General features: G+C 66.5%; 58 protein-coding genes (1 of these 58 running past the window's edge). 22 read left to right on the top strand and 36 right to left on the bottom strand.

Features of this window, described 5'->3' with window-relative positions; genetic code table 11:
* Positions 1–223, top strand: the 3' portion of a protein-coding gene (locus tag AZ34_RS06565; protein ID WP_035606165.1) for a porin family protein. It extends 362 nt beyond the left edge of the window; the window shows 223 of its 585 coding nt (coding positions 363–585); its start codon lies off the left edge, out of view; the stop codon is at positions 221–223.
* A 30-nt stretch (positions 224–253) separates the two neighbouring features.
* Here the strand turns inward: AZ34_RS06565 and AZ34_RS06560 are convergent, their stop codons facing one another.
* From AZ34_RS06560 to AZ34_RS06550, 3 genes are read right to left on the bottom strand one after another with little or no spacing between them, the layout of a single operon-like run.
* Positions 254–1384: a S49 family peptidase gene (locus AZ34_RS06560; protein WP_035606162.1), complete on the bottom strand. Its 1131-nt coding sequence runs from the start codon at positions 1382–1384 to the stop codon at positions 254–256.
* A 42-nt stretch (positions 1385–1426) separates the two neighbouring features.
* Positions 1427–2092 carry an HAD family hydrolase gene (locus AZ34_RS06555; RefSeq protein WP_035606159.1) on the bottom strand — a complete coding sequence of 222 codons (666 nt, stop codon included), beginning with the start codon at positions 2090–2092 and terminating at the stop codon, positions 1427–1429.
* Positions 2085–3116 carry an RluA family pseudouridine synthase gene (locus AZ34_RS06550; protein ID WP_035606156.1) on the bottom strand — a complete coding sequence of 344 codons (1032 nt, stop codon included), beginning with the start codon at positions 3114–3116 and terminating at the stop codon, positions 2085–2087. The genes AZ34_RS06555 and AZ34_RS06550 overlap by 8 nt, the downstream gene beginning before the upstream one ends.
* 250 nt (positions 3117–3366) lie before the next feature.
* On the opposite strand from AZ34_RS06550, the gene AZ34_RS06545 reads away from it, so the two are divergent.
* The gene (locus tag AZ34_RS06545) at positions 3367–3576 is read left to right on the top strand and encodes a hypothetical protein (protein ID WP_035606152.1); all 210 of its coding nucleotides are present in this window, start codon (positions 3367–3369) and stop codon (positions 3574–3576) included.
* A 139-nt stretch (positions 3577–3715) separates the two neighbouring features.
* A complete protein-coding gene (locus AZ34_RS06540) occupies positions 3716–6571 on the top strand; it encodes an Rne/Rng family ribonuclease (RefSeq protein ID WP_035606149.1) in 2856 nt (951 codons plus the stop codon).
* A 114-nt stretch (positions 6572–6685) separates the two neighbouring features.
* Here the strand turns inward: AZ34_RS06540 and AZ34_RS06535 are convergent, their stop codons facing one another.
* The 5 genes from AZ34_RS06535 to hemC form a co-directional block, all read right to left on the bottom strand.
* A complete protein-coding gene (locus tag AZ34_RS06535; RefSeq protein WP_231495473.1) occupies positions 6686–7780 on the bottom strand; it encodes a GGDEF domain-containing protein in 1095 nt (364 codons plus the stop codon).
* A gap of 129 nt (positions 7781–7909) precedes the next feature.
* Complete coding sequence (locus AZ34_RS06530) at positions 7910–9301, bottom strand: heme biosynthesis HemY N-terminal domain-containing protein (RefSeq protein WP_035606143.1); 1392 nt, start codon at positions 9299–9301, stop codon at positions 7910–7912.
* A gap of 49 nt (positions 9302–9350) precedes the next feature.
* The gene (locus tag AZ34_RS06525; protein ID WP_035606141.1) at positions 9351–10469 is read right to left on the bottom strand and encodes a uroporphyrinogen-III C-methyltransferase; all 1119 of its coding nucleotides are present in this window, start codon (positions 10467–10469) and stop codon (positions 9351–9353) included.
* Positions 10470–10479: 10 nt separating this feature from the next.
* On the bottom strand, positions 10480–11352 hold the full coding sequence (locus AZ34_RS06520; RefSeq protein WP_035606138.1) for a uroporphyrinogen-III synthase: 873 nt from the start codon (positions 11350–11352) through the stop codon (positions 10480–10482).
* A 31-nt stretch (positions 11353–11383) separates the two neighbouring features.
* On the bottom strand, positions 11384–12403 hold the full coding sequence (hemC, locus tag AZ34_RS06515) for a hydroxymethylbilane synthase (RefSeq protein WP_035611082.1): 1020 nt from the start codon (positions 12401–12403) through the stop codon (positions 11384–11386).
* A gap of 165 nt (positions 12404–12568) precedes the next feature.
* Here hemC and ppc point away from each other — a divergent pair, with 165 nt between their 5' ends.
* Together ppc and AZ34_RS06505 are read left to right on the top strand one after the other, a co-directional pair.
* Entirely contained in the window at positions 12569–15382 is a 2814-nt protein-coding gene (ppc, locus tag AZ34_RS06510; protein WP_035606133.1) for a phosphoenolpyruvate carboxylase, read from the top strand.
* Between the two features lie 183 nt (positions 15383–15565).
* Complete coding sequence (locus AZ34_RS06505; protein WP_035606131.1) at positions 15566–16339, top strand: Crp/Fnr family transcriptional regulator; 774 nt, start codon at positions 15566–15568, stop codon at positions 16337–16339.
* Positions 16340–16369: 30 nt separating this feature from the next.
* Here the strand turns inward: AZ34_RS06505 and AZ34_RS06500 are convergent, their stop codons facing one another.
* From AZ34_RS06500 to AZ34_RS06480, 5 genes are read right to left on the bottom strand one after another with little or no spacing between them, the layout of a single operon-like run.
* Positions 16370–16822, bottom strand: coding sequence for an SRPBCC family protein (locus AZ34_RS06500; protein WP_035611080.1), 453 nt, complete (start codon positions 16820–16822; stop codon positions 16370–16372).
* A 49-nt stretch (positions 16823–16871) separates the two neighbouring features.
* Complete coding sequence (locus tag AZ34_RS06495; RefSeq protein ID WP_035606128.1) at positions 16872–17285, bottom strand: DUF2784 domain-containing protein; 414 nt, start codon at positions 17283–17285, stop codon at positions 16872–16874.
* 2 nt (positions 17286–17287) lie between these two features.
* Positions 17288–17824 carry a GrpB family protein gene (locus AZ34_RS06490; RefSeq protein WP_035606125.1) on the bottom strand — a complete coding sequence of 179 codons (537 nt, stop codon included), beginning with the start codon at positions 17822–17824 and terminating at the stop codon, positions 17288–17290.
* Entirely contained in the window at positions 17821–18330 is a 510-nt protein-coding gene (locus AZ34_RS06485) for a DinB family protein (RefSeq protein WP_035606122.1), read from the bottom strand. Before AZ34_RS06485 ends, AZ34_RS06490 begins: the two co-directional genes overlap by 4 nt.
* Positions 18331–18350: 20 nt before the next feature.
* Positions 18351–18575 carry a hypothetical protein gene (locus AZ34_RS06480; RefSeq protein WP_035606119.1) on the bottom strand — a complete coding sequence of 75 codons (225 nt, stop codon included), beginning with the start codon at positions 18573–18575 and terminating at the stop codon, positions 18351–18353.
* Positions 18576–18656: 81 nt separating this feature from the next.
* Between AZ34_RS06480 and AZ34_RS06475 the strand changes: the two genes are divergently transcribed.
* The 5 genes from AZ34_RS06475 to AZ34_RS06455 all read left to right on the top strand — a co-directional run bounded on the left by AZ34_RS06475 (position 18657) and on the right by AZ34_RS06455 (position 23714).
* A complete protein-coding gene (locus AZ34_RS06475) occupies positions 18657–19967 on the top strand; it encodes a replication-associated recombination protein A (protein WP_035606116.1) in 1311 nt (436 codons plus the stop codon).
* A 115-nt stretch (positions 19968–20082) separates the two neighbouring features.
* On the top strand, positions 20083–21003 hold the full coding sequence (locus AZ34_RS06470) for a branched-chain amino acid ABC transporter permease (protein WP_035606113.1): 921 nt from the start codon (positions 20083–20085) through the stop codon (positions 21001–21003).
* A 34-nt stretch (positions 21004–21037) separates the two neighbouring features.
* Positions 21038–22174 (top strand): branched-chain amino acid ABC transporter permease, encoded by a 1137-nt coding sequence (locus AZ34_RS06465; protein WP_419670202.1) that lies wholly within the window; start codon positions 21038–21040, stop codon positions 22172–22174.
* On the top strand, positions 22171–22977 hold the full coding sequence (locus AZ34_RS06460) for an ABC transporter ATP-binding protein (protein WP_035606110.1): 807 nt from the start codon (positions 22171–22173) through the stop codon (positions 22975–22977). Before AZ34_RS06465 ends, AZ34_RS06460 begins: the two co-directional genes overlap by 4 nt.
* 5 nt (positions 22978–22982) lie before the next feature.
* Positions 22983–23714, top strand: a complete 732-nt coding sequence (locus AZ34_RS06455; RefSeq protein WP_035606106.1) for an ABC transporter ATP-binding protein — start codon at positions 22983–22985, stop codon at positions 23712–23714.
* 49 nt (positions 23715–23763) lie between these two features.
* Here AZ34_RS06455 and AZ34_RS06450 read toward each other — a convergent pair whose 3' ends face one another.
* Positions 23764–25221 carry a PLP-dependent aminotransferase family protein gene (locus AZ34_RS06450; protein ID WP_035606102.1) on the bottom strand — a complete coding sequence of 486 codons (1458 nt, stop codon included), beginning with the start codon at positions 25219–25221 and terminating at the stop codon, positions 23764–23766.
* Positions 25222–25248: 27 nt separating this feature from the next.
* Positions 25249–25713 carry a RidA family protein gene (locus tag AZ34_RS06445; protein WP_035606098.1) on the bottom strand — a complete coding sequence of 155 codons (465 nt, stop codon included), beginning with the start codon at positions 25711–25713 and terminating at the stop codon, positions 25249–25251.
* A 202-nt stretch (positions 25714–25915) separates the two neighbouring features.
* Between AZ34_RS06445 and AZ34_RS06435 the strand changes: the two genes are divergently transcribed.
* Positions 25916–26248, top strand: coding sequence for a hypothetical protein (locus AZ34_RS06435; protein WP_035606093.1), 333 nt, complete (start codon positions 25916–25918; stop codon positions 26246–26248).
* 381 nt (positions 26249–26629) lie between these two features.
* Here the strand turns inward: AZ34_RS06435 and AZ34_RS19020 are convergent, their stop codons facing one another.
* The 5 genes from AZ34_RS19020 to AZ34_RS06415 all read right to left on the bottom strand — a co-directional run bounded on the left by AZ34_RS19020 (position 26630) and on the right by AZ34_RS06415 (position 30294).
* The gene (locus AZ34_RS19020) at positions 26630–27085 is read right to left on the bottom strand and encodes an NUDIX domain-containing protein (RefSeq protein WP_081767109.1); all 456 of its coding nucleotides are present in this window, start codon (positions 27083–27085) and stop codon (positions 26630–26632) included.
* Positions 27086–27115: 30 nt separating this feature from the next.
* Positions 27116–27415: a BrnA antitoxin family protein gene (locus AZ34_RS06430; RefSeq protein ID WP_035606090.1), complete on the bottom strand. Its 300-nt coding sequence runs from the start codon at positions 27413–27415 to the stop codon at positions 27116–27118.
* Entirely contained in the window at positions 27399–27668 is a 270-nt protein-coding gene (locus AZ34_RS06425; RefSeq protein ID WP_035606087.1) for a BrnT family toxin, read from the bottom strand. The genes AZ34_RS06430 and AZ34_RS06425 overlap by 17 nt, the downstream gene beginning before the upstream one ends.
* Positions 27669–28151: 483 nt before the next feature.
* On the bottom strand, positions 28152–29123 hold the full coding sequence (locus AZ34_RS06420) for a tripartite tricarboxylate transporter substrate binding protein (protein WP_035606084.1): 972 nt from the start codon (positions 29121–29123) through the stop codon (positions 28152–28154).
* Positions 29124–29235: 112 nt separating this feature from the next.
* Positions 29236–30294: a CDP-6-deoxy-delta-3,4-glucoseen reductase gene (locus AZ34_RS06415; RefSeq protein ID WP_035606082.1), complete on the bottom strand. Its 1059-nt coding sequence runs from the start codon at positions 30292–30294 to the stop codon at positions 29236–29238.
* Between the two features lie 47 nt (positions 30295–30341).
* Between AZ34_RS06415 and AZ34_RS06410 the strand changes: the two genes are divergently transcribed.
* Positions 30342–31331: an NAD-dependent epimerase/dehydratase family protein gene (locus AZ34_RS06410; RefSeq protein ID WP_035606079.1), complete on the top strand. Its 990-nt coding sequence runs from the start codon at positions 30342–30344 to the stop codon at positions 31329–31331.
* A gap of 79 nt (positions 31332–31410) precedes the next feature.
* Here the strand turns inward: AZ34_RS06410 and AZ34_RS06405 are convergent, their stop codons facing one another.
* Positions 31411–32748: an MFS transporter gene (locus AZ34_RS06405; protein ID WP_051509583.1), complete on the bottom strand. Its 1338-nt coding sequence runs from the start codon at positions 32746–32748 to the stop codon at positions 31411–31413.
* 261 nt (positions 32749–33009) lie between these two features.
* Here AZ34_RS06405 and AZ34_RS06400 point away from each other — a divergent pair, with 261 nt between their 5' ends.
* Positions 33010–33375, top strand: a complete 366-nt coding sequence (locus AZ34_RS06400) for an ArsR/SmtB family transcription factor (RefSeq protein WP_035606074.1) — start codon at positions 33010–33012, stop codon at positions 33373–33375.
* Positions 33353–33865, top strand: a complete 513-nt coding sequence (locus AZ34_RS06395; RefSeq protein ID WP_051509582.1) for an SRPBCC family protein — start codon at positions 33353–33355, stop codon at positions 33863–33865. Before AZ34_RS06400 ends, AZ34_RS06395 begins: the two co-directional genes overlap by 23 nt.
* A 63-nt stretch (positions 33866–33928) precedes the next feature.
* On the opposite strand, the gene AZ34_RS06390 is transcribed toward AZ34_RS06395, so the two are convergent.
* The 8 genes from AZ34_RS06390 to AZ34_RS06355 form a co-directional block, all read right to left on the bottom strand.
* Complete coding sequence (locus AZ34_RS06390) at positions 33929–34531, bottom strand: fumarate hydratase C-terminal domain-containing protein (RefSeq protein WP_035606068.1); 603 nt, start codon at positions 34529–34531, stop codon at positions 33929–33931.
* Positions 34528–35406 (bottom strand): fumarate hydratase, encoded by an 879-nt coding sequence (locus AZ34_RS06385; protein ID WP_051509581.1) that lies wholly within the window; start codon positions 35404–35406, stop codon positions 34528–34530. The genes AZ34_RS06390 and AZ34_RS06385 overlap by 4 nt, the downstream gene beginning before the upstream one ends.
* A gap of 44 nt (positions 35407–35450) precedes the next feature.
* Positions 35451–36302, bottom strand: coding sequence for a hypothetical protein (locus AZ34_RS06380; RefSeq protein ID WP_051509580.1), 852 nt, complete (start codon positions 36300–36302; stop codon positions 35451–35453).
* Entirely contained in the window at positions 36299–37054 is a 756-nt protein-coding gene (locus tag AZ34_RS06375; protein WP_035606065.1) for an HpcH/HpaI aldolase family protein, read from the bottom strand. Before AZ34_RS06375 ends, AZ34_RS06380 begins: the two co-directional genes overlap by 4 nt.
* Complete coding sequence (locus AZ34_RS06370; protein WP_051509579.1) at positions 37051–37716, bottom strand: flavin reductase family protein; 666 nt, start codon at positions 37714–37716, stop codon at positions 37051–37053. The genes AZ34_RS06375 and AZ34_RS06370 overlap by 4 nt, the downstream gene beginning before the upstream one ends.
* On the bottom strand, positions 37713–38690 hold the full coding sequence (locus tag AZ34_RS06365) for an amidohydrolase family protein (RefSeq protein ID WP_051509578.1): 978 nt from the start codon (positions 38688–38690) through the stop codon (positions 37713–37715). The genes AZ34_RS06370 and AZ34_RS06365 overlap by 4 nt, the downstream gene beginning before the upstream one ends.
* 236 nt (positions 38691–38926) lie before the next feature.
* Positions 38927–39694, bottom strand: coding sequence for a DNA-binding transcriptional regulator (locus AZ34_RS06360; RefSeq protein ID WP_035611068.1), 768 nt, complete (start codon positions 39692–39694; stop codon positions 38927–38929).
* 86 nt (positions 39695–39780) lie between these two features.
* A complete protein-coding gene (locus tag AZ34_RS06355; protein WP_051509577.1) occupies positions 39781–40800 on the bottom strand; it encodes a D-2-hydroxyacid dehydrogenase in 1020 nt (339 codons plus the stop codon).
* A 148-nt stretch (positions 40801–40948) separates the two neighbouring features.
* On the opposite strand from AZ34_RS06355, the gene AZ34_RS06350 reads away from it, so the two are divergent.
* Complete coding sequence (locus tag AZ34_RS06350) at positions 40949–41758, top strand: fumarylacetoacetate hydrolase family protein (RefSeq protein ID WP_035606063.1); 810 nt, start codon at positions 40949–40951, stop codon at positions 41756–41758.
* Positions 41759–41771: 13 nt separating this feature from the next.
* Here AZ34_RS06350 and AZ34_RS06345 read toward each other — a convergent pair whose 3' ends face one another.
* Positions 41772–42326, bottom strand: coding sequence for a TetR/AcrR family transcriptional regulator (locus tag AZ34_RS06345; RefSeq protein WP_051509576.1), 555 nt, complete (start codon positions 42324–42326; stop codon positions 41772–41774).
* A 75-nt stretch (positions 42327–42401) separates the two neighbouring features.
* On the opposite strand from AZ34_RS06345, the gene AZ34_RS06340 reads away from it, so the two are divergent.
* Complete coding sequence (locus AZ34_RS06340) at positions 42402–43379, top strand: NAD-dependent epimerase/dehydratase family protein (RefSeq protein WP_035606060.1); 978 nt, start codon at positions 42402–42404, stop codon at positions 43377–43379.
* 30 nt (positions 43380–43409) lie between these two features.
* Here the strand turns inward: AZ34_RS06340 and AZ34_RS06335 are convergent, their stop codons facing one another.
* Positions 43410–44057: a YdeI/OmpD-associated family protein gene (locus AZ34_RS06335; RefSeq protein WP_051509575.1), complete on the bottom strand. Its 648-nt coding sequence runs from the start codon at positions 44055–44057 to the stop codon at positions 43410–43412.
* Positions 44058–44305: 248 nt separating this feature from the next.
* Between AZ34_RS06335 and AZ34_RS06330 the strand changes: the two genes are divergently transcribed.
* From AZ34_RS06330 to AZ34_RS06325, 4 genes are all read left to right on the top strand, one after another.
* Positions 44306–45577 (top strand): acyl-CoA thioesterase/bile acid-CoA:amino acid N-acyltransferase family protein, encoded by a 1272-nt coding sequence (locus tag AZ34_RS06330; RefSeq protein WP_035606058.1) that lies wholly within the window; start codon positions 44306–44308, stop codon positions 45575–45577.
* Positions 45578–45626: 49 nt separating this feature from the next.
* Positions 45627–46193 carry a GNAT family N-acetyltransferase gene (locus tag AZ34_RS17930; RefSeq protein ID WP_197026509.1) on the top strand — a complete coding sequence of 189 codons (567 nt, stop codon included), beginning with the start codon at positions 45627–45629 and terminating at the stop codon, positions 46191–46193.
* A 340-nt stretch (positions 46194–46533) separates the two neighbouring features.
* Complete coding sequence (locus AZ34_RS18240) at positions 46534–46689, top strand: hypothetical protein (protein WP_155831734.1); 156 nt, start codon at positions 46534–46536, stop codon at positions 46687–46689.
* A gap of 100 nt (positions 46690–46789) precedes the next feature.
* Positions 46790–47347: a dihydrofolate reductase family protein gene (locus AZ34_RS06325; protein ID WP_035606056.1), complete on the top strand. Its 558-nt coding sequence runs from the start codon at positions 46790–46792 to the stop codon at positions 47345–47347.
* Positions 47348–47349: 2 nt separating this feature from the next.
* On the opposite strand, the gene AZ34_RS06320 is transcribed toward AZ34_RS06325, so the two are convergent.
* The 5 genes from AZ34_RS06320 to AZ34_RS06300 form a co-directional block, all read right to left on the bottom strand.
* Entirely contained in the window at positions 47350–48153 is an 804-nt protein-coding gene (locus AZ34_RS06320) for an SDR family NAD(P)-dependent oxidoreductase (protein ID WP_051509574.1), read from the bottom strand.
* The gene (locus AZ34_RS06315) at positions 48150–49823 is read right to left on the bottom strand and encodes a class I adenylate-forming enzyme family protein (RefSeq protein WP_081767308.1); all 1674 of its coding nucleotides are present in this window, start codon (positions 49821–49823) and stop codon (positions 48150–48152) included. Before AZ34_RS06315 ends, AZ34_RS06320 begins: the two co-directional genes overlap by 4 nt.
* Positions 49824–49839: 16 nt before the next feature.
* Entirely contained in the window at positions 49840–50364 is a 525-nt protein-coding gene (locus tag AZ34_RS06310) for a MaoC family dehydratase (protein ID WP_081767106.1), read from the bottom strand.
* The gene (locus AZ34_RS06305; RefSeq protein ID WP_035606052.1) at positions 50361–50837 is read right to left on the bottom strand and encodes a MaoC family dehydratase; all 477 of its coding nucleotides are present in this window, start codon (positions 50835–50837) and stop codon (positions 50361–50363) included. The genes AZ34_RS06310 and AZ34_RS06305 overlap by 4 nt, the downstream gene beginning before the upstream one ends.
* Before the next feature lie 148 nt (positions 50838–50985).
* Positions 50986–52068, bottom strand: coding sequence for an alpha/beta hydrolase (locus AZ34_RS06300; protein ID WP_035606050.1), 1083 nt, complete (start codon positions 52066–52068; stop codon positions 50986–50988).
* A 234-nt stretch (positions 52069–52302) separates the two neighbouring features.
* Between AZ34_RS06300 and AZ34_RS06295 the strand changes: the two genes are divergently transcribed.
* A complete protein-coding gene (locus AZ34_RS06295) occupies positions 52303–53289 on the top strand; it encodes a Bug family tripartite tricarboxylate transporter substrate binding protein (protein ID WP_035606048.1) in 987 nt (328 codons plus the stop codon).
* 41 nt (positions 53290–53330) lie between these two features.
* Positions 53331–54755: an aldehyde dehydrogenase family protein gene (locus AZ34_RS06290; RefSeq protein WP_035606045.1), complete on the top strand. Its 1425-nt coding sequence runs from the start codon at positions 53331–53333 to the stop codon at positions 54753–54755.
* Positions 54756–54848: the final 93 nt, after the last annotated feature.

Below are 54848 nucleotides of genomic sequence, written 5' to 3'. Positions count from 1 at the left end.
CATTTATGGCAAGCTCGGCCTGAGCCAGACCAGCGCCCTCTACGAGGGCAACGACGGTGCAGCCACGGTGGATGACTTTGGCTTGAACTACGGCCTGGGCGTGCAGTACGCCACCAGCCGCAACTTCGCCTTGCGTCTGGGTCGGGACAGCCGCCCTTATGCACTGGGCCGGCAGAGCAACGACGTGTCCCTGACGACCCTCAGCGGGATCTTGCGCTTCTGAGCTCCAGGTCGCGCTTGGCGCGACACCGCGTCAACGCAGCACGGGCTGAAGTTGCAAGGCCCGCACCGCACCCGCGCCCACCGCCGCGCCAAACCGTTTGGCAAGACGTTCTGCCACATTGGGTGTGCGGGTGTAGTCCACCAGAGCCTCGGCCTGCACCACCTCGCGCGCCACGTAGCCCAGGCTGCCGAGCTGATCCGCCAAGCCCATCTGCACGGCCTGCTCGCCGGTCCAGAACAACCCACTGAAAGTCTCGGGGGCTTCCTTCAGCCGTTGCCCCCGACCGGCCTTGACCACGGCAATGAACTGCTGATGAATCTGATCGAGCATGGCCTGGGCATGGGCACGCTGCGGCGCGGTCTGCGGACTGAAGGGGTCGAGAAAGCCCTTGTTCTCACCTGCGGTCATCAGGCGGCGCTCAACGCCGAGCTTGTCCATCAGGCCCGTGAAACCGAAGCCATCCATGAGCACCCCGATGCTGCCGACGATGCTGGCCTTGTCCACGAAGATGCGATCGGCCGACACGGCAATGTAATAGGCGGCGGAAGCGCAGGACTCCTCCACCACCGCGTAGACCGGCTTCTTGTACACGGCCTTCAGGCGCGTGATCTCATCGTTGATGATGCCGGCCTGCACGGGGCTGCCGCCGGGTGAATCGATCAGCAGCACCACGGCCTGAGCATCGCTGTTCTCGAAGGCCTCGCGCGCGGCCGCCAGCACCAGATCGGCGCCGGCCTCGCTGTCCGATGAAATCTCGCCCCGGATGCTGACCACGGCCGTGTGCCGCTGGGGCGTGGCCGTGCCAGGATGACTGGGACGCAACAGCAGCCAGAGCACGAACAGGAAGAGCAGCAGAAAGATCATGCGATTGGCGATCTTCCAGCGGCGCGCGGCGCGCTGCTCGTTCAAGGACGCGAAGGCCAGTTTTTCCAACACGGCGCGTTCCCAGCCGGGTTCGGCAGGGGCCGACGACGTCGTGGCTTTTACAGACTTTGCGGTGGTGGCGCCCGCCGACGCCTTGGGATCGGTCCATCCAGACGCCCCGGTGTCGGCGGCGCCCGAGCCACTGGCAGAGACTGCGGACGCGTCGGAAGTGTCGGCCGCGGGTGCGCTGGGGCGGGGTTCGTCGAAGCGGGGTTCGTCGCGGGAAGATTCGTTCATGGTGTTCAAGACTGGTGGGTGAGACGGATGGATCGATGGTGTTCAGGCATTGTCGTCCAGCCAGGCATGCAGTTCACGCGTGCTGTGCGCGATCGTCCTCGGCTTCAGCACATGGAAGGTTCCCGGCTCGTGCGCGCCGTAACTCACGCCCACGCTGTCGCAGCCAGCATTGAGCGCCATCTGCAGGTCGTGCGTGGTGTCGCCGATCATCAACGTGCGTTCTGACGGTGCGCCGAATTCGAGCATGAGCTCCAGCAGCATGCGGGGATGCGGTTTGCCTGCGGTCTCGTCCGCCGTGCGCGAACCGTCGAACAGGCCCTGCAACCGCGCGACTTGCAGCACGCGGTCCAGGCCGACCCGGTTCTTGCCCGTGGCCACGGCCAGCCGGTAACCGCGCCCCTTGAGGGCGTCCAGCATCTCCAGCACGCCGTCGAACAGGCTGACGTCGTTCTCGTGCGCCAGGTAGTGGTGGCGGTAACGCGCGGCAAGTTCGGGATATTTTTCGGGCGGCACGTCGGGCGCGGCATGGGCCAGCGCTTGGCTGAGCGCCATGCCAATCACATAGGAGGCCTGTTCGTCGCTGGGCACCGTGCCCCCCACGTCACGCACGGCCTCCTGGATGCTGCGCATGATGATCGCAGTCGAGTCGAACAGCGTGCCGTCCCAATCGAAGGCGATCAGGTCGTAGCGGCGGAGGCGGTCAGTCATGGGTGGGTGGCAGAACGTGGTTCAGAAAGGGCGTGAGGTCGGGTGGCAGTTCGGACATCAATTCGATGCGCTCGCCGCTGACCGGATGGCTGAACTGTAGCCGCCAGGCATGGAGGAACATGCGCTTGAGCGGCGATGCCCCTTTCTGCAAGGCCCGGTTCAGCTCGAAGTCGCCGTACTTGTCGTCGCCCGCGATCGCATGCCCCTCGGAAGCCAGATGCACCCGGATTTGGTGTGTGCGGCCGGTCTTGATGGTGACCTCGAGCAGGCTGTAAGTGTCCGAGCGCAGTCTTACCTTCACCAGGGTCACGGCGCGCATGCCATCCGGATCATCCTTGGCCACGACCCGGACACGGCGCTCGCCATCCTCCAGCAGGTATTTGTGCAGTGGCTTGTCCAGCACCTTCTTGTTCAAGGGCCAACTGCCCGTCACCAGGGCCAGGTAGGTCTTGCCGGTCTCCCGCTCGCGGAACTGGTCTTGCAAGGCCTTGAGCGCACTGCGCTTCTTGGCCAGCAGCAAGATGCCGCTGGTTTCGCGGTCCAGCCGGTGCACCAGCTCCAGGAACTTGGCGCCGCCGACCTGCCCGTATTGCCGCGCCATCCGCAGTTGCTCGATCACGCCAAAGCTGACGCCGGAGCCCCCGTGCACGGCCACGCCCGCGGGCTTGTCCACGGCCAGCACCGCCTCGTCCTCGAACAGCACGGGGAATTCCCGGGCGGGCACCCCGGAGCCCTGCGCCATGGCCTCGGCCTTGTCCGCCGCACGCTCGGACAGCCGCAGCGGCGGCAAGCGCACGGCGTCACCGGATTGCACCCGTGTTTCCGCGCTCGCACGCCCCTTGTTCACACGCACCTCGCCGCTGCGGATGATGCGGTAGACATGGGTCTTGGGCACGCCCTTGAGATGGCGCAGGAGGAAATTGTCCAGGCGCTGACCGGCCGATTCCTCGTCCACGGTCACCATCCTCGCCGCCTGCGCGGAAAGGCTGACGCCTGCCGTTTTGCCCTCTATAATGTGTTTCACTGGCGCCGCGCCGTAAGTGGTTGATTTGCCTGAATTTTATTTCACGCTTTCATCAACCGGCAGTTCGGGCCGCGCCAGCCGGTCGATGCCGCCTCCGCCATGAGGGCAAATGCGCGAACCCGAGTTCGCCGTGGCCCCCACCCGCAGAGGCCAAGACCTGCGTTAGGAAACCCTGAACGGAATACCCCAGCCCGTCCGCCCTGATCGTGAAACAGCCATTCATCAGGGCAGGCGGGCGGATCAAAGCGAAATGTTTGTGTTGTTGAGTCTGCTCCTGCCGCCCCTGCAGCGCGTCGTGTACGCGCTGCTCGCGCTGGCGCAGCCACCGCGCGTGTCCACGCCCGAGCGTGGTGCCTGCGTCGTGCCCAAGCCGGTCGGACCGGTGGTGGCCACACGGACCGCCGTACCCACGGCATCCCTCGCCTTCGTCCACACGCCCGCGCCGCGACTCTTACCCTGAGTCGACGTCGCCCCGGCAGTTCCCCGTTTCCTCGCGTCAGTCCCGGCATCACCACCCGTTGCGCAGGCCGCCTAAGGCGCGCATGCGCGGTTCCCGCTTCGCGCGGGTGTGCTGATATGTGATGCAAAGGAACCATCCCATGAAACGGATGCTGATCAACGCCACGCAGGCCGAAGAGCGCCGCCTGGCCATCGTCGACGGACAGAAACTCCTCGACTACGAAATCGAAATCGAAGGGCGCGAGCAGCGCAAGGGCAACATCTACAAAGCCGTCGTCACCCGCGTCGAGCCCTCACTCGAAGCCTGCTTCGTCGATTACGGCGAGGACCGCCACGGCTTCCTCCCCTTCAAGGAAATCTCCCGCCAGTATTTCGCCCAAGGCGTCTCGCCCAGCCAGGCCAAGATCCAGGACGTGATCAAGGAAGGCCAAGAGCTGCTGGTCCAGGTTGAAAAGGAAGAACGCGGCAACAAGGGCGCGGCCCTGACCTCCTTTGTCTCCCTGGCCGGCCGATACGTGGTGCTGATGCCCAACAACCCGCGCGGCGGCGGTGTGAGCCGGCGCATCGAAGGCGATGATCGCGCCGAGCTGAAGGAAGCGCTGGACCAGCTCGAATACCCCAACGGCATGTCCATCATCGCCCGCACGGCCGGCATCGGCCGCAGCGCGCCGGAACTGCAGTGGGACCTGAACTACCTGCTCAAGCTCTGGGAAGCCATCGACGCGGCCTCCAAGGCCAGCAAGGGCGCCTTCCTGATCTACCAGGAAAGCTCGCTGGTCATTCGCGCGATCCGCGACTATTTCAACAGCGACATCGGCGACATCCTGATCGACACGGACGACGTGTACGAGCAGGCCCAGCAGTTCATGGCCCACGTGATGCCCGAGCACGCGGCACGCGTGAAGCGCTACCGTGACAACGCGCCGCTGTTCAGCCGCTTCCAGATCGAGCACCAGATCGAATCGGCCTACGCCCGTACCGTGACCCTGCCCTCGGGCGGCGCCATCGTGATCGACCACACCGAGGCCCTGGTCTCGGTGGACGTGAACTCCGCGCGCGCCATCAAGGGCGGCGACATCGAGGAAACCGCCACCCGCACCAACCTGGAAGCGGCCGACGAAGTGGCGCGCCAGATGCGCCTGCGCGACTTGGGCGGCCTGATCGTCATCGACTTCATCGACATGGAGGAGTCGCGCAACCGCCGCGAGGTCGAAAATCGCCTGCGCGATGCCCTGCGCCAAGACCGCGCGCGCGTGCAGTTCGGCACCATCTCCAAGTTTGGCCTGATGGAAATGAGCCGCCAGCGCTTGCGCCCGGCCTTGTCCGAAGGCGCGTCCATCCCCTGCCCGCGCTGCGGTGGCTCCGGCCACATCCGGGACACCGAGTCGAGCGCGCTGCAGATCCTGCGCATCATTCAGGAAGAGTCTCAGAAGGACAACACGGCCGCCGTGCATGTGCAGGTGCCCGTGGATGTCGCGTCCTTCCTGCTCAACGAGAAGCGCAACGAGATCACCAAGATCGAGCTCAAGCAGCGCCTCAACGTGCTGATGGTGCCCAACAAGTCGCTGGAAACGCCCAACTACAAGCTGGAGCGCCTGAAGCACGACGACCCCCGCCTGGACCGCGTCGAGGCCAGCTACGCCATGGCTGAGGAGATCGAAGATCCCACCGCCATCACGCGCCGCTCGCAGGAGCCGACCAACAAGCAGACGCCCGTGCTCAAGGGCTTCCTGCCGGATGCACCGCCTCCGCCCCTGCCCCAGAGCCCCGCGCCCAAGTCAGCAGCTCCCGGTGCCAAACAGACTGCGCCAAAAACAGCCAAGTCCGCTGGTGGCGATGCCGAAAGCGGCTTCTTTGGTTGGATCAAGCGCCTGTTCGGCGGTGCGGAAACGAAACCCGCGACGGGTCGTGCGCACGGTGACAAGAAAGACACGCGCCGCGATGGTGGGCGTGATGGCGGCCGAGGTGGGCGCCGCGAGGACGGTCAAGGCCGACGCGAGGAGGCTCGAGGCGAAGGTCGACAGCGCGGCAACGCCAATGGCGGCACGAATGGCAGCAATGGCGGCCGGGGTCGCCAGGAGCAGCAGACGCGTGGCGAACGCGGCGAGCAACGCAATGAGCGTTCCGAGCGCGGTGAAGGCCAGGCTCGCAACGACAGCCGCCGTGGTGCAGGCGGCGAGCAACGCCAGGACCGTGCGGTCCGTGAGAACGGCGAAGTACGCGGTCGCCAGGACAACCGAGGTGAACCGACCCGCAACGGCCGCAGCGATCGCGCTGAGCGTCCCGAGCGTACGGAACGCCCCGAGCGCTCGGAACGCGGCGAGCGCCAGGAACGCACGGAGCGCGTCGAAGGCGCTGAGCCACCGCGTCGTGAACGACAGGAACGCCCCCGTCGTGGCGAACAAGAGCCACGCGCCTCGCAAGAGATGCTGGAAGCGGGTCAGGCCGCAGCCATGACAGCGCAGGCCGTGGAAGGTGCTGGTGCGGACGTGGACGACGCCGGCCAAGCCGGCGCGGCCCAGGCCCCGCGCGAGCGTCGTTCACGCGACCGTTACGGTCGTGACCGGCGTGAGCGCGGTGAGCGCAACGGTGGACAGAACCGGAGTGGCGAATCACAGGGCGAGCCGGCAACGACCGAGGGCAACGACCGGGCGCAAGCCTCGGCACCCGCCCCGGAGATGGCCGCGTCCCTGGGGACACCCGAAATCCAGGCCGCATCCGCGAACAGCACCAGTGGCACTCGACTTCCGCGCGTGCAAGCCTACAAGCTGCCCGTCAGCGCCTTGAACGAGGTGGCCTCGACGGCCGGTCTGCAATGGGTGAATTCCGACGCCGACAAGGTGGCCGCAGTGCAAGCCGCCATCGCCGCTGAACCCAAGCCCGTGCATGTGCCGCGTGAGCGGCCCGCGCCGGTGGTGCTCGACGAAGGCCCGCTGATCCTGGTGGAAACACGCAAGGATCTGAGTGATCTGAAGCTGCCCTTCGAGCAGCAATGACTCTACCCCCACGCTGACCGGTGCCTCAAAGCGCCAGGTCGGCCATGAAAAAACCGCCAGAGACCCTGGCGGTTTTTTTGTCTACGCCCAGCCGGAGCGCGGCCCGGCCCCCCGTCAATCGAATACGTCCACCGTGCCCGCGCGCTGCACCATGCCAAAGAAACCCCGGCGCAGCAGACCCGCATGGCTGCAAACTTGGTTGCGGCCGTTCTTCTGCGCGTAGTCGATGGCCTGCTCCGTGCGCTCCAGGGCCGCGTCCGGCGTGTCATCCGCCTGAATGCGGGTGAATCCGATGCTGACGGTGGCGCGACTGATCTGCGGAAAACTGAAACGCTCAATGCTGTTGCGCAGACGTTCCAGCAGATTCTGCGCCAGGGACTCCTCGGGACAATGGAACATGACCGCGAACCGGTCCCCCCCAAGCCGATAGAGCCGGTCATGGGTGCGGAAGGTGTTGTTCATGATGCGCGTGATCAGCAGCGTGTTTTCCTCCATCAGCAGATGTCCGTGCTTGTCGTTGAGGAGCTGAAAATGGTCCACGGAAATGGTGGCGAGCCAGTAATTCGGCGGCACGCGATGGCGACGCTCGGACGCCGCAACTTGCGCATCCCCCGCCACGGCGGCCGGGTCGGAACTCGCCATCGCTGAAGAGTTGCCGCTCAGTTCCTCCAGCATGGCGCTGTAGAAAGTGTCATCCAGCGATTTGCGATTGAGCAGGCCCGTCAAGGGATCATGGTCGCTGTAAGCCAACAGCACATGCATGTTGCGATACACATGATGCACCTGGGCGATGATCTGCCGCGCGCCATCGTCGAGCGTGCCGGAGGCGTGAATTTCGAGCACCCCTCGCTCGTCATCACGGACCTCGTCCAGCAAGGGGTGGTAATAGATGCGCGGGCCGTCCTCGCCCGCCCAGGCCACCTCGATCTCCGCGTTGTCGCGCAGGCAACGCACCCGGTCGGGTTCGTCGTCCAGACGAGGCAGTCGCTTCAGATTGACGCGCAGGGGGTCCACCACCTTCCCTCCGCCGCCGGCGTCCAGGGTGACTTTGTCCAGCCAGCGTTTCTGCTCCTCGTCCACCATCAGGCGCGCGATCACCACGCGTTGGATGGTGGTCAGGTCAAGCAGGGCCTTGGCCAGAGACAGGTCCAGCGGCTCGCGGTCGCGGTGATCCGTCAGACGGATGAGGTGATCGATCAAGGTCGGCATGGTGCCAACCATGGTAGCCGGGCGCGGCCCAGCTGTCACGGGTATGCAACCCAGGGATCAAGGCAATGCTTCCGCCGGGGTGCGCCGGGGGCACGCCGGGCGGCGGCAGTGCCGCCGGCCCCCGGTCACTCAACCCAGCGCAGCCTGCTTCCAGGCCTCCAAGGCGGCCTGGGGATCCTCGCGCTGCTCGGCCAGCCGCGCCAGCGCGACCCAGGCACGCCGACGCAGACCTTCGTCCTTCAGCTGGGTCAGCGACTGTTTTAACAACTGCTGCGCCTTGCCCCACAGGCTCAGGCGCATGCAGGTCACGCCAGCCAGATATTGCAACAAGGGATCACCCGGATTGGTCATCTGGGCGGTTTCAATGCGCCCCAGCCATGCCGCGTCGGGAGGCATGCGATCGAACCCCCGCTCCAGCAGGAGCACCAGGCGCAGGCGCAGGGCCGACGCCGTCGCCGCGCCTTGCACGACCGAGGCTGCCGACATCGACGCGATGGCCGAGGCTGGCAGGGCGGGCCGCACCAGTTGTTCCCACACCGGCTCCAGCCAGCGCAGCACCCGCGTGAATGCACTCCCACCCTTGTCCGTGCCCTCGCCCAGCGCCAGCATGCGTTCGCCCGCCTGCAGGGCCGCTTCGGGCAGCTCGCGTTCGGCGGGCTCCAGCGCCTCCCAGGCCTGCAGCAGCTGCGTCTGGTCATGGGCGTCTCGCAGCACCTCGGAGACCAGGCCTCGCACGATGACCTGGGTCGCCGTGTCCGAGAAGGCACGGTGCTTGCTCAGCAGTCGCACGGTCTCCAGCGCCGCCAGCGGTTTGCCTGCCAAGCGCGTGACGCGCAGGCGCAGGCGCAGGGCCGCCAGGCGACGGGCCACGCCCTGCGGCAATTCATCCATGCGGCGCAGGGCGGTCTGGGCGTCACGATCCTCGTAGGCCCAGCGCGCCATGCGCAGCTGCACACCCTCGCGCACTTCCTGCGCGTCGCGCATGCGCACCGCGCCGCGGTTGACACTGTCGCCGGAGCCCGCCAATTCTCCGGCCACGGCTTCCATTGCCGCCTGGGCATGTTCGTCCCGCCGGGCACGGTCCTGCAGCGCGTGGGCACATTCGGCGGCCAGCAGATGCGCCAGCGCCATGATGCGGATGCTCAGCGGCAGGGCCTGCTCGTCGCGCATCAGGGACCGGGTCTGCTCGATCACGATTTCGGCCGCCTTGCGACCGCGCAAATAGCGCCCGGCCGTCCAGTGCGCCATGGCGTCCAGCAATCCCTGCTGTTGCGCGCGCTCCTGGTGCTTGCGTCGCCAGCGCCGGGCCTGGGCGGGCATGTCCAGCAACATGGCCAGACCCCGCAGCACGGCATGCAGCAGCACAAACGCCAGCAGCAAGGCCAGCGCGGCGAAATTGGCCGACATGTCAAAGCGGTAAGGCGGCCAGAAGACCGTCACCATGCCTGCGTTATCGGCCAGGAACAGCGCGGCACCCACGGCCAACGCGAACAAGAACAAAAGCCAAACCAGACTGCGCATCACTCGCCCTTACTCCTTGCTGGTGGGACGGGTCCGGTTCGAGCCCACGTCATGGCATGACGGCGGTCAAGGCCGCCAGCGTTGCGTCCGCGCGCGGCAGGTTCAGGTTCTGCACCTGAAGCTGGACACCACGCAGCAGCTCCAATGCCTGGCGCGTGGCCTCGGCATCCGGATTGAAGTACTTCCTCAGCAAGGACTCCGCCCGCAGCAGATCCGTGCGCGCTGCCTCGGGTTGACGGGCCAGCAAGGCCTGGCGCGCGTTGAGCAGCAGCAACTGGAGGTTCTCGCGCAGGAAAAAGGCCTGGTCGGGCGACAGCAGGGCCGCCTCCGGTCCGTCGATGCGGCTCACGCGCACCAGACCACTGAGGGTTTGCCAGGCATGGTCCCACTGCCGCTGCCACCAGGTTTGCAGCTTCTCGCCCCAGCTCGCTGCGACGGCCGGCGGCGTCGACGGCGGAACCGGTTTCGGCGGTTGGGACGCGGCAACCTTGCCGCCGCCCTGCGCGTAGGCGTTGGCCAAGGACAGTTCAGGTGCCAGGCGCAGCAACTCGTTCAGCCTGGCCAGCAAGGCCGGTGTATCCAAGTAAGAAGAGGATTCGATGCGCGCCAGGTCCTGCGCGACCGCGCGCTGCACCGGTGCGAAGCGGGGCGAGGCCGACTGCAGCCGGCGTTGCAGCGAACGCAGGGCCGCGAGCATGGGCTGGGCACTGCCGCTCAACTGCGTGTGCTCTTGGGCCAGGCGCAGCGTGGATTCGATGTCCGCCATCAGGTATTCGTCGCGCGAGCGTGAGAGGTTCTGCATCAGCGCATCCAATTGGCTACGCTGCAGCGCCGTGTCGCTCAAGCGCGCGTCCAGCACAGCCTGGCGCGCGGTCAGATCCTGTTCGCGGGCATGGCCTTGCTGGGCCAGCGCGCGGGCTTCGGTGGCCGCTGTCAGGGCATCGGACGCCTGACGCGCCAGTTGGTCTCCGGTGACGTGCTGGCGCACGCCCAGCAGCAGCACCAGCACCAGGGCCAAGAGCGCCAAGCTCCCCAGCAACCACAACGGCCAACGCGCCGGACGCTGGGCGCTGCGGGGCGCGACCGGAGGAGTGCCCTCCGCAAGGTGGGACTGCGAGGCCTCGCTGGGCGAGGACTCGGGACCGATGGGATTGGGCGGCGTGCTCATCGCGACGATTCTATCGAGGCGCCCGGCCCGTCCAGGCCATCAAGGCATTTTGCACATCGACCAAGGCCGGCCTGGAAACGGCGATCTCGGCGAAGCCGGCGTCGCGCGCCGCCCGCGCGATGCGCTCGTGCGTCACCAGCGCGCGCGCCGCACCCCAATCCTGGTCGGGCAGAAGGCTGCGCAAATGACGCACGGCCTCGCTGCTGCTGAACAGCCAGACTGCGTCGCCCTGGGCCGCCGCGCGCGCGCGCTGCCATTGCGGCGCCTCGGAAGTCCAGCAGGGCGAACGGCGCTGATAACTCACGACGAAATCCACCTCCACCCCGGCTGCACGGAGCTGGCGCGCGAACCAGTCCCGGCCGGCACCATCGCTGGCCTGCACCTGGTCGGGCTGGCCCGACGCGCAAACATGCGCTGGTGCCGCCGTATCGCTCCGGTCCGGCACATCCGCGCCACGCACGATGCGCACGCGCGCACCCGGCGTCACCAGGGCGGCCACCCTCGCCCACAATGCCTCGGAATCGAACTGTGGCGCATCCTGGGCCGGCATGACTACACGCTCGGCGGGCCAGCCGACCGACGCCAGAGCACGGGCCGTGCCCGGCCCGGTGGCCCACGCCTGGAGGGGCATGGATGACAAGGGCGGCGCCGTGGTCGGTCGCTCGGCAAAAAAACCCTCCACCGCATTCGCGCTGACAAACATCAAAGCCAAGCAGCGCTGCGGATCGGCGTCGAGTTGTGACCACGCGCGCCGCACGACCTCCGGATCGGGCGCGGGTCCAATCTCGATCAAGGGCAAGGCCTCGGCGAGCCAACCGGACTGCCGCAAGGCGGTCACCCAATCCTGGGCCTCGCGCGCGGGACGGGTGACGATGACGCGCATGGAGTGGGCTGGCGGCGAGCGGTGCACGCGCTCAGACCTGCAAGACCCCGCCGGCCTGGCGCACGGCATCTTGCAGTCGACGCGCCACGGACAACCCAAGCGCATCGGCCTCGTCCAGATTGCGCACGGGGGCCTCGTCCTCCACCCGAACCAAGGGCAGACGGCCACCGACGTCACCCCAGGCAGCGCGCAGGCGCAGGCGTCCACCGTGCGGCGCCAAGGCTTCCACGGCAGCAAGCGGCGCAGCTGCTTCACCCAAGGCAACGTCCGCGGTCGAATTCAGGAAGGCCGCATGCGCGGCCAGGGGCATGGAACAACTGCCGCCCATGGCACGGCTGACGGCGCGCTCGGCGGCCACTCGCAGCCAAGTCGCTTGGTGGGCGAGCGCAGCCAAGACCTGCGCCAACGCCGAAGCCTGCACCGTCACGCCCTGCTTGATCTCGATGCCCAGCGCACCTTGCCCCGCGGCGGGCAGCATTTCGTCGGGTTCGAAGACCTTGCGGATGCGGGCCGCCAAGCCCAGGCGCTTGAGCCCCGCAGCTGCCAGCACGATGGCCTGGTACTGACCTTCGTCCAGCTTGCGCAGGCGGGTGTCCAAGTTGCCGCGCAGGGGCTCGATGCGCACATCGTCCCGGCCCAGGGCCCGCAAGGCCTCGCGCAGGAGCACCACGCGGCGCAGGCTGGAGGTGCCCACGATGGCGCCACGCGGCAGGTCTGCCAAGTCGGCGCAGTGCGGTGAGACCCAGGCATCGCGCTCGTCCTCGCGCTCCAGCACCGAGGCCAGCACGAAGCCAGCCGGTAGTTCCATGGGCACGTCCTTCAGGGAATGCACGGCCAGGTCGGCACGGCCCTCGTCCAGCGCGACTTCGAGTTCCTTCACGAAGAGGCCCTTGCCGCCCACCTTGCTGAGGGCGCGGTCCAGGATCTGATCGCCCTGGGTGGTCATGCCCAGCAGGGTCACCGCGTGCCCCCGGGCACGCAGCAGAGCCTGCACATGCTCAGCCTGCCAGAGGGCAAGGCGGCTTTCACGGGTGGCGATGGTGAGGTTCATGGCAATCGAGAGGCGTCCAGGCCAGGCACTAGGGAAACGGCGCATCGGCGGGCGGATTCATTCGCCGCGAACATGAGCGTTATTCGTACCGCCGGGGCCACTCGGGGCGCGACGGAACAGCCGTCGATGCTAGCATGCACGCGACACCCGACGAGACCGCAGAACATGCATAAACCGCGAGACGAAGAACAGCCCCTGATCGAAGACACGCGCCTCTTGGGCCGGATTTTGGGGGACGTGATCCGGGAGCAGGAAGGCCAAAGCGCCTACGAGCTGATCGAGCAGATCCGCAAGCTGTCCGTGGCGTTTCGCCTGGACGCCGATGCCGAGGCCGGCCAGCAGTTGAACAAGCTGCTCAAGCGCCTGAGCGACGAACAGACCGTGAGCGTGATCCGGGCCTTCACCTACTTCAGCCACCTGGTCAACCTGGCCGAGGACCGGCACCAGATACGCCTGCACGCTGGGCGTGAACGCGCGGGCGAAACCGAGGAGGACAGCATCGCCGCAGCGTTGACGCGGCTGCACGGCGCGGGCATTGGGAAGGCGGAGATCGCCGACACCTTGACGCAGAGTTTTCTCTCGCCGGTGCTCACGGCCCACCCGACCGAGGTGCAGCGCAAGAGCATCCTGGATGCAGAGCGGACCATCGCCCACCTGCTGGCGCAGCGCGACGAAATCAAGGCCCGCGCGGCCGGAGTGGACCCGCGCCGTGACAAGCTGACCCCGCGCGAACTCGCGGCCAATGAAGCCTTGCTGCGCGCGCGCGTGCTGCAGCTGTGGCAGACGCGCCTGGTGCGCGGCAGCAAGCTGGCCGTGGCCGACGAGATCGACAACGCGCTCAGCTATTACGAGCCCACCTTCCTGCGCGAAATCCCCGCCATCTACGCCCAATTGGAAGAGGCACTGGACGCGCCGGTGCACGACTTCCTGCGCATGGGCCACTGGATTGGCGGCGACCGCGACGGCAACCCCTACGTGACGGCCCAGACCATGCGCCAGGCCCTGGCCCGCCAGTCCGAGGTGGCCCTGCGCCACTACCTGCACGAGGTGCATCTGCTCGGCGTCGAGCTCTCGGTCTCCGAGCGACTGGCCGGCTGCAGCCCCGCGCTGCGCGCCCTGGCCGAGGCCTCGCCTGATCAGAGCGATCACCGCCAGGACGAGCCCTACCGCCGCGCGCTGATCCATATCTACGCCCGCCTGGCCGCGACGCTGCGCGCCTACGCTGACGCCGACGCCGACGCGCCACGCCTCGCGATGGCGGAACGCCCTGCCTACACCAGCGCGGCCGAGCTGCTGGCAGACCTGCGCACCGTCGACGATTCGCTGGCCGAGCGCCATGGCGTGCCGCTGGCCCAGACACGCCTGCGCCCGCTGATCCGCGCCGCGCAAGTGTTTGGCTTCCACCTCGCCACCTTGGACCTGCGCCAGAGCTCGGACAAGCACGAGGAGGTCATCGCCGAACTGCTGCGCGTGGCCCGCCTCGAGGCCGACTACGCAGCGCTGACCGAGGGCGCCAAGCGTACCCTGCTGCTGCGCCTGCTGAACGATGCGCGAGCGCTGCGCGTGGTGGGTGCGCGCTACAGCGATTGGACGCAAAGCGAACTGGCGGTTTTCGAGACCGCACGCGCCATGCGCGAGCGCTATGGTGCCGAGGCCATCCGGCACTACATCATCAGCCACACCGAGACCGTGAGCGACCTGCTCGAAGTGCTGCTGCTGCAGAAAGAAGTGGGCCTGCTACGGGGCACGCGCAGCGGCACCCTGGACGACGCGGACTGCGTGGCCGGGCTCATCACCGTGCCCCTATTCGAAACCATCGAAGACCTGCGCAACGCCGCACCCATCATGCGCGACTACTACGCCCTGCCCGGCATCACCGCCCTGGTGGAACGCGGTGGCGAGCAGGACATCATGCTGGGCTATTCCGACAGCAACAAGGACGGCGGCATCTTTACCAGCAACTGGGAGCTGTACCGCGCAGAGACCGAGCTGGCTGCGTTGTTTGACGGCATGCCCAAGGTCAAGATGCGCCTCTTCCACGGCCGCGGCGGCACCGTGGGTCGCGGCGGCGGCCCCAGCTACCAGGCCATCCTGGCCCAGCCACCGGGCACGGTGCGCGGCCAGATCCGTCTGACCGAACAGGGCGAGGTCATCGCATCCAAATACGCCAACCCCGAGATCGGGCGGCGCAACCTGGAGACCCTGGTGGCCGCCACGCTGGAAGCCACGCTGCTGCAGCCCACCGAAGCCGCCGCGCCGGCCTGGCTGCGGGCGGCGGAAGAACTCTCGCACGCCAGCATGGCGGCCTACCGCAAGCTGGTCTACGACACCCCTGGCTTCGCCGACTATTTCTTTAGCGCCACGCCCCTGCGCGAAATCGCCGAGCTCAACATCGGCTCGCGCCCGACCTCGCGCAAACCCACGCAGAAGATCGAGGACCTGCGCGCCATCCCCTGGGGCTTCAGCTGGGGCCAGAGCCGCATCAACCTGCCGGGCTGGTACGGTTTCGGCTCGGCCGTCGCCAGCTTCCTCGACGCCGAAGGCACGAGCACGCGCAAGACCCGTCTGGCGCTGCTGCGCAGGATGGCGCGTGAATGGCCCTTTCTGCGGGCCCTGCTTTCCAACATGGACATGGCCCTGGCCAAGAGCGACCTGGCCCTGGGCTCACGCTACGCCGGGCTGGTCGACGCGCCGCTGCGCCGCAAGATCTACGCGCAGATCGAAGCCGAATGGCAGCGCACTGCCGAGGCCCTCAGCCTTCTGACCGGCAACAAGGAACGTCTGGCCGACAACCCCGCGCTGCAGCGCTCCATCCAGCACCGCCTTCCCTACATCGACCCGCTGCACCATTTGCAGATCGAGCTGATGCGCCGCCACCGGGCGGGCCTAGCCGACAATCCCCAGGACCTGGACCGCGTGCGGCGGGGCATCCACATTTCCATCAACGGAATTGCGGCGGGTTTGAGAAACACCGGCTGAGGCCGCACCGCCCTCCACGCTTGGGGCTGCGGCTGGCATGGCCACTCTGGCAATCAGAGGGGCCCTCGCATGGGCTCCTCGTGACCCAATGTGCGCTGGCGAACATACAGCGTGCGGGACAAAAAATACACTCCAACGGAGTTGGGCGGGGCATTTCCCGAGAGCCCCTCCAGGAGCACCAACATGTCCGCCAAACCCCAGCCTCCACCCGAACCCCAGCAGAACCATCTGCTGGCCGCCTTGTCACCGGAGGTTCAAAGCCGTCTGTTCCCCTACCTGGAATTGGTGCCGCTGCCTTTGCGGGCGCTGCTGTATGAATCCAAGCGCCCCATGCGTCACGTCTACTTTCCGACCGACTCCATCGTCTCGCTGCAGTATGTGATGGAAAACGGGGCCTCCACCGCGATCTCCGTGGTGGGCAACGAGGGCTTGCTGGGTATCACCCTGTTCCTGGGTGGCGAAAGCACGCCCAGCCGCTCGGTGGTCCAGAGCGCCGGTTACGCCTATCGACTCCCCCGCCTGCGCGTGAAGGAAGAGTTCAACCGCCATGGCCAGTTGCTGATGCTGATGCTGCGCTACACACAGGCGCTGATCACCCAGGTTTCCCAGACCGCCGTTTGCAATCGTCACCATTCGATCGACCAGCAGCTCTGTCGCTGGCTGCTGCTCTCCATGGACCGTCTGTCTCACAACCACCTGACCATGACGCAAGAATTCATCAGCCACATGCTCGGCGTACGCCGCGAGGGCGTCACCCAGGCCGCTTCAAAATTGCAGCAACAAGGGGTGATTTCGTACCAACGCGGATTGATCAAGGTGCTGGACCGGGCCAAGCTTGAGACCCTGAGCTGCGAGTGCTACGCCGTGGTCAAGAAGGAAACCGATCTGCTGCTGGACTACATCCCGCAGCGCCAGGTGATCAAGGACCCCGAAGTCATTCCCGTCGCGGCGCTTTGAGAGCCTGTTCGCACTTCGCCCCACCGGGCCTCACCGAGGCGGCGCGCCCATCTGGCCCAAGGCCTTACGCTCGCCGCTTTCCGCCATCGCCTTCAAGCGGGCCAGCGTGACCGGAAGCCCGGCGTTCAGCCGTTTGCACAGCATGGGGCCCAGCACGACGGACAGCAGACCGGAGAAGGTGACCCGGTGCGTGACTTCCGTGTTGCCGGCCACGGGACTGAGTTCATGCTCGAAGCACATGCGAAACAGCGGAATCCTTGACTCCACCGTGAAGCACCGATCGGCCACAAGTTCGGTCAGCAGCATGGGCACGGTATTGCCTTGGGTGGGTGTCAGGCGGCCACGCGTCCCGATCTCGAAGGGCCCGTCCAGCGAGGCTTTTCGCGTGTCCGGGTCCCAGGTGTGCCAGTTCGACACGTCGGCGTAGATCTGGAAAATGACCCGAGGCGAGGCCGCGATGGTGATCTGATGTTCAACGTGCATGGCGCATGTGGCGAGCTTGTGTCGCGCAATGAATTTCTGAAACAGGAGGTCAGGCATGGGGCTCATGAGGCGCGCGCCGGGGCGGATAACGCCACCAGCAGGCGAGCACCGCCAAGGCGAACAGCGTGTACGCAAGAACGAACACCCAGAACGGTGCTTCGTAGTACAGGACCGCCTGAACCCAGTGTTCAACAAAGCTCTGGCTGTACCCGCAAGCGCCGGCCTGCACGCGCAGCCAGGACTCCAAGGCCGTGAGCGGGCAGACCTCGCCCAGCCAGGACAGCGCGACCACGATCAGGATGGCGGCCAGATGCGCGAGGCGAAAGCCCCAGGCATTGACCCAGCGCCAGCGCCACGCATTGCCCACGAGGATGCACATCAGCCCACCCACGACGAACAGGACGACGCCGAAGTGCAGGATCAGAACGGCATCGGCCAGCAACTGGTACGGCAGCGTGGCCATGATCACGCCGGCCCCGAGACACTGTGGATGAATTCCGTCTTGGCATTGGTATACGCCTCTCTGTCAGTCGGGTGCATTCCAGCTGCGTCGGCTTTGAGTGCGGCGTAACGGCTTGCAAGCGCGGCGCTCGAACGCAGCGCATCGCGAAAGCGCAGTCGTTCACGCCAGACCTGACCATCGTGGACGACCAGATGAAGATGGTGCGTGCGGCGACCATCGGCCCAACGCATCAGCCATTTGCGATCGCTCAGCGTATTGTTGAACTCGGCCGACGTGGTGTAACCCGAGGCGCACAGCGGGGCGATGACGGAATCTGCCACCGCCATGGACGCCACGCCGGCCAGGATGTCGATGATGGGCTTGGCCGCCAGGCCGGCCACCGCGGTGCTTCCGATGTGCTCCACGTCAATGAACACGCCGGGAAGCACGGACAACAGGCGCTCCCGCTCAATGGCGTAGGCCAGAGGCCAGTAAGGATCGTGGGGATACAGCTTCACCTCTTCGTGGATGGCCGCCCACAGTGATTGCTGCTCGTTCATGGCGCCGTGCCGCCATCGCGCAGGAAAACGGGCAGGTCCATCACCGGCGGACGCGACCCGATCTGGTAAAGAAGATCCGCGACATAGCCTCGGTGATAGGTTTTGTGGTTGACCACATGCAACAGCATTTCGCCACGGGTCATGACCCCGGCACCACCGTCCACGAACGTGAACGGAACGGACTCGTCGTGCGCCTGCTCCGTGAGCATCAAAGCATAGTGGATGTACCACTGGTCGACTTCGGTCTGCGCGTTGCGCAAGTCCGGCAGCGTGGGTTCGACCTCCGTGATCCGGCTTGTGAATCCGTGAGGTCTGTTCTCCAGATGCGCCTTCCAGATGAGGTCAACGACGTAGGCGTGATTCAGGGTGTTCACCATGCTGCCAAAGCCAGTCACCCGCTTGGCGCTCGCCTCCCCGGCCGGCAGCGACGCCAGCTGGTCAAAGAGCCGACGGTTCGCCCACGCGTTGTAGCGCGTGAGCAGTTGGATGTTGCTGACGGCGGACATGCACTCGCTCCGGAGCGGACTCAGCGCGCACGGGGCTTGGTTCGCGGGTGCGAATCGCGGAGCCGCGCCTCGTCTTGTCCCTGCTTTTTCCTTTCGACCCCTTTGGACACGACGAAAAAGACAGCGGAGACTGTCGCCATCACCAGGCCGCCAATAAGCAAATGGAAGGACTGAAAAACAAGCGCCCCCACCAGGAAGAGGATGGACGGCAAGACAAAAAAGACAGTGAACAGGATCATGAACATGGAAGTCCCCGTGTCGGATGTTCGCAAGCAGCGTGCATCATGCCAAAAGCGCCAACGGCCGCCACCTAAAATCCCCGCACCATGTCCAAAGCGCCTCCGAGCCCGCTGCACCAACCCCTGGCCGAGCGCCTGCGCCCGCACACACTGGGCGAGGTGATCGGCCAGCAGCACCTGCTGGGTGAGGGCATGCCGCTGCGCATTGCCTTCGAGTCGGGCCAGCCACACAGTTGCATCCTCTGGGGGCCGCCGGGCACGGGCAAGACGACGATCGCGCGGCTGATGGCCCATGCTTTCGGCGCCCAGTTCATCAGCATCAGCGCGGTGCTGGGCGGTGTCAAGGACATCCGCGAGGCGGTGGAGCTGGCCGAGGCCGCGCGCGACGGTCTTCAACAACAGCGCACCATCGTCTTCGTCGACGAGGTGCACCGCTTCAACAAGAGCCAGCAGGACGCCTTCCTGCCGCACGTGGAAAGCGGCCTCTTCACCTTCATCGGCGCCACGACGGAAAACCCGTCCTTCGAGGTCAACTCCGCCCTGCTTTCGCGTGCTGCCGTGTACGTGCTGCAGGCTCTGACCGAGGACGACCTGAAACTGATCGTGCAGCGCGCGCGCGGCATCGACGCCGTGCCGCCGCTAGAAGACGCTGCACTGGAACGCCTGATCGCCTACGCCGATGGCGACGCGCGCCGCCTGCTGAACACGCTGGAAACCCTGAGCGTGGCGGCACGGCAGCAAAAGCAGGACCCAATCACGGATGAATGGCTGCTCAAGGTGCTGGGCGAACGCATGCGCCGCTATGACAAGGGCGGCGAGCAGTTCTACGACACCATCAGCGCCCTGCACAAAAGCGTGCGCGGTAGCGACCCGGACGCGGCGCTGTACTGGTTCGTGCGCATGCTGGATGGCGGCGCGGACCCGCGCTACATGGCGCGGCGTTTCGTGCGCATGGCGGCGGAGGACATCGGCCTGGCCGACCCGCGCGCGCTGCGCCTGGCCCTGGACGCGGCGGAAGTCTACGAGCGACTGGGCTCACCCGAGGGCGAACTGGCCTTGGCCGAGGCCGTGATCTACCTCGCGATGGCGCCCAAGAGCAACGCGGTCTACAAGGCCTACAAGGCCGCGCAAGCCTTCGTCAAGAAGGACGGCACGCGGTCCGTGCCCATGCACTTGCGCAATGCGCCGACGAAATTGATGAAGGAACTGGACTACGGCAAGGGTTACCGCTATGCCCATGACGAGGACGATGCCTTCGCGGCGGGAGAGCAGTATTTGCCCGAAGGGATGACGCAGCCGGGTTTCTATCAGCCGGTGGAGCGCGGTTTGGAGATTAAAATCGCGGAAAAGCTGCGCCAGTTACGCGCGCTGAACGAGCAGAGCGCTCAGCGCCGCTGACGGCCACCCGCAGGGTGACGACACGCGCGCGCGGGCACTCTACACACCCCCCGCCACCATAAGTGGCATAAAGCTTGCAACCACCTTGGTGCAAAACCCCGAGGCCTGCTTTTCTATGGATATTTTCTTTCAACAGATCATCAACGGACTGGTGCTGGGCAGCATGTATGCCTTGGTCGCCCTGGGCTACACCATGGTGTACGGCATCATCGGCCTCATCAACTTCGCCCATGGCGAAGTGCTGATGGTCGGCGCGCTCGTGAGCTGGACAGTCATCGGCTTCATCCAGCCCTTGCTCCCACCCTGGCTGGTGCTGCTGGTGGCCCTGGTCGTCGCCTGCCTGGTCGCCGCCGCCCTCAACTACACCATCGAGCGCGTGGCCTACCGGCCGTTACGCAACAGCCCGCGCCTGGCGCCGCTGATCACCGCCATCGGCATGTCCATCTTGCTGCAGACGCTGGCCATGATCATCTGGAAGCCGAACTACAAGTCTTACCCGACGCTGCTTCCCAGCGAACCGATCCCTCTGGGCGGCGCCAGCATCACGCCGACGCAGATCATGATCCTCGTCGTGACGGCCATCACCTTGGCCGGACTGATGTGGCTGGTACACGGCACCAAACTGGGTCGAGCCATGCGTGCCACCGCCGAGAACCAGCGCGTGGCTGCGCTCATGGGCGTGAAACCCAACAGCGTGATTTCCGCCACCTTCGTCATCGGTGCCATGCTGGCCGCCCTGGCCGGCGTGATGTGGGCCAGCAACTATGGCACCGTGCAACATGCCATGGGTTTCATTCCCGGTCTCAAGGCCTTCACGGCGGCCGTGCTCGGCGGCATCGGCAACCTGGCTGGCGCAGTGGTCGGCGGCATCCTGCTGGGGCTGATCGAATCCATCGGCGCGGGTTACATCGGTGACCTCACCGGCGGCGTGTTCGGCAGCCACTACGTGGACATCTTCGCCTTCGCCGTGCTCATCGTCGTGCTCACGCTGCGTCCCTCCGGCCTGCTGGGTGAACGCGTCGCGGACCGTGCCTGACCTCACCTCCGTTGCTTGACAAAGAAACGTTGTTATGAATTTCTCCCAAATGACTAACCGGCAGCGCCTCATCGGCATCGTGCTGGCGGCCGTGGGCCTGCTGGTGCTGCCCATCTTGCTGCAAGGCTTCGGCAGCGCCTGGGTGCGCATCGCCGACATGGCGCTGCTCTTCGTGCTGCTGGCCCTGGGCCTGAACATCGTGGTCGGCTACGCCGGCCTGCTGGACCTGGGCTTCGTCGCCTTCTTCGCGGTCGGCGCCTACATGTTCGGCCTGCTGGCTTCGCCGCACCTCTCCGACCACTTCCCGACCTTCGCGGCCCTCTTCCCCAACGGCGTGCACATGCCACTGTGGGTGGTCATTCCGCTCGCGGCGGCGCTGGCGGGCATTTTCGGCATCCTGCTCGGCGCGCCCACGCTGAAGCTGCGGGGTGACTACCTCGCCATCGTGACGCTGGGCTTCGGCGAAATCATCCGGGTGTTCATGAACAACCTGGATCATCCCTACAACATCACGAACGGTCCCAAGGGCATCAGCCAGATCGACCCGATCCACTTCTTCGGCTTCAGCCTGGGCCAGCGCTGGGACTTCTTCGGCTACACCGTCACGCCGGTGCTGATGTACTACTACCTGTTCCTCGTGCTGGTGGTGGTCAGCGTCATCATCTGCCATCGCCTGGAGCTGTCGCGCATCGGACGCGCCTGGATGGCCATCCGCGAGGATGAAACCGCCGCCAAGGCCATGGGCATCAACACCCGCAACATGAAGCTGATGGCCTTTGCCATGGGCGCCACCTTCGGCGGTGTGTCGGGCGCCATGTTCGCGGCTTTCCAGGGCTTCATTTCGCCTGAGTCGTTCAGCCTGACGGAATCCATCATGATCGTCGCCATGGTGGTGCTGGGCGGCATCGGCTACCTGCCCGGCGTGGTGCTCGGCGCGGTGCTGCTGGCTTCGCTGCCGGAAATGCTGCGTTACGTCGCCGGCCCGCTGCAGGCCATGACGGACGGCCGCCTGGATTCGTCCATCCTGCGCCAGCTGCTGATCGCACTGGCCATGATCATCATCATGTTGTTGCGCCCGCGCGGACTGTGGCCTTCGCCGGAACACGGCAAATCCCTCAGGGACGCCAACAAAGGCAAGAACAAGGCCTCGACCCAAGGGAGCGCAGCATGAGCCAGAACAAGGAAACCCTGCTCTTCGTCAACGGCGTGTCCAAGCGCTTCGGTGGCCTGCAAGCCCTGAACGACGTGAGCCTGATGATTGAACGTGGCCAGGTCTACGGCCTGATCGGTCCCAACGGCGCGGGCAAGACGACCTTTTTCAACGTCATCACGGGCCTGTACACGCCCGACAGCGGCGAGTTCGTGCTCGGCGGTGTGTCCTACAAGCCCACGGCGGTGCACGACGTTGCCAAGGCAGGTATCGCGCGTACCTTCCAGAACATCCGCCTCTTCGCCGACATGACGGCGCTGGAGAACGTGATGGTCGGGCGTCACATCCGCTCGGGCTCGGGCCTGCTCGGCGCCATCTTCCGCACGAAGTCCTTCAAGCGAGAAGAAGCTGCGATTGCCCAGCGCGCGCAGGAACTATTGAACTACGTGGGCATCGGCCAGTTCGCGGACTACAAGGCCCGCACCCTGTCCTATGGCGACCAGCGCCGCCTGGAAATCGCCCGTGCCCTGGCGACGGAACCCAAGCTGCTGGCCCTGGACGAACCCGCCGCCGGCATGAACGCCACCGAGAAGGTGGAACTGCGCGCCCTGATCGAGCGCATCAGCCAGGACGGCGTCACCGTGTTGCTGATTGAACATGACGTGAAGCTGGTCATGGGCCTGTGCGACCGTGTGACCGTGCTCGACTACGGCCGCCGTATCGCCGAGGGCACGCCCGCCGAAGTGCAGAAGAACGAAAAAGTGATCGAGGCCTATCTGGGCCACGGCGGCGCCAAGACGGCCGCTGAAGCCACCGCTGCATAAACATCATGAGCGACAAGAAACAAAACGAAGTACTGCTGCAGGTCAGCGGCCTGACCGTGGCTTACGGCGGCATCCAGGCCGTCAAGGGTGTGGATTTCGAGGTACGGCGCGGCGAACTGGTCAGCCTGATCGGCTCCAACGGTGCCGGCAAGACCAGCACCATGAAGGCCATCACCGGCGGCCTGCCCTGCGGCGGCACGATCAGCTACTTGGGCAAGAGCATCCGTGGCCAAGGTCCTTGGGACTTGGTGCGCCAGGGTCTGGCCATGGTGCCGGAAGGCCGTGGCGTTTTCACGCGCATGACCATCGCCGAGAACCTGATGATGGGTGCTTACGTGCACGACGACAAGGACCGCATCGGTGCGGACATGGAGCGCATGTACGCCTTGTTCCCGCGCCTGAAGGAACGCCATCAACAGCTCGCTGGCACGCTCTCCGGCGGTGAGCAGCAGATGCTGGCCATGGGTCGCGCGCTGATGAGCCGCCCGCAGGTGCTGCTGCTGGACGAACCCTCGATGGGCCTGTCGCCCATCATGGTGGACAAGATCTTCGAGGTGGTGAACGAGGTGTCCAGCCAGGGCGTCACGGTGCTGTTGGTCGAGCAGAACGCCAGCCGTGCCCTGTCCATCGCGGACCGGGGTTATGTGATGGAAAGCGGCCTGATCAGCCTGTCCGGCCCGGCCGACCAGTTGCTGCACGACCCGGCGGTGCGTGCAGCCTACCTCGGCGAAGGTTGAACTGAAGAAGCGCGCCGGATCTGCCGCCCGCGCGCTTTCTTACACCTCTTCACGCCGCCTTGCGCTGCACCGTTGCGCACTCTCCCACGATCTCACCCAGCCGCCGCAACGCGGCCTGGATGGTCTCGGTGATCGGCCAGCCACAATTGATGCGCAGGTAGTGGTCGAAACGCGAGGAGTTTGAGAACAGCGTGCCAGGCGCCACGAAGATTTTGTCGCGCAGCGCCCGGTCGAAGACCGTCATCGACGAGAGCCGGTCCGGCAACTCCACCCACAGCTGCAAGCCCCCCGGCGGATAGTTCAGTCGCGTTCCGGCCGGGAAATGCGCGGCGATCGCGTCGGCGGTCTGTTCGCGTTGCTGCCGCAAATGTTCGCGCAGACGGCGCAGGTGCCGATCGTAATCCCCGGTGTTCATGTACTCGCCCGCCGCCGATTGCGACAGCTCTTCGTTGCTGCGGGACTGGGTGAACTTGAGCATCTCCACCCGGCTCTGCCAGCGCCCGGCCGAAATCCAGCCCAAGCGCATGCCGGGCGCGAGGATCTTGTGCAACGAGGCACAGTGGATGACGTTGCCCGTGCGGTCCCAGGACTTGATCGCGCGCGGCGGGGTGTCCATGTCCAGCAGTTCGCTGTAAGTGTCGTCCTCGATCAGCGGGATGCCGTGGCGCTCGCACAGCGCGACCAGCCGCTCCTTGTGCGCGTCGGGCATCACGCTGCCCAGCGGGTTCTGCAGGTGCGGCACGGTGACGACGGCCTTGATGTTGTCGTAGGCACCGAGTGCCATGTCGAGTGCTTCGATCGAGAGACCGGTCTGCGGACTGGTCGGGATTTCGAGCGCACGCATGCCCAGGCTTTCGAGCACTTGCAGCAAACCGTAGAAGGTAGGTGACTCAACGGCGACGGTATCGCCGGGCTGAGCGACCGCACGCAGCGCGAGGTTGAGCGCCTCGATGCAGCCGTTGGTGGTCAGCACCTCCTGGGGTGCCAGCGTCATGCCCGTGCGCAGGCCGCGCCGCGCGGCGGCTTCCCGCAAGGGGTTAAGGCTGCGCGAGGGCGCGGCGGTGGTCAGCAGCGCGGGCTTCTGACGCAACAGCCGCATCATGATCGTGCGCAAGGCCTCGCCGGGGTAGATCTCGGGCGCGCCGCGCGCGGTGGAGAAATCGATGCGCACTTCATCCTGGCGGCGGCGCGCGACGAAGTCCGAGACTTTCGCGTGGATGCCGACGTACTGCGCCGGATCTGGCGCGACATCGGTGGCAGGCTCTTCCATCGCCGCGAGCGCGAGGCGGCGCGGGCGCTTCACGAAGTAGCCCGAGCGGTCACGCGCCTCGACCCAGCCCTCGCTTTCCATGGCGCGGCAGAGTTGCAGCGCGGTGGACAGGCTGATGTCGTGTTTGCGCATCAGGCTGCGCAGCGAGGGCAGTTTGTCGCCGGGCTGGAGCGAACCGGCGCGGATCGCATCCAGGTAATGCGCAGCGAGTTTGCGGTAGAGCGGCGGCGTGTCCATGGCGGGCTTCAGGGATTCTTCACAAGTTCAAGTGAACGCGACGACGGCTTCGATCTCGACCGCGAAGCCCTTGGGCAGGGAAGCGACGCCGATCGCTGAGCGGGCATGCTCGCCCCGCGCGCCAAGCACCTGCACCAAGAGGTCCGAACAGCCGTTGATGACCTCGGTGTGCTGCGTGAAGTCCGGGGTGGCATTGACCATGCCAAAGACCTTCACCACCTGCTTGATGCGCTCAAGATCACCCAGGGCTTGCCGTGTCACGGCGAGCAGGTACAGGGCAATGTCCCGCGCATGCGCCTGTGCTTCGGCCACCGAGACCTCGGCCCCCACCTTGGGGATTTTTTGCACGGCTTCTCGCAAAGGCGCTCCCTTGCCAGACAGGTGGAGGGTGTTGCCCAGGATCACATAGGGCTTGAAGCTGCCGCGCGTCGCAGTCACAGCGGGAAGCACGAGGCCTAAGGCGTGCAGTCGGGACTCGATGGTGTCGGACATGGCGGTGAATGTGGATGCACGGGTGGCTGATCTTCCCTCGCGCGGCGCGCCAAAAACAGATGCAGATTCCAGGCAAGCAGACCATAACAGATGGCCGCACGCGCTTCTGTTGCGCTGCGCTTAACGTGGCGCTGTGCCTGTTTTTTGCGCGCCCGGATTTCTACGATGAAGCCCTCCCCCACTCACTCCACGAGGTGCTTTCATGACCACATCGTTCCCCGAATTCACAGCCCTGGAACCGGGCCAGACCTTGCGCGTGGCCGTGGACGCGGGGGCTTGGGTGCGGGTGGTGGAGGGCAAAGTTCAACTGCTGTCACCGCCCGCTTGGCTGGGCGAGACGGTGTTCAACGCCAGTGCCGAGCTGGGCGCGGAGGACCTGCACGTGGTGGAGCGTGGCGGCTGGATCGAGGTCGTGGCCCGCTCTGCGGCGCGGGTGCAGGTGTTGCCGGCGCCGGTGCGCTCTGCGCATGGCGCGCGCCTGGGGCATTGGACACAACTCCTGACCGATCGGCTGGCGGTGTTGCGGATCAGGTGAACGTGTTGGCCCGCGAAGAGCGTAGGCTGGGCGAAAAAGTAGCGTTTGATCTGGAGCACCGCACCGGGCCTGCCGCCCGCGCGCTCATACGGGGATGGCCTTCGGCTTCGCGCTTCAGCCGTGCCTGAAGCCGCTGCGGCATAACTCACTGCGCGCCTACCTTGTCAGGTGAGCGCTCCGTTCAAACACGATGCCGCAAGTCAGAGGACGATGCGCCGCACTTGCGGCGCTGCGACTTCAGGCCCAACTGAAGCGCCATCCCCGAAATCGCGCGCGGGCGGCAGGCCCGGCGCGGTGTTAGTTGCAGTAGCAAGGCACTCCATGAGTGAACGACCCTTTCCATCATGGCCAATCGGGTTCATTCCACGTCACTACAAGGTTTTAGGCAGCTCCTGGAGCCTTTGCTGTCGGGGGGAGATGCCCGATTGCTGCAATCCGCTTACGCAGGAAGTCCAGGGCGTCAACAAAGACTGCGTGACAACTGGAAGGTGCGGGTTCGTCCAGCGGGTGCCAGCTGAACTCGAAAAGGTGGCCTCCAGCGTCTTCGGTGAAGAAGCTCCACGAGTCTGCGAGATCGACCGGCACAGCCATTTCACGAAAATGCCACACCTGACCGCGCGGGCATTGTTCCCAGGTACCCAGATCTCTGACGCACTGCGCACCTAAGATGCCTGATTCTTCAGCGAGTTCTCTTGTGGACGCTTGTGCAACAGACTCTCCCGGCTCGATCGTTCCTTTGACGAGTTGAGTGCCAGCCTGTGGGTGCAGAAAAACGAGAACCTCTACCCTGTGGTTGCGATGGCGCAAAACGATTGGGACTGCCTTCGGTGTTCTCATCGGTGGAGGCAGAGCAGCTGGTTATCGGCCTCACGCTCGCCGCGAGTGACGCGCCACGTACTGCTGCAGCACCCCGTCCATGCGAGACTGCCAGCCCTCGCCGGTTGACTTGAAGTACGCCACGACTTCCGGGCTGTAGCGGATCGACACCAGCAGCTTCTTGTTTTCAGACTTAGGGCGACCGCGCACCGCCTTCATCGGAACCATCGCCTGCAACTGCTTGGGGGTCAGGGGCCGAGCATCCGGGTCGGCCTTGGCGGCCGCCGTGATCGCTTTGTCTTCCGCAACCGTCGGCATGACGATGGCGGGACGCTTAGATATTTTGGACATAGTGCTTCACCTCGCGTCGGTTGGCTTTGCGCACGCTGATGATTCTGCGCACCTCGCCACGGTCAACAAATGCCACGTAGTACAGGATTCCGGTCTCCGGCGCCAAGGCAATCATGCGCAACTCTCCATAGTCGTGCCGTTCATCCACCCACACCAGTGCTGCATCCCAATCAAGTTCCGCCGCCAGTGCCAGCGATAGACCATGCTTCTCCTGATTGCTCGCGTCTTTGGCAAGGTCGAACTCAATTCGCATTATTTAATGTAGCTACATTAAATTTGCATGTCAATCGCATGCCCCGGCCGCACCGGGCCTGCCGCCCGCGCGCGATTTCGGGGATGGCGATGAGGCGATGCTGAACAAGTCTCGCCGCGTGCTGCATCCGCATCGCGGGCGGTCTGCGGCGTTGCAAATCCTCGCCATAGCTGGGCTATGGCTGCGGTTTGCGCCTAGCATCCCATCCCGCCATGCGGCGCAGCCCATCGGCAGACTCATTCAGCATCGCCTGGCCGGGCATGAAGCCGCAGCGCCGCAAGTGCGGCGCATCGTCCTCTGATTTGCGGCATCGTGTTTGAACGGAGCGTCCACCTGACAAGGTGGGCGCGCAGTGAGTTATGCCGCAGCGGCTTCAGGCACGGCTGAAGCGCGGAGCCGAAGGCCATCCCCGTAGGAGCGCGTGGGCGGCAGGCCCGGTGCGGCTCTCCGCAGGAGAAGCATCCAAGCCGAGGCGAGCGCCTCTCAATCCACTCGCGCCCCGCTCAGCTTCACCACCTGCTGGTACTTCGCCAATTCACCCTGCATGAAGGCGCCAAAGGCCTCGGGCGTGGTGGGCACCGGCTCGGCCATCAGGGTCGCGAAACGCTGCCGGGTTTCGGGGGCGTTCAGGGCCTCGACGAAGGCGCGGTTCAGGCGCGTGATCACGTCCTTGGGCGTGCCTGCGGGCGCGACCAGCCCCCACCAGGTGTCGATGGCGAAGCCGGGCAGCACCTCGGCCACGGCCGGCACCTCGGGCAGCATGGCGCTGCGACGCGCGGACGTGACGGCCAGGGCGACCAGCTTGCCCGCCTTGATGTTGGCGGAGGCCGCAGCCAGGTTGTCGAAGTTGAAATCCACCTGCCCGCTCACCAGGGCCAGTTGCGCGGGGTTGGCGCCGTTGTAAGGCACATGCAGCACGGAGATACCGGCACCGGACTTGAACAGCTCACCCGCCAGATGGCCCGCGCTGCCGTTGCCGCCGCTGCCGTAGTTCAGCTTGTCCGGGTGCGCTTGGGCGTAGGCAACCAAACCCTTGAGATCCTGGATACCGAGACGCTGCGCGGTCTGCGCGTTCATGACCAGCACATTGGGCACGCGCGCCATCTGCGTGATGGGCGCGAAATCCTTGGCGGCATCAAAAGGCATCTTGCTGAACAACCACGGGTTGACCGCGTGCGTGGCGGTGGCCGCCAGACCGATGGTCAGGCCGTCGGGCGTGGCCTTGGCCACGGCGTCCGCGCCGATGTTGCCGCCCGCGCCAGGGCGGTTGTCTACGATCACGGTGCCCAGGCTGGCCTGCACACGCTCGGCCAGGGCGCGCGCGGTCACGTCCAGCGGGCCACCGGGCGCATAGGGCACGATCAGGCGGATGGGCGACTGCTGCGCGAAGACGCGCGTTGCGAATGGGGCGGCCCCGGCGGCTGCGCCAGCGAGCAAGAGGTGTCTGCGTTGCATGGTGTCTCCTGAAATATTCGTTCGCTTGCACTGCAGGTGCTTGTGGCTACGACACGGTGCTATCGCACCTTAACTTTGCTTCGCAAAGTGAGTCTTCGCCGCAAGCATGGCGCTACGCGCCATGCTTGTCAGCCTCGCTAGTGAAGGAATCGGCGTAGAACTCTTCCTCCGGCAAGCCGGCCTTCACGTAGTCACGCTGCGCGGATTCGACCACGATGGGCGCACCGCAGGCGTAGACCTGGTAGCCCGACAGATTGGGGATGTCTTGCAGCACGGCGGCGTGGACGAAACCGGTCCGGCCCGTCCAGTGGTCTTCGGGCAGGGCGTCGGAGGCCACGGGCACGTACTTCAGGTTGGGCATTTCTGCGACCTTCTGCTGCACCCAGTCGTTCAGGTAGAAATCCTGGGGGCGGCGGCCGCCCCAGTACAGGGTTGCGGGCCGGGTGACGCCTTTGTGCTGCATCTCTTCGATCAGGGCCTTGATGGGCGCGAAGCCCGTACCCGAGGCCAGCAGCACCATGGGCTTGTCGCTGTCCTCGCGCAAGAAGAAGCTGCCGAAGGGGCCTTCAACGCGCAGGATTTCCTTTTCCTTCATCGCGCCAAACACATGGTCGGTGAACTTTCCACCGGGCATGTGGCGGATGTGCAGTTCCATCATCGCGCCGACCGGCGGGGTCGCGTCCGGCTGGCCGGCGCGGGTGTGCGGCGCGGTCGCCATGGAATAACTGCGGCGCGAGCCGTCGCGCAGCAGAAAGTCCACGTACTGGCCGGCGTGGTACTGGAAGCCGTCGTTGGCCGGCAGTTGCAGCACGATGCGCATCACGTCGGGCGAGAGCCGTTCGAGCGTGCTCACGCGCACCGGCAGCTTCTTGATGGGAAAAGCCCCCGCCTCCACCACCTGGCGCGATTCGAGCACCACGTCGCTGTGCGGCACGCCGCAGCAGGTCAGCACCATGCCCGCGGCTTCTTCATCGGGGCTCAATGCCTTGGCCTGGTGGGCGCCATGCACCACCGTGCCGGAAATCTTCTTGCTCTTGCAAGAACCGCAGGCGCCATCCCGGCAGCCATAGGGCAGACCGATGCCCGCCCGGATGCCGGCGGCCAGAATCGCCTCGCCCGGCTCCACGCCAAAACTGCGCCCGCTCGGCTGCACCGTGACCTGGTATGTCATGCTCTCTTTATCCTTGCTCGGTTCCAGAAGAAAACTGCGTTGAACCCATGATTTTGCCAGCCCCCCGGCGTCGCCCCGGACCACCCCTACCCCGGTCTGGCCGCCCCGCCCCCCGCCCTGCCCTGCCCATGCGGTTCAAGCGTACCCGCCTCCTGATCGTGGGCTGTGGCGACGTGGGCCTGCGCACCGTGGGCGCCCTGCCCGCCCGGGTGCGCGTGCTGGCCCTGAGCTCCAGCCCGGCGCGTTACCCCGAGTTGCGCGCGCGCGGCATCACGCCGCTGGCCGGCAACCTGGACCAGCCGGCCAGCCTGCGCCGCCTGGCCGGGCTGGCGCGGCATGTGCTGCACCTGGCCCCGCCGCCCGGCCAGGGCGAAGGCGACCCGCGCACCCGCGCCCTGCTGCGGGCCCTGGCGCGCGGCCGGGCTGGTGCGGGACATGGTTTCGGCACGACCCTGGTCTACGGCTCGACCAGCGGGGTGTATGGCGACTGCGCGGGCGCACTGATCGACGAGACGCGCACACCACGCCCGATGACGGCGCGCGCGCGTCGGCGCGTGGCGGCCGAGCAGGCGCTGCGCGCCCAAGGCCGCCAGCCAGCCCTGGCGCCCGGTGGCGGCCTGCGTGCCTGCATCCTGCGCATCCCCGGCATCTACGCGCCGGACCGGCCCGGTGGCACCCCGCGTGAACGCCTGCTGGCCGGCACGCCCACGCTGCGCGCCGAGGACGATGTCTACACCAGCCACATCCATGCCGACGACCTGGCGCGCGCCTGCATCGCCGCGCTCTGGCGCGGTCGACCCCAACGGGTCTACCACGCCAGCGACGACAGCCGCATGAAACTGGGGGACTACCTGGACCTCGCGGCGCAGCGCTACGGCCTGCCCCGCGCGCCACGCCTCACGCGCGCGCAAGCGGAACAAGCGCTCACGCCGGAGCGCATGAGTTTTCTGCGGGAATCCCGCCAGTTGGATAACCGGCGGCTGAAACAGGAACTGCACCTGGCGCTGCGCCATCCCACCGTGGCCCAGGGGCTCTGACGGCACCGCGCGCCCGACAGACGATGGTCAACGGTGCAGCGGCTGAAGTCGTCTCAAGCGCGCTCGGCGCTGCCCGCGCTCAGACCCGGTTCAGATCCAGATCACGCGTCTCGCGCGTGGCAGCCAGCGCGGCCAGGGTCAGCAGGCAGTTCGCGGCCAGGTAGAGCCCCACGCCGGACAAACCGTAGCTGGCGTTGATCTGCAGCGCCACCAGGGTGGGCACGGAAGCCCCGAGGATGGAGGCCAGGTTGTAGGCCAGCGATGCGCCGGAATAACGCACCTCGGTCGGGAACAGCTCCGGCAGCAGCGCCGCCATCGGGCCGAAGGTCGCGCCCATCAGCACGAAGCCCAGGCAGACGAAACCCAGCAGCGGCCCCGGCGTGGCACCGGCCAGCATGGTGGGCATGGACAGGCCGAAGGCCGCGATCGCCAAAGTCACGAGGATCAACCATTTGCGACGCCCCATGCGATCGGCCAGCACGCCGCCCAGGCTGGTACAGATGCCGAACACCACGGCGCCGATCAGCAGGATGCCGGTGAAGGTGTTGGCCGGTATGCCCAGGCCCAGCACATGCCCGGCCGCGGACAAGTTCACCGGGCTTTTGGAGTACACCTGTACGAAGGCCGTCATCAGGTAGAACAGAACATAGGTGGTCGTCATGATCAGCGTGCCCTGCAGCAGCACCATGCCGTGCTTGCTGAACACCACGCTGACCGGCGCGTGCACCTTGCGGCCGGCTTGCTCGGCCTGGCGGAACACGCGGCTTTCGTGCAGGTTCAGGCGCACGTAGAGGCCCACGCCCACCAGCACGATGGAGAGCAGGAAGGGAATGCGCCAGCCCCACTCCACCATGGCCTCGACGCCCAGGATGGCGGTCACCAGGAAGAACACGCCATTGGCCGCGAACAAGCCGATGGGCGCACCCAGCTGCGGGAAGCTGCCGAACCAGCCGCGCTTGCCCTGGGGCGCGTTCTCGGTCGCCACCAGGGCCGCGCCGCCCCACTCCCCACCCAGGCCGATGCCCTGGCCAATGCGGAAGATGCACAGCAGCACCGGCGCCCACAGGCCAATGCTGTCATAGGTCGGCAGCAGGCCGATGGCCACCGTCGACAAGCCCATGGTCAGCAGCGAGGCCACCAGGGTCTGCTTGCGGCCCAGCTTGTCGCCGAAGTGGCCGAACAGCGCCGAGCCGAAGGGCCGCGCGAGGAAGGCCAGCGCCAGCGTGGACAGCGAGGCCAGCATCGCGACCGAATCGTTGCCCTTGGGAAAGAACTGGGAGTTGAAGACCAGCACCGCGGCGGCGGCGTAGATGTAGTAATCGTAGAACTCGATGGCCGTGCCCACGAGCGAGGCAATGGCGACTTGACGCGGCGAGTTGGCGGGAGCCGACGCAGCGGTGGAGGCAGAAGCAGACATGGAAGAAATAACGAGAGAGAAAAAACAATCGGTAGCGGGAACCGGCCTCAGCCCGGGTAGGTGCGGTGTGCGGCCAGGAGGTACCCGACATCGTGTGCCGGGACTATGGGCTGCAAAAACGACAGGTTCGGCATGCTGGAAAACACCTTGGCGGCCGTTGTGCACGGACACCTTGCTTGAACGTTCAAGCATCTTGAGGTCGTACCAGTGTAAACCCTAGGTCTCTTGCACTTTCCCCGATTCGCCGCAATACTGAACCAAATGGCTCAGTATTCATCTAACCGCGTCAACGCCTCCTTCGCCGCGCTCTCCGACGCCACCCGACGTGGTGTTCTGGAACAGCTCGGGCACTCGGACGCGTCCATCACGGACCTGGCCGACAAGTTCCACCTCACCCTCACGGGCATGAAAAAGCATGTTGACGTGCTGGAACAAGCAGGCTTCGTCACCACGGAAAAGATCGGGCGCGTGCGGACCTGCAAGCTCGGCCTGCGCCGGCTGGAGGAAGAGGCGGCGTGGATCGCGCGCTACCACCAGCTCTGGGCCGCGCGCTACGACGCGCTGGACGGGGTCATCGAGGAACTGAAACACAAGGAACAAATCCATGAACGCCAGCAAAGAAAGTAAGCCCGGCCCCATGAAGCACCACACCACAGTGGAACGGAAGTCCGAGCGCGAGGTCGTCGTTACGCGCCTGTTCAACGCCCCGGCACGGCTCGTGTTCCAGGCCTGGACCCAGGCTGATCTGTTCCAGCGCTGGTGGGTGCCCAAGTCCATGGGCATGACCCTGCTGTCCTGCGAGATGGATGTGCGCGTCGGGGGCCGCTACCGTCTTGAGTTCAGCTACGAAGGCGCCCAGGCGGCCTTCTTCGGCACCTACCAGGAAGTGATACCGAACGCGCGCCTGGTCTGGACCAATGAGGAAAGCCCGGACGGCCCCATCACCACGGTGACCTTCGAGGAAAAGGACGGCAAGACGCGGGTTGTCATGCACGAGTTCCATCCCTCGAAGGAAGCGCTCGACGCGGCCGGCACGGGCGCAGCGGAAGCGCTGGTGGAGACCTTTGGTCAGCTGGACGAGCTGCTGCTCACCCTGGGCGCGAACGCGGGACGGTGACGAGGTCGGTGGCCTCGGCAACCTCAGCGATCTCGGTAACCTAGTGTCAGGCCGCCTGACTCTTCACGGCAGGGCCTGAACGGCCTGCCCACCCCGCAGCCGTGCCACGGCCTGTGCCCGCAGCTGTTCGTACAGGCTGTGGCCATGCGCGTCGATGGCCACGGTGGCAGGGCCCAGCGCCTGCACCTCCAGGGTCAGCAACCGGAACTGCGCGATCTCTTCGGGCCAGTGCACGGACACCACCCGGCGGATCGCCTGCGACAGCAAGGCGCAGCCACCACCCAGGAAGGACAGGTAGGCGCAGCCCTGCCGCTGCAGGGCCGCCACGCTGGCCTCGTCCAAGCCGCCCTTGCCACCCACCAGACGCAGGCCCGCGCCCTCCACCAGGCGCGGCATGTAGGCGTTGTAGCGCGTGCTGGTGGTCGGGTTCAGGTACAGCGCATCGTGGCCGCCGTCCGGGCGCTCGCGGTTGTAGCAGCTCAGGTGCAAAAAGGCCCCGTCGCGCAGGTCCACGGGCAAGGGCTGGCCCGCATCCAGCAGCTCGACCATGCGCCGGTGCGTGGGCAGGCCGATGCTCATGGTCACGGTCCCGCTGAGCGTGACCATTTCGCCCAATTCCAGGCTTTCGACATCCGCGCGCGTCAGCGGCAGGTTCAGGTCTTTCATTCCAGACGCTCCACCCGGCCATCGTGATGGATGCGCGCGCGCGTGCGGCGGTTGATCCAGCAGTTCAGGCTCACGGCCACCGGCACGAAGCCGTGCGAGGCGGCGTAGTCCACGTGCACCGCCATCGCGGTGGTGTCGCCGCCGGTGCCCATGGGGCCGAAACCCAGGCTGTTGATGGCCTGCAGCAGACGCTGTTCCATGTCCGCCAACAGAGGCTCGGGGTTCACCCCTCCCTTTTCACTGACAGGCCGCAGCACAGCCTCCTTGGCCAGGCGCGTCGCGTAGTCCATGGTGCCGCCGATGCCCACGCCCACGACGATGGGCGGGCAAGCTTGCGAACCGGCGTTCAGCACGGTGTCCAGCACATAGGCCTCGATCTCCTGCGCCTTGGGGTAGACGAAGGTGGTCGTGGCCTCCCAGCGGCCCGTGCCCATGGCCTTGGGCGCGCAGCTGATGTCCACGTAGTCCGCCTCGTCGATCACGTCGAAGCTGATCAGGGGCATGTCCTTGCCGGCGTAGCCACGCTCGTGCGTGAGCGGGTGCGTGACCATCTTGAGGATGGGTGGATCGCTGCGCGCGGCCATGCGCGCGAAACCGTCCACGATGGCCTGGCGCACCGGGCCGTCGAAGTGCACCCGCGTGCCGATCTTCACGCTGTAGGTCGGGATGCCGACGTCGGAGCACACCAGGCTGCCCGTGCGCTGCGCCGTGTCCGCGCTCTGCAGCATGATGGTCAGCGTCTTGCGGCCGGTCGTGTTGGTCTCGCGCGGCGCGGCAGCGGCCAGCGCCGCGCGGGTGTCGTCCGGGATTTTCTTGAGCGACCACTCGTAGAGGTCCGCAGTGAGCTGGGTGATCTGCTCGCGGGTGATGGCCATGGTGGTGTTGCCCTGGGTCGCGGTGCGCCTCGGCCTGCCGGGGCTCAGGCCACCGGCAGCGGGTAGTCCTTCTCGTTGGCCACCTTGCCGGGCTTGCCGGCAAAGTCCATCCGCGGCGGCGCAAAGATGTCCAGCAGCCAGGCGCCGCCGTCGTTCAGGTTGCGGCTGGTGTGCACCACCTTGGGCGGAATCACGGTCAGCGAGGGGCTGCCCACCTCGATGTGCTCGTCCTCGCGCCAAGCGGTCATGTCGGGCACCCAGGGGTAGCGCATGTGGTGCATCCACTGGCCGCGCAAGGCCAGCGAACCCTGCTCGAAATCCACGTGCGAATGTGGGCTGAGCTTGCGCACGTCACGCGCCACCATCCGTGGCGTCATGATGTTGAGCATCAGGTTGGTGCTGCGGAAGATGCGCATATTGCTGTCGGCCTGCGTGTACTGCGCCAGCGGGTAGTTGCGCAGCTTGAAGCCATCGGCGGGTGTGGGCCAAGGCACGAGCGGCGCCACGTCGGGCGTGGCCTCGGCGTAGTCGGCCGCGTTGCCGGCCAGGGCCAGCAGGTCCTGCGCGAGGTGCGAAAACAGGCAGACCACCTGCCCCGCGCCTTGCAGCACCAGCTCGCTGTCGCCAGGCGGAACGATGGTCAACGACTCGGGTCCGGCTTCCAGCGTCTCGCCGCCAGCGCGGAAGGTGGCGCCGCTCTCCGGCAGGAAGACCATGTACTCGTCCGGCTGGCCCCGGCGCGCCAGGCGCGCACCGGCCTTCGCATCGGTCACGGTGACGACGAAGTTGGCGCCGCGCGCCACCCAGGTGGGCACGGTCGCATCCGCGATCTGCGGGGCCTGGTCGTGCCAGCGCGCGACCGAGGCGGGACGGAGGGTGGATGGGGCAGTGCTCATGACGATGTCTCCTGGGAATGGGGTCGGGCGATCGCCTGCGCCGCCTGGCGCAACAGCGACTGGTCCGAGCCCTGGATGAACCAGCTCACGCCCAGCGCACGGTACTTCTCGCGCTCGGCCGTGCTGCCGACGAACATGCCGGCGGTCTTGCCGGCGGCCAGCGCCGCGCAGATCACGCCTTCCGTGGCCGTGCTCACGCGCGGGTCCTGCGCGTTGTCCAGGCCCATGGACAGCGCCAGGTCGGCGCGGCCGATGAAGAGCACGTCCACGCCCGGCACGGCGGCGATGCGCGCCGCGTTCTCCACGGCGGCCACGCTCTCGATCTGACAGGCCACGATGCTGCGGTCCCCATGCGCGATGGCCTGCTTCATGCCCAGCGCGCCGTAACCGGCCGCGCGCGGCGAACTGGAATACCCGCGGTCACCGCCCACGTAGCGGCAATGCGCCACCGCCGCGCGGGCGTCCTGCTCGGTGTCCACGTGCGGCACCAGCACACCCGTGGCGCCCAGGTCGAGGACGGACAGCAGGCAGGCCGCCGTGTGCTCGGCCACCCGCACGAACAGCGGCAGTTGGGCGGCGCGGCCCGCGAGCAAGGACAGATCGAGCGCGGCGCGGTCGTAGGGCGCGTGCTCGGCATCGAGCACGGCGAAGTCCAGACCACTGCCGCCCAGGATCTCGATGACCTGGGGCGAGGTGGTCTTGACGAAGGTGCCGACGTGGTGGTCCGCACCGAGTGGAAGTGAATAGCTCATGCCTTGCCGCTCTGTGTCGTCGAAGGTTCAGGTTCACCCGGGGACCGCTGCAGCGCCGGGCGGTGGAAGGTCTCGCCCAGGGCCGCATACCAAGGGCCACCCAGGCGCGCGATCGGCCGCAGCTTCACGCTGTCCACATGGCGGCCGTCGTACACGGCATCGGAGAGATGGAAGGCCAGCACCTCGCCGATGTAGAGGGTGTTGAGTCCACGGCCCAACGCCACGGCCTGGTCCAGCTTGCATTCCAGGTGAATGGGCGAGGCCGCGATGCGCGGCACCGGCGTGGCGACACCCGGCAGCAGTGCGATGCCCAGCGCCTCGGGTTCGCTGACCTCGGGCGGGTAGTCCGCGCCGCAGCGGTGCAGGGTCTCCATCACGTCCTCGGTGGCCACATTCACGCAGAACCAGCCGGTCTCGCGGATGTTGCGCGCGGTGTCCTTCAGCTCGCCCAGGCGGGTGCCGATGTTGACCGCCACCATGGGCGGGCTGTGCGCCACATAGTTGTAGGAGCTGAAGGGCGCGGCGTTCACGCGCCCGTCGTGGTCGATGGTGGTGATCCACGCGACCGGGCGCGGCACCACCACGCCGCAGATGAGGCGGTAGGCCGTGGCCGTGTCCATGCCCTCTGCGGTCACGGTGGTGTAGTGGTGCGGTGCCGTCATGCGCCGGCCTTGTTCGCGACCTGTTGCCCGGCATGACCACGCTGCCGGTCCCCGCCCTTGACGAAGGCGCGCCGCCCCGTGTCGTGCCAGACCGCGCGCTGCTCGTCCGGCGTCAGCAGGTCGGAGGCGACGATCATGCGCTGCACCATGTCCTTGTAGGTGCCGGAGGACGTGCCGATGTCCGAGCCCCACATCACATGGTCGGCGCCGAACAGGTCGACCGCGCGGCGCAGCACCTGGTTGGCTGGGTAGCCTTCCTCGCGGCAGTGGTCGAGATTGATGGAGGTGAACTTGAAGAAGATGCGCGGGTGGCCAGACAGCATTTCCCAGCGCGCGTCCAGACCGAAATGCTCACCGTCGTGCAGCTCGGGCTCCAGCAGGTGGTCGAGCACGATGCGGGTGTGCGGGTAGCGCTCGGCCAGTTCCAGGATGGCCGGGATCGACGGCCCGCCCCCGCCCTGCGCCAGCACCTCCAGGTCCATCACCAGGCCAGCCTCGTTGATGACCTCCCAGCTCTTGAGCGCCTGCGGCGAATTCAGCCAGGGCATGCTGCCGTCGGGCTTGCGACCGCCGAAGAGGCGCAGGCCGGCCAGGCCGTGGTCACGCACCCAGCGCCGCACGAGGTCCGGCGTTCCCGGGTCCTCGGCATCGAGGATGACCACCGCCGAGAAGATGTCCGGGTGCGCGTCGGAGGAATCGAGGATGTAGCTGTTGTCGTAGCGGTAGACCATGCGCTTTTGCACGGCCACCGCGCCGTCCACGTTCTCCTCGCGCATCCAGCGCAGCATGGGTTCGGCGTCGGGCACCTCGTTGATGGGGTTGGGGCCGTGGTGGCCGCCGGGCCGGCCGATCACGCCCGGCGGGCGGTAGGGCGCATCGGCGGCGCGCTGCATGGGGTTGCGCGGGTAACGGGTCTGGTCGTGTGCGACCAGGTGGGCGTGGGAATCGAACAGCAAGGGGGCTGGGGAACTCATCGTGTGTCTCGTCTCTGAGCGCGGTGAATGCGCGGGTCTGCGTTGTCAGGCCCCCATCATGGGCGTTGCGGCCCCCTGCGCCAAGGCCCGTTTCGGGACATTCCGTCGCGCGGAATACGAGGCGGCATCATGCGGTGCGGTACGGTGCAGCATGCTTGGCCGTGCATGCGCGGCGCAGCCAGGCCCTGGCCGTCAGGGCCGCAAAAAGAACAACCGGAAGAACAGGCGCGACGGCCTCAACCCGCCGTGGCGGCGAGCTGGCGCGAGATCTCGGCCGAGGCCTCCTGCAGCGGCGGCAGGAAGCGCGCGACCGCCTGCTCCGCGTCCAGCGCGGAGCTGAACCAGGTCAGGCCGATGGTGGCGACCACGCGCGTTTCCTCGAAAATGGGCACGGCGATGGTGGAGGACTCGGGCCGCACCCGCGGGTCGCGCAGCGCGTAACCACGCTCGCGCACCTGGGCCAGCATGTGGCGGATGGACGCCTCCTGGCCGGCAATGGGCTCACCGCTGCTGCGCACCAGCAGGTCGATCAGCGCGTCCTGCTCGGTCGGCCCGCAGTAGGCCAGGAAGGCCCGGCCCAGCGCCTGCGTGACCAGGCTCAGGCGCATGTTGATGGTGGAGTGGAAGAAGGACAGCGGCGAATGCGGGATGGTGCTGTAGCGCACGACCATCGCGTCGCCGTCGTGCACCGCCACCGCCACCGGCCACTTCAGTTCCTGCGTCAGCGCCTCGGCCGGCGCCGCCGCCGCTTCCACGATGCGCGGCTCGCTGTGGTAACCGCTGGTCAGGGCCGTGACTTCCGAGGTCAGGTGATAGGCGCCATACTGCGGCGCGCGGCGCACCAGGCCATCCGCCTCCAGCGTCTGCAGCAGGCGCACGATGGTGGACTTGGGGATGGCCGTGTGCTTGTGGATGGCATCGACGGAGGAAACCGGCTGCCGGTTGAGCGCGCGCAGGATCTGCAGCGCCCGCAGCACGACGTTGACCGGACGGGGCGTGGGCATGGTGGCGGGCAGTGTAGCTTGGCCCCGGTCGGCCTCCCCCGGCGCATCCTCCCGCACCACGTCCTGGCCGCGTTCTTCCTCGCCCTTCACGGCGCGGCCCGCAACGTCTGGTCGCGCGCCGCCTCCTGTTGCAGGGCTTCGCCCCGCGTCCAGCGCGCCAGGTTGTCCAGGAAGAGGCGCACGCAGCGCTCGCCATAACGCTGTGAGGAACCTGCGTTGTGCGGCGACACCAGCACATTGGGCAGATCCCAGAAAGGCGAATCCGGCGGCAGGGGCTCCTGCTCGAACACGTCCAGGTGCGCGCCCGCGATCTGCCCATCGGCCAGCGCGGCCAGCAACGCCTGTTCGTCCAGCACGCCACCACGCCCCACGTTGACGACGCAGGCGCCGCGCGGCAATGCGCGCAGCACGGCCGCGTCCACCAGGTACCGCGTGGCCTCCGTCAGCGGGCAGGCGATCACCAGCCAGTGCGCCTCGGGCGCCAGCGCGGGCAGCGCGGCATAGCCGTGTATGCCCAGGGCCGCATCCCCCGGCCGTGGCGCGTGGCGCAGCTTGTGCACGCGCAGGCCCAGCGCCTCTAGCAGGCGCGCGATGTCACGCCCGATGGGCCCGTGGCCGATGACGATGGCGGTCTGGCCCGCGAGGTCGGCCTGGGCCTCAAGGCCGCGCAGGGGTTCCCAACGGTGCGCGCGCTGCGAGTGCAGCCACCGCAGCCCGCCACGCGCCAGCAGCATCACGCCCATCAGGGCGCTGTGCGCCACGGCCTCGGCGTTGGCGCCGGAAGACGTCGTCACCCGCACGCCCCGGCGCAGCATCTCCTGGAAGATGGGCCGGTCCACGCCCGCCGTGGGCACGTGCAGCCAGCGCAGCCGGGGCGCCGCGCGCAATTGTTCCGAGTAAAGCTGCATCAGGGGCGACAGCACCGTGCGGCTGGACGGGCCGATCACGTCCAGGGACATCAGCGCGATGTCCACCTCGGCCAGTTCCCGCGCGGACAAGGGGCGCTCGGTGTCGGCGAACGCGAAGCGCAGTTCGGCGCCCCCGGCCGCGCGCAGCTCGGCGGCGAAATCGTGGTGAACCTCGGGGGTGATGAGCAGCGTGGGCATCGTGGTCAGAGAGCGTGGCAAAGCAGGGGTGGCGCGCGATGCTAGCCCCGAGCGCCACTGGGCACCAGCGATGTGGCCCCGCTTTCCGCGCGGCGGAATCCCGGCAAGCCCCAATGACGCGCGCCGGCGCCACGGTGAGAATCGCCCCATGCGCCCTACCCCCACCCTCCCCCAACTCACCGAGGCCGACGAAGCCATCGTCCAGAGCCTGCTGCGTGCCCACCAGGGCGGCAACGCCGTGGACGAACAGGCCGCCCTGGCCCACATCACCTCACTCGAACAGGCTTACGCCCTGCAAGAGCGGCTGTATGCAGCGCTCGGCCATGCGCCGGGCGTGCCTCCGTACTGGAAATCCGGCGGGCCCTCGCGGTCCGATCCGATGCGGCACGCGCCCCTGCCGGTGGCTGGCGTGCGGCCATCGGGCAGCGCACTGGGGGCGCTGCCCCTGCGCCACCGCTGGGTCGAGGCCGAGATCGCGCTGCGCCTGGGCCAGGCCGTGACGCCGGACGAAGCCTGGCGCCTCACGCCCGAAGACGCCCCGGCCCTGGTGGACGCCCTGTGCGTCTCCATCGAGGTCGTGGACACGCGCTGGGCCGCCGGCCGGGCAGTGCCGCCCCTGCTCAAGCTGGCCGACCTGCAGGTGCACGGCGCGCTGGTGCTCGGTGACTTCCGGCCCTTTGCGCCCTTCCAGTCACATGACTGGTCCCAGCAGGAATGCCAAGTTCAGTTCATCTCGGCAAAAGGCCAGACCGTGCGCGCATTCCGCGGCAGCCTGGGCGTGGGCGACCCGAGCTGGGTGCTGCCCGACTGGCTGCGCCACCTCAGCCGGCATGGGGCCACGGTGCCCGCGGGCACGGTGGTCAGCACCGGGACCTGGTGCGGGCTGCTGGATGCGCAGGTGGGGGACGAGGTACGCGCGGAGTTTCCCGGGATAGGCGTGACCACCCTGCGGTTCTGATCATGCAAGGCCGCTAGGCGCCGGGAGCCGACAGCTCCCGGACTACGGCGTTGAACAGCAGCTCGCTGGTGGCCTCGATCTCCTTGCGCGAAGCGCCGCCTTGCAGCAGCGACAAGGCGCCGTTCGACGCCGCCCAGATGGCCCGCGTGGCCTCGTCCACAGGGCCGCGAAACCGCCCCATGTCGACCAGCCGCTGCACCCGCGCCTGCATCAGCGCGTAGGCATCCGCGACCAGATCGGGCTCGACCCGCGCATGGCGGGCGAACAATTCGTGCAGCGCGGGGCGCTTGAGCGCGAACTCCAGCGCCACCTCCCAGCCCGCGCGCAACTGCTCCAGAGGATCCGCGGACGCCGGGGGCAGCCGCTTGCGCTGCATGAACTCGGCCAACCCGCGCCGAACGAGTGCCCGTTCCAGCCCATCCTTGTCGCCGAAGTAGTGGTACAGCGTGGGCGCCTTCACCCCCGCGGCCTCGCACACCGCGCGTGTCGTCAGGCTCGCCGCGCCCTGCGCTTCGAGCAGCGCGGCGGCGGCGTCAAGGATCGCGGTCTCGGACTCCATCTTTGCCATTGAAATTCCAGCTCACTTGACAGTGACTATAACGTCGTTATACATTTGGCATATCAAAACTACATTGGACACACCATGACATCCACTTGCCTGGTCACCGGCGGTTCGGGCTTCGTCGGCGGCCGCCTCATCGAACGTCTCGTCGCACAGGGCTGGCAGGTCAGGGCGCTGGCGCGCAGCGAGGAAGCCATGGGAATTGTAGGCAGGCACGGCGCACAGGCGGTCCGGGGCTCCCTGGACGACTTGCCCTCGCTGACGGCGGCCGTGGCGGGTTGCAACGCCGTGATCCATGTTGCCGCCTTGTTCAAGCTGTGGGGCGAGGCCGACGAGTTCGAGCGGTCCAATGTGCAAGGCACGGCCAACTTGCTCCAGGCCGCCGCAGCCGCGTCCGTCCAGCGCTTCGTTCAGGTCGGTGCCGCCGCCGTGGTGATGGGTGACATGGCACCGATGCTGCGGGTCGACGAGTCGCTGCCGCGCCAGGAACGCGCCTGGGCGCCCTACAGCGCGTCGAAGGCGCGCAGCGAGGCGCTGGTGATCGGCGCCAACCGGCCCGGGGTTTTTGAGACGGTCGTCGTGCGCCCCCCGATGATCTGGGGCGCCGGCATGCCGACCCTGGACCACATGATCGACACCGTGCGCGCCGGCCAGTTCCGCTGGGTGGGCGACGGCTCGCAGGCCATGTCCACGGTCCACGTGGACAACGTCTGCCACGCGGTGGAGCTGGCGCTCGCCAAGGGCCGCGGCGGCGAGACCTACTTCGTCAGCGACGGGGCCGATACCACGCTCAAGTCCTTCCTCTCCAGCCTGATGCAGACCCGCGGCGTCGAACCGCCGCGCGCCTCCGCGCCGCTGCGCATGGCCTGGATCATGGCGACCGTCATGGAATGGGCCTGGCGCACGTTCTCCCGCCCCGGCGAACCGCCGATCACACGGCAGATGCTGCGCCTGATCGGCCAGCCCTTCACGGTCGACATCGGCAAGGCGCAACGCGAACTCGGCTACCGCCCCGCGGTGACGCGGGAACAGGGGCTGCAAGCCATGCGGCGGGGCTGAACCCGCCCTTCTTGCCAATGGCAGGCTCGCTCAGCCCTGGGCGCTGCTGTTAGCGCTGCCCTTGGCACTGCCCTTGGATTCGGCCTTGGGCTTGACCTCATGAATGGTCTCGCCCCGCGCGAGCATCGCAACGAGCTGTGCAATCCGCCGTGCGCGCGTCTCCGGTTTCACGGCCGTTTGTATGCGCCACAGGATGGCGTAGCGATTTGCGGCGTCGATCGTCGAGAAGAACAGCTTCGCTGCAGGTGCAGCGTCGAACGCCGCGATCAGGTCTTCGGGCACCACGGACATACTTGCACTGCTGTAGGCCTGAGCCCATCGGCCGTCCGCCTTGGCGGACTCGACCTGCGCCAGGCCCGGCGCCTGCATGCGACCCGCCTTGACGAGCGCCTCGACCTTCTCGACATTGATCTTCGACCACACACTGCGCGGGCGCCTGGGCGTGAATCGCTGGAGGAAATAGTGCGCGTCCAGCGCCTTCTTCTGACTGTCGATCCAGCCCCAGCAGAGCGCAATCTCCACCGCTTCCGGGTAGGTGACGCTGGTTTCCTCGGCACCGCGCTTGGCGAGCTTGAGCCAGATGCCCGGGGACGTGGCGTGGTGCCGTTTCAACCAAGCTTCAAACGCCTGGTCGCTCTTGAACAAGGTCGGGGTATCGGCAGACTGTTCGATGGGCATGTGCGGAGTGTGCATCAAGGGAAACGATGCCGACAGGGGGCTGCGGCACCTCAGTCGCTACCTCAGCCGCCAAGGCACCTGTCCCTGGTCCGGGCTGCTGGGCGCGGAATTTCCTGGGACGAGGTGCGAACACGCAAGGCTACGACGCTTGAGGGCTTGGGGGTTGCCGCGTAGACTGAAAGCGGCCATGTCCGCTCGTTCGCGAACGCTTACGGATATGCTCAAGATCCGACATTCAACCTCAGCTCATGAAGTTCGACACGTTGCCTGAGACCTGTCTTGTTGACGAGACCATCGTCATCCGCGTTTTGGACCTGCAGCCTGGCGCAAGAGTCTCCCTCAAGCTCTGGAGCCGTCTCGACCAAATCACCCTCCTATCGACCGCCAACTTCACCGCCGATTCCAATGGCGTGGTGGACCTAGGTAGTCACGCGCCTGACTCGGGTTCATATGATGGGGTGGATGCCATGGGGCTATTCTGGTCTCGTGCGCCCGTGGACGGTGAGATTGCCAAAGGCTTTGAGAGCGTGAGCAGGGACCCGCTCACGGCCACACTGGTTGCGGAAGCAAAAGATGGCGGCACGTCTATCGCTCATTCCATCCGGCGTGTCTATCTTGGACCCGGAGTCGTCTCGCGGGAGGTCCGAGAAAACGGCCTGGTTGGAAAGATGTTCGAGCCGGCGCAACCCGGTCCACATCGGGCTGTCCTTGTGGTGGGAGGTTCCAACGGCGGGTTGGCCTGGTCTCAGGAAATGGCGGCGCTGCTGGCCTCACACGGATACGCCGCTCTCGCGTTGGCGTACTTCGCCGCGGAAGGCTTGCCGCCAACGCTGGACCGCATCCCGCTCGAGTACTTTGAAACAGCGTTGGCGTGGCTATCGGCGCAGACTAGCGTGGCTGCGGACTGCATCGGGGTCGTGGGCGTCTCGCGAGGTGGGGAACTGGCCTTGCTACTCGGTGCGACCTACCCCAAAATTCGGGCGGTTGTCGCCTATGTTCCTAGCGGCATACTGTGGCCTGCATACCCAGAAAGCGGATATGGCGCGTGGACGCTGAACGGCCATGAAATTCCGTACGCCCAAACACTTAGCTACGAGCAATGGGACCAGGCCTTGGCCGCTGGCGAAGCAAGAGGTGACAGCTTTGACTGGTACTTCATCCCATTGAGAGATGCTTCATACGCAGACAGGGCGGCCATTCGAGTGGAAAAAATCAATGGGCCGGTCCTCATGATTACCGGCATCGACGACAAGCTGTGGCCATCGACAGAACTGACAGCGTTCGCCGTGGAGCGCTTCAAACGACAAAGCTTCCGCCATCGCGTGGAGCACCTAGCGTATGCGGGCGCGGGACACAGCATCGCATGGCCAAACGGTCCGACAACGATGCTCAAGTCGAGGCATCCGGTGTCCGGAGAAGAAATGGATATGGGTGGGACGCCCGAAGGTACGGCGCGGGCACGACAGGACTCGTGGCCGAAAATGCTCGCGTTCCTGGGCAGCGCACTCGCAGATGCTTAAGACTAAGTCACAGTTTTATCTCGCGATCTACCTCACGTTAGGCCTTAGCTTGAGCAAGTTCCCATTTCTTACTACTGATCGTCTTACTCTCCGTAACTTTGTTGAGAGTGATGTGCCGGCTGTATACGCAATCTTTTCTGAAGAAAGCGTCGCCGAGTTCTATGACATAGACGCCTTCTCAAGTCTCGATCAAGCGAAAAGTATGGTCGCGTCACGAATGCGTCGTAATGAAAAGCAAGACGGCACATGGTTTAGGTGGGCAATATGCCTTTCAACCAACCCTGAAGTAGTAATTGGCTCTTGTGGATTTCACTCGACAAATGAAGATTTTCATTCTATTCAGATCGGTTACGAGCTTCACCCGCAGTATTGGGGCAAAGGAATTGCCTTTGAAGCTGTTTCCACCATGCTCAAGTTTTGCTTTGAAAGCCACTTCCCGTTTCATGTAAATTGGGTCGCAGCCACTACAGACCTCGATAGTCAGCGATCAATAAAGCTACTTCGAAGGCTGGGCTTTTCCGAAGAGGGAATTCTCCGGCAGTTCGGCTTCTGGAAAGACAAATTTCAAGATGTACGACTTTTTTCCCTGCTGAGGACGGAGTGGGAAGCGAAGTGAGAAAACAGCACAACACGGCAGTTAAGGTGCACAGCCAAAATCTACGCTTGTGGTTCTCTACGTTGCGCTCCGACCGACCCTCACCTCTATTTCTAAGTTGGTGTCCGGCTTCTATGGGTCGAAATTGATCCAAAACACTAGGCGATTCAGTAGCCAATTCTTGTCAAAAAACTCTGATCTAACCATGCTTTGTTCAAACTGCGGAACAGACAACACGCTAGGCCGTTCTCACTGCGTCATCTGCGCGACCTCTCTACCTGTTGAACAACAACCGTCATCTACGACAAGCAAACCCACATCTGCGGAGCGCATTGGTGGTTGGGTCGGTCTTGGGCTATCCATGCTCACTTTTCAAATGGCTGCTCCCTTCCTTTTTGGCCGCCCAAGTGGAGGCGGCATCAACGGGCTGCAGGTGATGTGCGCAGGAATTGCCGGCGCCGCTGGTGCGGTACTTGGCAAAAAACTGGCTCGCTTCTTTTCAAAACCAAAAAGCTAGCTTGATGCATTGCGCCGCCAGGAGTGGCGTCCATGGGTGGAACGGGGCTTGCCAAACCTGGACGTATCAATCCCATCGCACATCTTGAACGGAAACCACCATGGGACTCCTGACCTTCAGCCTCAACCTCACCCTGGACGGCTGTGTCGACCACCAGGAAGGCATCGCCGATGACGAGACACACGCCTTCTTCACCCAGCTCATGAACGAGAGCGGAGCGATGCTCTGGGGCCGCGTCACCTACGAGATGATGGAGGGCTACTGGCCGGCGGTGGCCCGGGGCGACACGGAGGCACCGGCGGCGATGCGCGAATGGGCGGTCAAGCTGGAGGCCAAGCTGAAGTATGTGGTCTCGTCGACGCGCAAGGACTTCCCCTGGAACAACAGCCACCTCATCGCCGGCGACCTGCGCACCGCAGTGAGCAAGCTGAAGGACGCGACGCCGGACGGCGTGCTCCTTGGTAGCGGCAAGCTCGCGGCCGCGCTGGACCGGCTGGATTTGATCGACGAGTACCGGTTCCTCGTCCACCCTCGAATCGCGGGCCACGGCCCGACCCTGTACCAGGGCGGGCTAACCAGCACACGACGGCTCGAGCTGATCTCGGCAAAGCCGCTGCGCTGCGGCGCGGTTGTCATGCACTACCGGCGCGCGCGCTGAACTCAAGCCCCCAGCAGAAATCCTCCCTCCAGATCGATCAACTGCCCGGTCTGCTTGAGGGCCTCGGTGGCCAGCCCGTAAGCGGCACGCGCCACGTCCTCCGGTTGCACCACGGCGCCGAGCAGGGCGCGGGCTTCGTAGCGCTTGCGGCGCTCCTGGAAGACGGTTTCGCCCAGGCCCTTGCGCAGCCACTGGCCGTCCACCATGCCGGGCAGCACGGCGTTGACGCGGATGGCCGGGGCCAGCGCGCGCGCGAGCGACAGCGTCAGCGTGTTGACGGCGCCCTTGGAGGCGGCGTAGGCCATGGACGAACCGGTGCCCATGCGCCCACCCATGGACGAGATGTTGACGATGGCGGGCGCGGGCGCGCCCTTCATCAGGGGCGCAACGGCGCGGCACATCTGGAAGGTGCCGATGACGTTGACGCGGTAGATGGCTTCGAAGTCAGCGGCGGACAGCGCGTCCAGGTCCTTGAGGTCGGCGAACTTCGTCGTGATGCCGGCGCTGTTGACCAGCACGTCGGCCCGGCCCCAGAACCGCCGCACTTCCTCGGCCAGGGCGCGGCATTGCGCGTCGTCGGCCACGTCGGCGCGCACCACCAGGGCCTCGGCGCCCGCCGCGCGGCACTGGTCCGCGACGCGCTCGGCGGCATCGGCCTGGCTGGCGTAGTTGATCACCACGTCGTGGCCGCGTTGCGCGAACAGCAGCGCGGTGGCCGCGCCGATGCCGGACGAAGCGCCGGTGACGATGCACACGGGCCGGCGTTCTTTGGAGGTTGCAGTGGCAGATCGGTCGTTGGTGTTCATGGTGAAGGCGCCTTGGTTTGCTCTTGCCGCGCGCCGTCCCGGGTTTCCCCGCTGGTTTCCCCACGGGTCTCCCAGTACGGCGTGCGCAGTTCCTTTTTCGACAGTTTGCCCAGGGCGTTGCGGGGCAGCGCCGCACGCAACTCCACGCCCGAGAGGCGCTGGGTCTTGCCCACCTGGGCATTGACCCAGTCGCGCAGGGCGTCCGGGTCCAGACGGGCGCCGGGCTTGGGCACGACCAGGGCCAGCGGGGTTTCGCCCCAAGCGCTGCTGGGCACGCCGATCACGGCCGAATCCGCCACGTCCGCATGCCGGGCCAGCACGGCTTCGAGGTCGGAAGCGTAGATATTGTGGCCGCCGGAGATGATCACGTCCTTGATGCGGTCCAGCAAGATCAGGAAGCCGTCTTCATCAAAACGGCCGATGTCGCCGCTGCGGTGGTACACGCGGCCCTGCTCGTCCAGCCAGCGCAGCTGCGCCGTCGCTTCGGGACGGTTGTGGTAACCGGCCATCATGTAGGGCGAGCGGCCCACGACCTCACCCACAGCGCCAGGCTGTCCCTCGGACAAACGCCGCCCGGTCTCGTCGATCAGGAACACCTCCGAGCCGTGCGCCGGCCGGCCCACGGTGGCCAGCTTGTCCGGGTGCGCACGCGCATCGAGGAAGCAGGAGCCGCCGCCCTCGGTCATGCCATAGACCTCCAGGAAGCGCCCGGGCCAGCGCCACAGGATGTCGCGCTTGAGGGCCAGGTCCATGGGCGCGCCGGTGGACTGGCTGAGTTCCAGCGCAGACAAATCACTGCCCGCGAAATCGGGATGGGCCAGCAGGCGCTGGTACTGCACCGGTACCAGCATGGTGTGGGTGGCGCGCTGCGCCTGGGCGAGGGCCAGGTAACGCCCCGCGTCGAACTTGCGCATCAGCAAGGTCGTGCCGCCGTTGACCAGCGTGCCCAGCATGGGCATGAGGGTGGTGTTGGAGTACATCGGGGTGGACAGCAGCGTGCGCGCCTGCGGCGTGAAGAAACCCTTGCGGCTGGCCTGCTGCTGCCGCATGCCGTGCAGGTGCACGATGCCCTTGGGCAGGCCCGTGGTGCCCGAGCTGTAGATGATGTTGAACGGGTCCTCGGCTTGGGACTGCGGCAGGGGCGCGCCGCTGAGTCCTTCCTGCACTGCCTGGCCTGCCAGTCCCACGGCTTGCCCCACCGATTGCCCATGCGTGCGCCACGCCGCGTAGACCCCACCCTCCGCGCCCGCGCGGCCGAAGGGAACAACCTGCAGCGCAGCGAGCCGCCCGGTCATGTCCAGGATCGCGTCGCCCACATCGGGATCAACGAAGAGCAACTTGGCGTCGCAGTCCGCCAGCAGGGCCTCCAGCGTTTCGACGCTGGCAGACACGGGCAGCGGCACCACGCAGGCACGGGCCGCGACGATGCCGAAGAAGCATTCGACGTAGGACAGGGACGCGAAACCCAGCAGGGCAACGCGGTCGCCGGGCGCGATGCCATCGCGCAGCAGCGCGCGCGCCACCTCGTTGACGCGGCCTTGCAGCGCGCGCCAGTCCAGGGTGCGGTCCTCCACGCGGAAGGCGACGGCTTCAGGGCGCGCCTGCGCGTGGGCCGCGATGATGTCGGCAAAGGGCTTGAAGGCCTGGAGGGAGTCGTCGGGGTTCGTCATCATGCGTGTCGTGGCGCTAAAGGTCGAAGATCTGAAGCAGGGTGTCGGCCACCAGCGCGGGGCGTTCCTGCCCCTCGATCTCGATGGTGGACTCGAAGGTGAGACGCACGCCGTCCGCCAGCCGCTGGCAGTCCTTGAGCGACTGACGTAGGCGCACGCGCGAACCCACCGGCACGGGCGCGGTGAAGCGCACGCGGTTGCAGCCGTAGTTCAGGCCCTTGCCGCGCTGGCGCACCGTGTAGATGCCGCGCTGCAGGAAGGGAATGAGGGAGAGGACGAGAAAACCGTGGACGATGGTCTTGCCGCCCGGCATCTCGCGGCCCGCGCGTTCCACGTCAACGTGGATCCAGTGGTCGTCACCAGTAAGCGCTGCGAAGGCGTCGATCTTGGCCTGGTCGAGAACGACCCAGGCGCTGGTGCCCAGCGGGCGGCCCACGTAGGCCGCGAGGTCGGCAGCATGTTCCACGGTCACAATGGCCGTTGCGCCGGCCGAGGTGCCCACCGTGTCGGGTTCCAGCACCAGGCGGTCCGGCAGGTTCATGCGCCCTCCCCGCTGGACGCCGGCGTGGCAACACGCGCGGGCACCCGCCCGGCGCTGACCAAGGACATGGCCACGGTACCGTCCTGCCGGCGCACCGTGACACGGGTGCGCACGATGCCGTGACCGGGGTTGGAGGCCGAGCGCCGCAGCTCGACGATCTCGCGGCGCACGGTGAGCACGTCACCCGCGCGCACCGGCGCCTGCCAGCGCAGTTCGTCGATGCCCAGCCCCACCATCGGTGTGTCGCCATAACCGCCAGCGCGCACGAACTCGCGCATCGCCAGCGAGGCCACATGCCAGCCGCTCGCGACCAAGGTCTTGAAGGGGCCCGCAGCCGCGCGCACCGCGTCGGTGTGCATGGGCTGCGGATCGAAGCGCTGCGCGAAAGCCACGATCTCGTCCGCCGAGACGGGGAAGGCGGGGCTTTCCCAGCTCTCGCCCAGTTGGAAGTCTTCAAAAAAACGCGCGGGCATGGGGCTCCTCAAAGTCTGCGCAACACAGTGCGGCTGCATCTGTTTCTGTTGCGCCCGAGGATGCATCAGCCTCGGCCTGGCCCCAAGCGGATTGTTGGCTTGTTCCGTGGCGCGGAATGCAGGGGCCCCTTCCGCGCCCGCTGGCCGATCACTTGTCCAGCCCCTTGCGCCGCAGCCACTTGGACAGCTCGGCCGCCACCGCCTCGTTGTTCAGGTCGGCGAAGGGGATGTGGGTGTTGCCCTGCAGGCCGGCGTCGGCCAACAGCAGCACTTCACAGTCGCCGCCGTGCTTGTTGACCACCTCGCAGAAGGTCCGCGCGTTCTTCAGATGGACCGACCAGGTCGGGTGCGTGGCGGTGTGGTCGCCGAACACCATCTGCATGGGGAACTTGGTCAGCTTCATGAACTCGACCAGCGGCACGGCGTTGGGGCCGAAGGGCGCCTTGGGGGCAGGTGGCACGCCCTCGCCCTCGGGGAAGACGAAACCCGGGGTTTCGTAGGCAACGATGCCTTTCATGTTGTTGGTCTTCGCGTTCAAGGCCGACAGCAGCGCGCGCCAGCCGCCGGCCGAGTTGGTCACCGCGACCACGGGGCCCAGCTTGTCAATCGCCTGGCCACCGGCCTCGCCCTGCAGCAGCGCGTTGTCCAGCGTGTCGAATTCGTCATAACGCGCGCGCGTGGCCTGGTTCCAGGCCTCGGCGTCGCCGGTGGGGAACTGCACGCCCGGGTGCCAGTTCATGAACGAAGGACCGAAGCGCCAGGCGAGGTAGTTGCGCTGGTCGAAGTAATCCGGCTTGTAGTTGATCGGCTCACAGCTCCAGTTGGCGCGGCCGACACGCGGGCCGTCCCACAGGTAGACCGGGTAACGCTGGCGCAGGAAGAGGCTCTTGTAGCCTTCGCCGCCGTCCCAGCGGTTTTCCCAAACCTTGGTGCTGGAGCTGTGCCAGAGGATCAGGCCGACCTGGCGCCGGTTCTGCGGGATGAAGTACTCGACGTAACCGTGGTCACAAGAAAGTGTCTGCGCTGGGTTGTCGGGGTTGCGGATGACCTTGCCGCCCACTTCATAGGCGCCAGTCGATTCCAGGACGATCGGCGGCTTGGAGCCCGAGGCAGCGGGCGCGCGCGTGCCTTGCGCGACGGCGGTGCCAGCGAGCACTACGGCCAGGCTCGCCAAGGCAAGGCGCTGGCAGTGCGCTCTCCAGCAGCCGGAAGGGGTCTTGTCGTGGTTCATGGGTTTGTCTCCTCGTGTTGTGTCTTGGTGTTACCGGGCCGGCGCAGGATGGCGCGGGCCGTTTCCGGGCACAAGCGCGATTTACGGACTTTCCGCGCAGCAGAAAGCTGTGCCACCGCCGGACACCACGCGCACAGACGTCACGGAGATTCCGTCCCACGGAAAGCTCGAAATGGCGAATTGTTGGCGGCCCTGTTTCTACGGACACTGTGCGCACAACACCTGGAGACAACCATGCAATTCGCCACGTTCTTCCGCACCTTCGCCACGGTCCTCGGGACATGCCTCGCCCTGCTGGGCACTGCGCTAGCCCAGAGCACCGGCGGCTGGCCCAACAAGCCGGTGCGCATCATCGCCATCTTCGCGCCCGGCGGCAGCTCGGACCTGGTGGCGCGCCAGATCGCACAGCACCTGAGCACGCGCTTCGGCCAGCAGTTCATCGTCGAGAACAAGGTCGGCGCGGGCGGCAACCTCGGCGTGGACTTCGTCGCCAAGTCGGCGCCGGACGGCTACACCCTGGCCCTGGGCACTTCGGGGCCGCTGGCCAACAACAAGTGGCTGTACAAGCCCATGCCTTTTGACGCCCAGAAAGACCTGACGCCGATCGCGCTGGTGGGTGAAATCCCCCTGGTCATTGCCGTCAACCCCTCGGTGCAGGCGAACAACCTGAAGGAGTTCGTCGCCCTGAGCAAGTCACGGCCCAACCCGCTGTTCATCTCGAACCCGGGCAACGGCACCATCGGCCACCTGGCCACCGAGTACCTGCGGCTCAACACCGGCGCCGAGCTGCGCTCCATTCCCTACAAGGGCGACACACCCGCGATGACCGACGCCATCGGCGGCACGGTGGATGGCGTGTCGGCGCCAGTCACGGCCCTGGAGCCCAACATCAAGGGCAACCGCCTGAAGGCCCTGGCCGTCGCGTCCAAGACCCGCTACCCGGGCCTGCCGGACCTGCCCACCGCGACTGAGCAAGGCGTTCCGCTGGAAGCCACCGTCTGGAGTGCCCTTGTCGGCCCGGCCGGTCTGCCCAAGAACATCGTCGCTGCGCTGAACAAGGAGATCAACCAGTACACCAGCTCGGCCGAGGGCAAGGCCAAGCTGACGGCGCTCGGCATGGTGCCGCTGGCCGCCACGCCGGCCCAGCTCAGCGAGCTGATGGCAAACGAATCGGCGAAGTGGAAACGCGTCATCGACAGCGCCAAGATTTCGCTCGAATGAACCGCCGCGCGCTTCGCGCGTGCGTCACGACAGAAGGAACCATGGATCCATTGAAGTTCTACATCGACGGGGCCTGGGTGCAGCCGGCCTCGCCCTCGACCCTCGGCGTCCTCAACCCCGCGACGGAGGAGACCTTCGCGCACATCAGCCTGGGTACACGGCAGGACGTGGACCGCGCCGTGCAGGCGGCGCGGCGCGCCTTCCCCGCCTATGCCGAGACCAGCGTCGCGCAGCGCCTGGACTGGCTGCACAAGATCATCGCGGGCTTTCGGGCCCGCCTGCCGGAACTGGCGCGGACCATGACCCTGGAAATGGGTTCGCCCATCACCTTCGCGACCGAGCGCCAGGCCACCGTCGCGCTCTTCCATTTCGAGGAAGCCGCGCGCGTGCTGGCCGACTACCCCTTCGAGGAGCGCATGGGCAAGGGCATCGTGCGCCGCGAACCCATCGGGGTCTGCGGGCTGATCACGCCCTGGAACTGGCCGCTGAACCAGGTGGCCTCCAAGGTGGCGCCCGCGCTGGCGACGGGTTGCACCGTGGTGCTCAAGCCCAGCGAGGTCGCGCCGCTGAGCGCCCTGCTGTTCGCGCAGATCGTGCACGAGGCTGGCCTGCCGCCGGGCGTCTTCAACCTCGTGAACGGCGACGGCCCCACGGTGGGCGAGGCGATCGCCGCGCACCCCGGCATCGACATGGTGTCCTTCACTGGCTCGACGGCGGCCGGCATCCGGGTGGCCAAGCTGGCGGCGGACACGGTCAAGCGCGTCGCGCAGGAGCTGGGCGGCAAGTCCGCCAACATCATCCTCGACGACGCAGACATCAAGGCGGCGGTGATCCAGGGCGTGCACGCCTGCTACACCAACGCCGGCCAGAACTGCCAGTCGCCCACCCGCATGCTCATTCCCCGGGCGCGGCGCGAAGCCGCCTTCGAGGCCGCGCGCGAAGCCGTCGCCGCCATCCGCCTGGGCGACCCGTTGGACCCGGCCACCACCCTGGGCCCCCTGGTCAGCCAGGCGCAATACGACAAGGTGCAGGCCCTGATCCGTTCAGGCCAGGACGAAGGCGCGACTCTGGTGGCCGGCGGCACGGGGCGCCCACCACAGACCCAGCGCGGTTATTACGTGCGCCCCACGGTCTTTGGTGACGTGACACCCCAGATGCTGATCGCCCGCGAGGAAATCTTCGGCCCGGTGCTCTCGATCATCAGCTACGACAGCGAGGAAGAAGCCATCGCCATCGCCAACGACACGCCCTTCGGCCTGGCCGGTTTCGTGCAGTCCAAGGATGTGCGCCGCGCCCGCGCCGTGGCCAACCGCATCCGCGCGGGCCGCGTCTACCTCAACGGCGCCCCCTTCGACCGCAGCCTGCCCTTCGGCGGCTACAAACAGTCCGGCAACGGGCGGGAGTTCGGCGTGTTCGGTTTCGAGGAATACCTCGAGGTGAAGGCGCTGCTGGGTTGGGAGGAGTGAGGCGGCCGGTTCGATCGTGCCGGGCGCCGGAATCGAACCCGCGCGCAAAGCGCGCTTCACATTCGGCCGCACGCAAGGCGGGCCGGTTCGGTT

The organism is Hylemonella gracilis str. Niagara R, assembly GCF_000600295.1.
Classification (GTDB): Bacteria; Pseudomonadota; Gammaproteobacteria; order Burkholderiales; family Burkholderiaceae_C; genus Hylemonella; species Hylemonella gracilis_A.
Note: the sequence above shows the minus strand (reverse complement) of the source record. Positions and strands in the feature narration are given on the sequence as shown.

Coding starts and splice junctions, on each gene's coding strand:
- AZ34_RS06560 (WP_035606162.1), bottom strand. CDS start 1,384: ATGAACGAATCTTCCCGCGACGAACCCCGCTTCGACGAACCCCGCCCC.
- AZ34_RS06555 (WP_035606159.1), bottom strand. CDS start 2,092: ATGACTGACCGCCTCCGCCGCTACGACCTGATCGCCTTCGATTGGGAC.
- AZ34_RS06545 (WP_035606152.1), top strand. CDS start 3,367: ATGTTTGTGTTGTTGAGTCTGCTCCTGCCGCCCCTGCAGCGCGTCGTG.
- AZ34_RS06540 (WP_035606149.1), top strand. CDS start 3,716: ATGAAACGGATGCTGATCAACGCCACGCAGGCCGAAGAGCGCCGCCTG.
- AZ34_RS06535 (WP_231495473.1), bottom strand. CDS start 7,780: ATGCCGACCTTGATCGATCACCTCATCCGTCTGACGGATCACCGCGAC.
- AZ34_RS06530 (WP_035606143.1), bottom strand. CDS start 9,301: ATGCGCAGTCTGGTTTGGCTTTTGTTCTTGTTCGCGTTGGCCGTGGGT.
- AZ34_RS06525 (WP_035606141.1), bottom strand. CDS start 10,469: ATGAGCACGCCGCCCAATCCCATCGGTCCCGAGTCCTCGCCCAGCGAG.
- AZ34_RS06520 (WP_035606138.1), bottom strand. CDS start 11,352: ATGCGCGTCATCGTCACCCGTCCCGCGCGCGAGGCCCAGGATTGGGTG.
- hemC (WP_035611082.1), bottom strand. CDS start 12,403: ATGAACCTCACCATCGCCACCCGTGAAAGCCGCCTTGCCCTCTGGCAG.
- ppc (WP_035606133.1), top strand. CDS start 12,569: ATGCATAAACCGCGAGACGAAGAACAGCCCCTGATCGAAGACACGCGC.
- AZ34_RS06505 (WP_035606131.1), top strand. CDS start 15,566: ATGTCCGCCAAACCCCAGCCTCCACCCGAACCCCAGCAGAACCATCTG.
- AZ34_RS06500 (WP_035611080.1), bottom strand. CDS start 16,822: ATGCACGTTGAACATCAGATCACCATCGCGGCCTCGCCTCGGGTCATT.
- AZ34_RS06495 (WP_035606128.1), bottom strand. CDS start 17,285: ATGGCCACGCTGCCGTACCAGTTGCTGGCCGATGCCGTTCTGATCCTG.
- AZ34_RS06490 (WP_035606125.1), bottom strand. CDS start 17,824: ATGAACGAGCAGCAATCACTGTGGGCGGCCATCCACGAAGAGGTGAAG.
- AZ34_RS06485 (WP_035606122.1), bottom strand. CDS start 18,330: ATGTCCGCCGTCAGCAACATCCAACTGCTCACGCGCTACAACGCGTGG.
- AZ34_RS06480 (WP_035606119.1), bottom strand. CDS start 18,575: ATGTTCATGATCCTGTTCACTGTCTTTTTTGTCTTGCCGTCCATCCTC.
- AZ34_RS06475 (WP_035606116.1), top strand. CDS start 18,657: ATGTCCAAAGCGCCTCCGAGCCCGCTGCACCAACCCCTGGCCGAGCGC.
- AZ34_RS06470 (WP_035606113.1), top strand. CDS start 20,083: ATGGATATTTTCTTTCAACAGATCATCAACGGACTGGTGCTGGGCAGC.
- AZ34_RS06465 (WP_419670202.1), top strand. CDS start 21,038: ATGAATTTCTCCCAAATGACTAACCGGCAGCGCCTCATCGGCATCGTG.
- AZ34_RS06460 (WP_035606110.1), top strand. CDS start 22,171: ATGAGCCAGAACAAGGAAACCCTGCTCTTCGTCAACGGCGTGTCCAAG.
- AZ34_RS06455 (WP_035606106.1), top strand. CDS start 22,983: ATGAGCGACAAGAAACAAAACGAAGTACTGCTGCAGGTCAGCGGCCTG.
- AZ34_RS06450 (WP_035606102.1), bottom strand. CDS start 25,221: ATGGACACGCCGCCGCTCTACCGCAAACTCGCTGCGCATTACCTGGAT.
- AZ34_RS06445 (WP_035606098.1), bottom strand. CDS start 25,713: ATGTCCGACACCATCGAGTCCCGACTGCACGCCTTAGGCCTCGTGCTT.
- AZ34_RS06435 (WP_035606093.1), top strand. CDS start 25,916: ATGACCACATCGTTCCCCGAATTCACAGCCCTGGAACCGGGCCAGACC.
- AZ34_RS19020 (WP_081767109.1), bottom strand. CDS start 27,085: ATGAGAACACCGAAGGCAGTCCCAATCGTTTTGCGCCATCGCAACCAC.
- AZ34_RS06430 (WP_035606090.1), bottom strand. CDS start 27,415: ATGTCCAAAATATCTAAGCGTCCCGCCATCGTCATGCCGACGGTTGCG.
- AZ34_RS06425 (WP_035606087.1), bottom strand. CDS start 27,668: ATGCGAATTGAGTTCGACCTTGCCAAAGACGCGAGCAATCAGGAGAAG.
- AZ34_RS06420 (WP_035606084.1), bottom strand. CDS start 29,123: ATGCAACGCAGACACCTCTTGCTCGCTGGCGCAGCCGCCGGGGCCGCC.
- AZ34_RS06415 (WP_035606082.1), bottom strand. CDS start 30,294: ATGACATACCAGGTCACGGTGCAGCCGAGCGGGCGCAGTTTTGGCGTG.
- AZ34_RS06410 (WP_035606079.1), top strand. CDS start 30,342: ATGATTTTGCCAGCCCCCCGGCGTCGCCCCGGACCACCCCTACCCCGG.
- AZ34_RS06405 (WP_051509583.1), bottom strand. CDS start 32,748: ATGTCTGCTTCTGCCTCCACCGCTGCGTCGGCTCCCGCCAACTCGCCG.
- AZ34_RS06400 (WP_035606074.1), top strand. CDS start 33,010: ATGGCTCAGTATTCATCTAACCGCGTCAACGCCTCCTTCGCCGCGCTC.
- AZ34_RS06395 (WP_051509582.1), top strand. CDS start 33,353: ATGAACGCCAGCAAAGAAAGTAAGCCCGGCCCCATGAAGCACCACACC.
- AZ34_RS06390 (WP_035606068.1), bottom strand. CDS start 34,531: ATGAAAGACCTGAACCTGCCGCTGACGCGCGCGGATGTCGAAAGCCTG.
- AZ34_RS06385 (WP_051509581.1), bottom strand. CDS start 35,406: ATGGCCATCACCCGCGAGCAGATCACCCAGCTCACTGCGGACCTCTAC.
- AZ34_RS06380 (WP_051509580.1), bottom strand. CDS start 36,302: ATGAGCACTGCCCCATCCACCCTCCGTCCCGCCTCGGTCGCGCGCTGG.
- AZ34_RS06375 (WP_035606065.1), bottom strand. CDS start 37,054: ATGAGCTATTCACTTCCACTCGGTGCGGACCACCACGTCGGCACCTTC.
- AZ34_RS06370 (WP_051509579.1), bottom strand. CDS start 37,716: ATGACGGCACCGCACCACTACACCACCGTGACCGCAGAGGGCATGGAC.
- AZ34_RS06365 (WP_051509578.1), bottom strand. CDS start 38,690: ATGAGTTCCCCAGCCCCCTTGCTGTTCGATTCCCACGCCCACCTGGTC.
- AZ34_RS06360 (WP_035611068.1), bottom strand. CDS start 39,694: ATGCCCACGCCCCGTCCGGTCAACGTCGTGCTGCGGGCGCTGCAGATC.
- AZ34_RS06355 (WP_051509577.1), bottom strand. CDS start 40,800: ATGCCCACGCTGCTCATCACCCCCGAGGTTCACCACGATTTCGCCGCC.
- AZ34_RS06350 (WP_035606063.1), top strand. CDS start 40,949: ATGCGCCCTACCCCCACCCTCCCCCAACTCACCGAGGCCGACGAAGCC.
- AZ34_RS06345 (WP_051509576.1), bottom strand. CDS start 42,326: ATGGCAAAGATGGAGTCCGAGACCGCGATCCTTGACGCCGCCGCCGCG.
- AZ34_RS06340 (WP_035606060.1), top strand. CDS start 42,402: ATGACATCCACTTGCCTGGTCACCGGCGGTTCGGGCTTCGTCGGCGGC.
- AZ34_RS06335 (WP_051509575.1), bottom strand. CDS start 44,057: ATGCCCATCGAACAGTCTGCCGATACCCCGACCTTGTTCAAGAGCGAC.
- AZ34_RS06330 (WP_035606058.1), top strand. CDS start 44,306: ATGAAGTTCGACACGTTGCCTGAGACCTGTCTTGTTGACGAGACCATC.
- AZ34_RS18240 (WP_155831734.1), top strand. CDS start 46,534: ATGCTCACTTTTCAAATGGCTGCTCCCTTCCTTTTTGGCCGCCCAAGT.
- AZ34_RS06325 (WP_035606056.1), top strand. CDS start 46,790: ATGGGACTCCTGACCTTCAGCCTCAACCTCACCCTGGACGGCTGTGTC.
- AZ34_RS06320 (WP_051509574.1), bottom strand. CDS start 48,153: ATGAACACCAACGACCGATCTGCCACTGCAACCTCCAAAGAACGCCGG.
- AZ34_RS06315 (WP_081767308.1), bottom strand. CDS start 49,823: ATGACGAACCCCGACGACTCCCTCCAGGCCTTCAAGCCCTTTGCCGAC.
- AZ34_RS06310 (WP_081767106.1), bottom strand. CDS start 50,364: ATGAACCTGCCGGACCGCCTGGTGCTGGAACCCGACACGGTGGGCACC.
- AZ34_RS06305 (WP_035606052.1), bottom strand. CDS start 50,837: ATGCCCGCGCGTTTTTTTGAAGACTTCCAACTGGGCGAGAGCTGGGAA.
- AZ34_RS06300 (WP_035606050.1), bottom strand. CDS start 52,068: ATGAACCACGACAAGACCCCTTCCGGCTGCTGGAGAGCGCACTGCCAG.
- AZ34_RS06295 (WP_035606048.1), top strand. CDS start 52,303: ATGCAATTCGCCACGTTCTTCCGCACCTTCGCCACGGTCCTCGGGACA.
- AZ34_RS06290 (WP_035606045.1), top strand. CDS start 53,331: ATGGATCCATTGAAGTTCTACATCGACGGGGCCTGGGTGCAGCCGGCC.